The following is a 57,069-nucleotide window of genomic DNA, read 5'->3' on the forward strand; positions in this document are numbered from 1 at the left end:
CCTCAACCCTCAGGAAACCGAAGCGCTGAGCGCGATGATCCGGCTACTGCGCGACGAGCACGATCTGACCGTGGTGCTGATCGAACACGACATGGGCATGGTAATGAGCATTTCCGACCACATCGTGGTGCTGGACCACGGCATCGTCATCGCCGAGGGCGGCCCTGAAGCCATCCGCAACGACCCGAAAGTGATTGCCGCCTACCTGGGCGCCGACGAAGAGGAGCTGGTATGAGCCAACCGATCCTCGAACTGAAAAACCTGGACGTGTTTTACGGCCCGATCCAGGCACTCAAAGGCGTTTCGCTGCAGATCAACGAAGGGGAAACCGTCAGCCTGATCGGCTCCAACGGCGCGGGTAAATCGACATTGCTGATGTCGATCTTCGGCCAGCCCCGGGCGGCAAGCGGGCAGATCATTTATCAAGGCGTCGACATTACCCACAAGTCCTCGCACTACATCGCGTCCCACGGCATTGCGCAGTCGCCGGAAGGGCGGCGGGTGTTCCCCGACATGACCGTCGAGGAAAACCTGCTGATGGGCACCATCCCGATTGGCGACAAGTACGCCAAAGAGGATATGCAGCGCATGTTCGAGTTGTTCCCACGGCTTGAAGAGCGGCGTACTCAGCGGGCGATGACCATGTCCGGCGGCGAACAGCAGATGCTCGCCATTGCGCGCGCATTGATGAGCCGACCGAAGTTGTTGCTGCTCGATGAACCGAGCCTGGGGCTGGCGCCGATCGTGGTGAAGCAAATCTTTGCGACCCTGCGGGAACTGGCGAAAACCGGCATGACGATTTTCCTTGTCGAGCAGAACGCCAACCATGCGTTGAAGCTGTCGGATCGTGCGTATGTGATGGTCAACGGCGAGATTCGCCTGACCGGCACCGGGAAGGAGTTGCTAGTGAACGAGGAGGTGCGTAACGCCTATCTGGGCGGGCACTGAGTTTCATCGTTATGCACATGCCCCGACGCGCGAGCCTCGGGGCTTTTTTATTCCTCAAATTCAACACAATCCTCTGTGGGAGCTGGCTTGCCGGCGATAGCGGTTCATCATTCAGCAAAGTTGTTGCCAGTGACTCCCTCATCGCTGGCAAGCCCGCTCCCAAAGGTTGCGTGGTGCCCTTTAGTGAAATTGTGGAAAACAAATTCCGCTACCTGCCAAAGCGCGACATATAGACGCTGCAAATGGCTGTTTTTGCACAGTTTTGACTTGTCCCCGTTTGCTGTGGAGCTGGCTGTGAATAACGTGGGAGTAGCTGGCTGCAACCCTTTAAAAACGTGGTCTGCAGGGATGTGGTTGTTTTTTGATCAGGCGTTTTTGCTGGAGCGGCAGACGTCTTTGTCAACCTTTTTGTGGGGGCTGCATCGCAGCAGGTTTGATGCTCACGAGTCTGTGGATAAGTCTGTGACTAAACTCTGGAAAGACCCCGCTAAGGGCCGTAATTGCTGGCCTCGCGCAATCACTGTGCTGACCGACCTGTCGTGCAAAATGCCATGTCCCGCACATGTGCCGCTTCACGGTCAAGCAAAAAACTTTCTATTTCGCCCGCAAAGCCTTGTGTGGCGCGGCTTTGCGCGTTCCCACTTGCCCCCGGAAACTGTGGAAGGGGTTGTGGATAACATGCGTGCACATGGCTACAGGCCGCGTTGGCTATGGCGTTGGAACGATTGGTTGTTTTTTGTACAGTGCGCGGGTGTTGCCCGTGCTTGCGGGGCCGGGCATGCTGCCTGCTGATTTTCTATTCCAATGGCTGCCCTCGCGGTCGAAGCAAGGAGAACACGATGTCCAACACCCTGTTTATCACCGGTGCAACGTCCGGTTTTGGTGAAGCTTGCGCCCGTCGTTTTGCCGAGGCTGGCTGGAAACTGGTGCTGACCGGTCGTCGTGAAGAACGCCTCAACGCCCTGTGCGCCGAATTGTCGAAACAGACCGAAGTGCATGGCCTGGTGCTTGATGTTCGGGATCGCAAGGCGATGGAAGAGGCGATTGCCAACCTGCCGCCGTCGTTCGCCAAACTGCGTGGCCTGATCAACAACGCGGGTCTGGCGTTGGGCGTGGACCCTGCGCCGAAATGCGATCTGGATGACTGGGACACCATGGTCGACACCAACGTCAAAGGCCTGATGTACGCCACTCGCTTGCTGCTGCCGCGCCTGATCGCCCATGGTCGCGGCGCCGGCATCGTCAACCTCGGCTCCATCGCCGGCAACTATCCGTACCCCGGCAGCCATGTTTACGGCGCGACCAAAGCGTTCGTTAAGCAGTTTTCGCTGAACCTGCGCTGCGACTTGCAGGGCACCGGCGTGCGCGTCAGCAACATTGAACCGGGGCTGTGCGAGAGCGAATTCTCGCTGGTGCGTTTCGCCGGTGATCAGGAGCGGTACAACGCGACTTACGCCGGGGCCGAGCCGATCCAGCCGCAAGACATCGCCGACACGATTTTCTGGGTGATGAATGCGCCGGCGCATATCAACATCAATAGTCTGGAACTGATGCCGGTGAGCCAGACCTGGGCCGGGTTTGCCATCGAGCGTAACAAGGCTTAAGACCGCACAATGGCCATCGCTGGCAAGCCAGCTCCCACAGGTTTTATCGGCGCACACAAATCTTGTAGCCGACTCGGTAATTGTGGGAGCTGGCTTGCCAGCGATGAGGTCAGAACGGGCGATACATCCCCATAAGGTAAACTCCCTCCTCAACAACCCCACCGCACCCCGCGGTTTTCAAGGTTTTTAGAGGAGGCTACGTGAGTAACCGAGGTGAGCAGTCGCTGCTCAAACAATCGACCATCCTGATGTTCGCAGTGTCGATTGCCGGGATCGTCACCGGTTTTGTTTCAGGTTCCCAATCCATCCTGTTCGATGGTTTTTTCTCGCTGATCGCAACATTTATCAAAGTCCTGATGCTGATCACTGCAAAGTTGATCGCCAAGGAAAGCAATCACCGTTTCCAGTTCGGTTTCTGGCATCTGGAACCAATGGTGCTGCTGATTGAAGGCAGTTTCTTGCTGTTGATTGCCATCTACGCGTTTCTCAACGGTGTGTTCGGCATCATCGACGGTGGTCGCGACATTGAGTTGGGTCTGGTGATCATCTATGCCGCCGTGTTTACCGTGGTCGAGTTCGCCTACTTTTTCTACGTACGCCGGCGCAATCGCAAGCTCAAATCCAGCCTGATCCAGTTCGACAACATCAGTTGGTTGGTGGATGCGATGCTTTCTGTGGGCCTGCTGATAAGTTTTCTCACGGCGCTGCTGCTCAAGTCCCAGGGCTATGGCGAATGGGCGGTTTACGTCGATCCGCTGATCCTGATCGTACTGGCCCTGACCATGCTGTCACCGGCGTTCAAGATCATCGGCCCGGCGTTACGCGATGTGCTTGGCATTGCACCGGACACGCTGAATGACCACGTGCGCCAGGTTATGGACACGGTGAAGGTCGAGCGTGGTTTCGACGATTACGTGTCCTACGTGCAGAAGCACGGGAGGGCGCGGTTTATCGAGATTCATGTGGTGTTGCCGGCGGATTACCGACTGGACAACGTCGGGCAACTGGATGCGCTGCGTGAGGAGATTTCCGCGAAGCTGGGCAAACCGGATGCGGCGCGATGGTTGACCATCAGTTTTACTGGCGACAAGAAGTGGATTGCCTGAAGACCGTGTAACGGCCATTCGCGAGCAAGCTCGCTCCCACATTGGAATCGCGCCGAACACAATATTTGTGAACGGCGCAGATCAACTGTGGGAGCGAGCTTGCTCGCGAAGGCAATTTTTAAATCAGCGAAGATATTCAGCCAAGCCGCGATAGCACGTCGCCAAGTGATACGGCGTGGTCGAGGGCATGTCCTTGCGGCTGACCTCGCCCAGCTCATCGCGGCACTCATGCCAACCACCGGCATGCAGAAAGCGCTGTTGCAACGCCTGCAATTGATGCAATACCACGACTTCACTGTTCGGACGCAAGGTCAGTGCCCGCAGGTATTCGGCCTGTGCCCAGATCCGCTGGGTTGAATCTTTCAGGTGCCCGTCCTGTTTCAGATCAAGCATTGCCCGCACCGCGCCGGACGGCTGCTCCACTCCGAATTGCTCGGTGAAGGCAAACGCCTTATCAAGCGCCGAATGCAATTTCGAACCGCGCAGCAGCGCTGACGATTGCAGCAGGAAATACCATTCGAACTGGTGCCCGGGCTCGTACCAGTTATCCACAGCGCCCAGCGGTTTCTCCATCAACACGCCATGCTGCGGGTCAACGAAGCGCTTGTGCATGGCTGTGCATAACTCAAGCAGCGCCTGTTGCGTTGCGCTGTCCTGGCGAACTTGCAAAGTGGCAAGGAAGGCTTCGGCCAAGTGCATCAACGGGTTTTGCAGCGGGCCGGTTTCGAGGGTGATCCAGTCGCGGTCAAGGCAGGCTTCGTACAGGCCATCGCCGGTGGCGAAACGTCGGCCGATGACTTCCAGCGCGGCGTTCAACGTCGATTCCACCAGCGGCTCGCGGGACTTTTCCCAGTAATGCGCGCAGGCAAACAGGATAAACGCGTGGGTATAGAGATCCTTGCGCTGATCCAGCGGTTTGCCCTGTGCATCGATGCTGTAGAACCAGCCGCCGTGCTCGGCATCGTGGAAGTGCCGTTGCAGGGAACGGAACAGCGCGGCTGCGCGTTCCTCAGCATTATCGACAACGCCGATCAGGCTGGAAAACAGGTACAACTGCCGTGCGCAAGCCATCGCCCGATAACGTTGCGCTGGCAACGGTTGATGGCCAGCGTCGAGTGCTTCGTAGGGCAGTGCCATGTCGGCATTCCAGCCCGGGCCTTGCCAGAGCGGCACGATCACGTTGACGAAGTGCTGTTGCACCGCGGTGAACAGGGCGGTCAATTCAGGCAGGGATTTGCAGTGGGAAGCATGGGGCATTGGCGGACGTCGTCACGGCTGGGGCGATTGCGCGACATGGTAGCAGAGCGGCAGCCTTTAGAGACCCGGTGTCTGTCAGACCGTCTTCGCGAGCAAGCTCGCTCCCACATTGCAATTGCGCCGAACACAATAGTTGTGAACAACGCAGATCACCTGTGGGAGCGAGCTTGCTCGCGAAGGGGTCAGTTCAGGCAATAGAAATTAACCGGCCAGCAGCCAGGCGCCAGTCATTGCCGAAGCCGCACCCGCCAACCGCACCAACGGCGCCGCGGCGCGTGGCAACACCCGCACCACGCCATAACCCGCCGCATGCAACGCTGCCGTGGCCGCGACGAAACCTGCGGCGTACGCCCAAGGGTTGCTCATCTCCGGCAACTCCAGCCCATGCGCGACCCCATGAAACAACGCAAACAGCGCCGTCGCCGCCACTGCCATTACCAGCGGCGGACGCACCGCCAGCGCCACGGCCAGGCCCAGCGCCAGCACCGATGCGGCGATCCCGCTTTCCAGCGCCGGCAGTTCCAGCCCTTCAAAACCGAGCATGCCGCCGATCAGCATGGTGCCGACAAAGGTGCAAGGCAGCGCCCAGCGCGCCGCGCCTTTTTGCTGCGCTGCCCACAAGCCGACGGCGACCATCGCCAACAAATGGTCGAGACCGCCAATCGGGTGGCTGATGCCGGCGATCAAACCGCTGTCGCCGTGCCCCGGATGTGCGAAGGCCAATGCCGGTGTCAGCAGCAGCGCCACTGCGCCGAGAATACGTTTGAGTGTCATGGATAAGCTTCCTTGTTGATAAGTGAATCAGGCTGCGGTCAGCAAGCCTTGGCGTTCGATGAAGGCGATGATTTCTTCCAGGCCCTGGCCGGTTTTCTGGTTGCTGAACACGAATGGCTTGCCGTTGCGCATGCGCTTGGTGTCGCTATCCATCATTTCCAGCGAAGCACCGACCAGTGGCGCCAGGTCGATCTTGTTGATCACCAGCAGGTCAGATTTGCAGATGCCCGGCCCGCCCTTGCGCGGCAACTTGTCGCCGGCCGAGACGTCGATCACGTAGATGGTCAGGTCGGACAGTTCCGGGCTGAACGTCGCCGAAAGGTTGTCGCCGCCAGATTCCACCAGAATCAGATCCAGCCCCGGAAAACGCCGGTTCAATTGATCGACCGCTTCGAGGTTGATCGAGGCGTCTTCGCGAATTGCCGTGTGCGGGCAGCCGCCGGTTTCCACGCCGATGATCCGCTCTGGCGCCAGCGCTTCGTTGCGCACCAGAAAATCGGCGTCTTCGCGGGTGTAGATATCGTTAGTGACCACGGCGAGGTTGTAGCGCTCGCGCAAGGCGAGGCACAGGGCCAGGGTCAACGCGGTTTTGCCGGAACCGACCGGGCCGCCGATACCGATGCGCAGAGGTTGTGTGTTCATGCGGCTTCTCCAAAAATAAAAGGCCCAAAATAACTGGCCCTAGGAACGGAACAGACGGCTGTACTGGCGCTCATGGGCCATGCACGTCAGGGACAGGCCGAACGCGGCGCTGCCAATGTGTTCGGGGTTGATGTGGGTCGCGTCTTGCTGCGCCTGTTGCAGCAGCGGCAGCAGTTCACTGGTCAGGCGCTGCGCGGCTTGCTGGCCCAGCGGCAAGGTTTTCATCAGCACGGCAAGCTGGTTTTCAAGCCAGCTCCACAACCAGGCGGCGAGGGCGTCTTGGGGGCTGATACCCCAGGCGCGGGCGGCTAGTGCCCAGCCAAGTGCCAGATGCGGTTCGCTGCATTGCACGAGAAAGGCTCGGGCCGGCGCGTCGAGTTCCGGCAAGCCGTTGAGCAGTTGCTGCAACGAATAACCCATCTGCCGACTTTCCAGATGCAATTCGCGAGACTCGCGGCTGGCACGGTGGGTTTCGCAGATGTGCAGTAATTCGCCCCAGCTTTCGTCGGCCGCTGCCTGGCAATGAGCAAGCAACAGCGGCGCTTCGAAACGGGCGAGGTTGAGCAGCAACTGATCGCTGATCCAGCGGCGGGCGCTGTCCGGGTTGTTCACGCGGCCGTTATCCACAGCCATTTCCAGGCCTTGTGAATAGCTGTAGCCGCCAATCGGCAATTGCGGACTGGCCAGGCGCAGCAGCGCCCAGGCTGGGTTCATAAGCGAACGCCGAACTGGTGCAGTTTGGGCGCGTAGTTGAAGTCTTCATCGCCGTGCCGCGAATGGTGATGGCCGCCGCCGTAGGCACCGTGTTCCGGCTGGAACGGCGCCTCAATCGCTTCAACCTGCGCGCCAAGTTGTTCCAGCATGGCTTTGAGCACGTAGTCATCGAGCAAGCGCAGCCAGCCATCGCCGACTTGCAGGGCGACGTGGCGATTGCCCAGGTGATACGCAGCGCGGGTCAGCTCGAAGGCGTTGGCACAAGTGACGTGCAGCAGTTGTTCAGGGCGGGCGCAGACACGGACGATGCGACCGTCTTCGGCCTGTAGGCATTCGCCGTCATACAACGGCGGCTGACCGCGCTCCAAAAACAACCCGACGTCTTCGTTCTCGGCACTGAAACAGCGCAAACGGCTTTTGCTTCGCGCCTCGAAGGTCAAGTGCAACTCGGCGGACCAGACGGGTTGAGGGTCGATTCTGCGATGGATCACCAGCATCGGAAAGCTTCCAGCAGTGGACAATACTCAGGCTAGAGCAAGGGGCTTGCCAATCGGACGATATGTAGGAAATCCCTGTCGGAGCGTAGAGGGTGTTGCAGGATGTTGCGGAGATTTGAGGCGTTTTGGTGCATGAAGTTTTTTACATGCACCAAATAGAGGCCGTCATGCTGAGCCATTGTGGAGTGAACTTGCTCGCGAAGGCGGTGTGTCATTTACCGTTGATGGTGAATGACAGGCCGCTTTCGCGAGCAAGCTCGCTCCCACAGGGGATATGAGGTGGATCAGAATAAATGGGAGTTACTCGGTACTGCCCAGACCTTGCCAATGCTTGAGCCCGATAAAGATGAAACGCAATTGCTGGGTTATCTTCGCCTGCGCCGTCAAATGCTCCGGCAAGGCTTCGGCCGGCGGGTCGATGATGTCCGGCAGGGTGGCGAACACCGATTTGACGATCAGGTCAGCCACCACGCTCAGGCCTTCGGCGTCCAGATGCTGAAGCTTGGGCATCATCGTCAGATCGGCCGCGAGGTCGGAACTGATGTTCTCGCGCAAACGCCCAATCGCCTGGCGCACCGGCAGCGAACCCCCGTACTGTTCGCGTGCCAGAAACAGGAACTGCGAACGGTTAGCGCTGACCACGTCGAGGAAGATCCGCACCGATGCATCGATGATGCCGCCCATGACGAATTCGTTGTGGCGCACCAAGCGAATGGTTTCGCGGAAGGTCTGGCCCACTTCGCTGACCAGCACCAGACCGAGTTCGTCCATATCGGCAAAATGCCGATAGAAACCGGTGGGCACGATGCCGGCGGTTTTCGTCACTTCGCGCAGGCTCAGGCTGCCGAATCCTCGGCCGCTTTCCATCAAGTGGCGGGCAGCGTCCATCAGGGCGTTGCGGGTCTGTTGTTTCTGTTCGGCGCGGGGCAGCATCGCAAGGTGTGTTCTTTGGCAGGACAAGCGCCGCACTCTAGCAAATCGGCTTTATCGGCGTCGAACGGCAATGGGGGAGGCTGCGGGGAATTGGCGACTTATTATGGCAACGGCTAAAAAGGCAAAAGCCCAATCCGAGGATTGGGCTTTTTTAATGGCCGCCATGGGCTTAGCTCACAGCGCTGTTGCGTTCGATAACACGGTCACCACCACCTTCGGCAAGTTGACCTTGTGGAGTCTTGTCATAACCGTCTTCGACCAGACCTTTTTCTTTCAGGCGATCATTACCACCTTCGGCGACAGCTTGGCCTTGTGGAGTCTTGTCGTAGCCGTCTTCAACCAGACCTTTTTCTTCCAGGCGATTACGACCGTTTTCGGCGACAGCCTGACCTTGTGGCGTGCGATCCGAGCCATCGGCAGCAACAGTCTGGCTGAGCACCGAGTGGCTATCTTTTACTTGCGGTGTGGCTTGTTCGGCAGCGGGCAGAGCGAAAGCAGTGCTGGCTAGCATCGACAGGGTTAGGCTAAGCAGTAATTGGCGTTTCATGATGGGTTGCTCCTTGGGAGGGCGATAAAGTGGGTACGAGGGCAATGCTACTCTCGATAAGTCGATATAAAAGTTCATAAACGCAATGGTAATAATCAACAGAATTGATTGTTCTGGCGGGAGGCTCTAGATCGGGCCTTTCAGAGGGAAGCTTTTGCACCGCGGTGGGTATTTTCGACCCACTCGTGCATCGCAAAAGTGCGGGTCGCGGTAACGCTGCCTGACCGATCGGTCGGATTTCGCGCGGTTTTCGCGCCTTAATCGGTCTATCGATTAAACCTGCGGGCCTTTTGCCAGTCACAGATTTCATATGGGCCGCTTTGGCCCGCCGTTTCAGCTGTGCGCCGTGTTTCGGCGTGCGGTCGTGATCAGGAGCTTTGTGCATGACGCGCACTGGAAAAATCTTCAGCTGGACCTTCGCCATCCTCGTACTGCTGTTGGCAGTAATGGTGCTGATCATCGTGTTCTTCGACTGGAACCGGATCAAACCGCCGCTCAACGCCAAAGTATCAGAAGAACTGCACCGACCGTTTGCCATCAACGGCAACCTCGCGGTGATCTGGCAGCGCGAGCTGGATGAAGGCGGCTGGCGTTCCTGGGTGCCGTGGCCGCACGTGGTCGCCGAGGACTTGAGCCTGGGCAATCCGGACTGGTCGAAGCAACCGCAGATGGTCACGCTCAAGCGCGTCGAATTGCGTATTTCGCCGCTGGCCTTGCTGGCGCAACGGGTGGTGATCCCGCGCATCGACGTGACCGAACCCAACGCCGAGTTGCAACGCCTGGCCGACGGCCGCGCCAACTGGACGTTCAAGTTCGATCCCAAGGATCCGAATGCCGAGCCGTCGAACTGGGTTGTCGATATCGGCGCCATCAAGTTCGACAAGGGCCACGTCACCCTCGACGACCAGACCCTGAAGACCAACCTTGATGTGCTGATTGATCCTTTGGGCAAGCCGATTCCGTACAGCGATATCGTCGGCGACAAAGCGGCGAAAACCACGCAGGACAAGGTGGGCGCACCGCAGGACTATGCTTTCGCATTGAAGGTAAAAGGTCAGTACCACGGCCAGAAACTCAGCGGCCAGGGCAAGATCGGCGGGTTGCTGGCTTTGCAGGACTCGAGCAAACCGTTCCCGCTGCAGGCCCAGGCGAAAATCGGCGACACCAGTATTGAACTGGCCGGTACCTTGACCGACCCGCTCAACCTCGGCGCCCTCGATCTGCGCCTGAAACTGGCCGGCTCCAGCCTCGGCAACCTCTATCCGCTGACCGGTGTGACCCTGCCGGACACGCCGCCATACGCCACCGACGGCCACCTGATCGCCAAGTTGCATGACGAGGCGGGTGCGAAGTTCACTTATGAAAAATTCAACGGCAAGATCGGCGGCAGTGACATCCATGGCGACCTGACTTACGTCGCCAGCCAGCCTCGGCCGAAACTCAGCGGCGCGCTGGTGTCCAACCAACTGCTATTCGCTGACCTCGGGCCGTTGATCGGTGTCGACTCGAACGACAAGCAAAAAACTCGCAGCGGCGAGAGCAAACAACCGGCAGACAAAGTGCTGCCGGTGGACGAATTCAAGACCGACCGCTGGCGCGCGATGGACGCCGATGTCGAGTTCACCGGCAAGCGCATCGTTCACAGCGAAAAACTGCCGTTCACCGATCTTTACACCCACCTGAAGCTCGATGACGGCGTACTCAGTCTGGAGCCGCTGCGCTTCGGCGTGGCGGGCGGCAAACTCGATGCGCAAATTCGTCTGAACGGTCGCACCGAACCGCTTGAGGGCCGGGCCAAGTTGACGGCGCGCGGGTTCAAGCTCAAGGAGTTGTTCCCGACTTTCGAACCGATGAAAACCAGTTTCGGCGAGCTCAATGGCGACGCCAATATCAGCGGGCGCGGTAACTCGGTGGCCAAACTGCTCGGCGGCGCCAACGGCAATCTGAAGATGCTGATCAACGACGGCGCGATCAGTCGCGAACTGATGGAGCTGGCAGGCCTCAACGTCGGCAACTACGTGGTCGGCAAAATCTTTGGCGACAAGGAAGTGAAGATCAACTGCGCGGCGGCGGACTTCGATATCAAGACGGGTCTGGCGACGACGCAGCTGTTTGTCTTCGATACCGAGAACGCGATCATTTACATCGACGGCACTGCGAACATGGCGACCGAGCAACTGGACCTGACGGTGACGCCGGAATCCAAGGGCTGGCGTTTGATCTCGTTGCGTTCGCCGCTGTATGTACGCGGCAAGTTCATCAAACCGGATGCCGGCGTGAAAGCGGTGCCGCTGTTATTGCGTGGCGCGGGGATGGTGGCGTTGGGCGTGATTGCCGCGCCGGCAGCGGGACTGCTGGCATTGGTGGCGCCGAGTGGGGGGGAGCCGAATCAGTGCGCGCCGCTGCTGGAACAGATGAAGTCGGGCAAGGCGCCGGTTACCGTCAAGCCAACCAAGTAATTCTTCAGCGCTAATACAGACGCCATCGCGGGCGAGCCCGCTCCCACAGTTTCAGCATCAATCCTGTGGGAGCGGGCTTGCCCGCGATGGTGGTTTAGAAGTGGTTACAGATCTTTCAGAATGTCAGCCATGTCATCCGCATGCTCTTCTTCCTGCGCGAGGATGTCTTCGAAAATGCGGCGGGTGGTCGGGTCTTTCTCGCCGATGTACTGGATGATCTCGCGATAACTATCGATCGCGATTCGCTCGGCCACCAAGTCTTCGTAGACCATTTCTTTCAAGCTGTTCCCGGCTACATATTGCGCGTGGGACATTTTCGACAGCATGTCCGGATTGAACTCCGGTTCGCCGCCCAATTGCACAATGCGCTCGGCCAGTCGGTCGGCGTGCTCGGCTTCCTGGACGGCATGCTCAAGGAACTCATCGGCGGCCGTGCTGGCCTTCAGACCGCTGGCCATGAAGTAGTGGCGTTTGTAGCGCAAGACGCAGACCAGTTCTGTGGCCAGCGATTCATTGAGCAAACGCAGCACCTCTTCACGGTTGGCGCTGTAGCTCTCGGTCACTGCGCCGTTTTCCACGTGTAGCCGTGCGCGTTCGCGCAGTGTTTTGACATCTGACAGATGCAGGTCGTCGCTCATTTCAGTCTCCTGGAGGCTAATCCGATTGGCGCCACGCTCTACAGGCGCGATCGCCTACCCAGGTTGTGAGTGATGGGTGAGCGGAAAAGTTTTATCGGATCTACACCGAAATTGCCGAAGGCTGTGATCTTGGCGCCAGGCCTGACAAAAGCGCTTCCTCCTGCAACCATGCAAAAAATGCCCGCACTGGCGGATGCCGCTCGCGCCCCGGCACGCACAACGCGCTGTAGCCCGCGCCATCGACCTGAACGTCGCCCTTGTACGGCACCAGCAAACCACTGGCGACACTCTCCGAGACCAGGATATTGCTCGCCAGCACCAGTCCTTGCCCGGCGATCGCCGCTTGCAACGCGTAATGCTCCTCATCGTATTCGCGGATTGCCGGATGCTGATGCAGCCAGTTCTCGCCGGACTTTGCGCACCAGGCTCCCCAGCCATGAACGTACAGCTTGGAGTTGTGCCAGCGTACGCTGATCAGCGTCGGCGTGCGTCGCGCGGCCAACGCGACTTGTTCTGGCGAACCATAGACCCCGAACGATTCATCGAACAGGCACAGACCATAAAGGCTCGGGTAATCGTCGAGGGTGTAACGCAGCACCAGATCGACGCTGGCATCCTGATGCAGATCGATGACTTCGCAATGGGTGTCGAGGCGCACGTTGATCGTCGGGTGCCTGGCATAAAACCGCCCGAGGCGTGGCACCAGCCACAGTGCGGCAAACGCGGCAGTGGTCGACAGCGTCAGGCTGCTGCCGCTGCGTTGCGGACGCAGGGTGTCGACGCTTTGCGCGACTTCCAGCAGCGCGCCATGCAGGCTGCGGAACAGTCGCTCGCCGCCCTCGGTCAAGCGTACTTTGCGCGGCAGACGTTCGAACAGGGCAACGCCGAGCCAATCCTCCAGCGCCCGAATCTGATGGGAGATCGCCGTCGGCGTTACCGACAATTCTTCGGCGGCAGCCTTAAAGCTGAGCAAGCGTGAGGCAGACTCAAAGGCGCGCAGGGCGGTCAACGGCAACGAGGCGAACATTGATAACTCCATGGATGAACTGAATTCATCCAGACTGATTTTTGCTCATTTGAAGACGAGCGGCTGCGAGCCTCAAGCTGAAAGCCACAAGCAGTTTGATTCTAGTCCGGAGGAAGTACAGATGAGCAAGATTCTTGTGATCCATGCCAGTCCACGCGGCGACCGTTCGCACTCGCGGCGTCTGGCGGAAGGTTTTCTCAGTAACTGGCAGGCGCGTTATCCACAGGCTCAAGTCACTCGTCGTGAAGTCGGCAGGGCGCTGATTCCGGCGGTCAACGAGGCCTTTGTCGCGGCCGCATTCCATCCCGAACCCGAAGCCCGGTCGCTGTCGATGCAGGCTGATCTGGGGCTCAGCGATCAACTGGTTGGCGAGTTGTTCGACCACGATCTGCTGCTGATTTCTACGCCGATGTACAACTTCAGCGTGCCCAGCGGCCTCAAGGCCTGGGTTGATCAGATTGTGCGATTGGGCCTGACCTTTGATCACACGCTCGACAACGGCGTGGCCCAGTACACGCCGTTGTTGCAGGGCAAGAGGGCGCTGATCGTCACTAGTCGCGGCGGTTTCGGGTTCGGCCCGGGCGGTGCGCTGGAGGCCCTGAATCACGCCGACCCATGGCTGCGCACGGCGTTGGGTTTTATCGGCATCAACGACGTCACGGTGGTCGCGGCCGAAGGCGAGGAGTCTGCCGAACGCACCTTCGCAGTGTCGGTGGCCGAGGCTGAGCAGCGCTTGCTCGAACTCGCCAGGGCGTTCCAGGTGGCCTGATCGTGGCGGGGGTGGCAGGGCTGAAGTAGGCTGGTCGCTGCGTTGTCATCATTGCAGCGGATGCTTGGCGGGCGTTTTGCACGCTTTGCATCCACTCACCCGACCACAAGGATGTTTACCCATGTCGACACGTTATCCATTGGTACTGGTGCCGGGAATGCTCGGGTTTATCCGGCTGGTGCTGTATCCGTACTGGTTCGGGATCATCAAGGCGTTGCGCCGTGGTGGTGCAACCGTGATTGCGGTGCAGGTGTCGCCGCTCAATTCGACCGAGGTACGTGGCGAGCAATTGCTCGCGCGCATCGACGTGATTTTGCGCGAAACCGGGGCGCAAAAGGTCAATCTGTTCGGCCACAGTCAGGGCTCGTTGACGGCGCGTTATGCCGCAGCGAAACGCCCGGATCTGGTGGCGTCGGTGACTTCGGTGGCCGGGCCCAATCATGGTTCGGAACTCGCCGATTATCTGCACAAACACTACCCCGCAGACAGTGCCAAGGGCCGCGTCCTCAAAGCGCTGCTGCACTTTGTCGGCTGGCTGATGGCGATGCTGGATACCGGTTATCACGGGCCGAAACTGCCTGTGGATATTCACGCCTCGCATCATTCACTGACGACTGAAGGCGTGGCGCTGTTCAATCAGCGTTATCCACAGGGTCTGCCTGAAACCTGGGGCGGCCACGGACCGGAAGAGGTCAACGGCGTGCGCTATTACTCGTGGTCAGGAACGTTGCAGCCGGGCAAGACCGATCGTGGCGGCAATCTGTTCGACGGGACCAATCGCAGCTGTCGGTTGTTTGCGAAAACTTTTGTTCGTGAGCCGGGGCAGTGCGACGGCATGGTCGGGCGTTACAGCTCGCATCTGGGCACGGTGATTGGTGACGACTATCCGCTGGATCATTTCGACATCGTCAATCAGTCGCTGGGGCTGGTGGGCAAGGGCGCGGATCCGGTGCGGTTGTTTGTCGAGCATGCGGCGCGCCTGGAAGCTGCCGGCCTTTGAACCGTTCCTGAGGCCCAGAGGATTATTTGCTGAGAGGATTATGTGGCAAGGGATTATGTGGCGAGGAGATTATGTGGCGAGGGGATTTATCCCCGTTGGGCTGCGTAGCGGCCCCGCTTTTTTGGGTCGCTGCGCGACCCAACGGGGATAAATCCCCTCGCCACAGAGGCCACAGAGGCCACAGAGGCCACAGAGGCCACAGAGGCCACAGAGGCCACAGAGGCCACAAAAGCTAAAAAAGGCCCGATCAGGCAACGCTGAGCTTGCGGCCCAACACCGTCGTCCAGCGCTCGGAAAGAATCACCCCACCCAGCGTCAGCAAACCACCGACCAAGTGATACATCGCCAACTGTTCCTTCAACACCAGCGCCGCAATCAACGCGGTAATCAACGGCAGCAAGTTGAAGAACAGCGTCGTCCGGCTCGGCCCGAGGCGCATCACCGCCTGCATCCAGGCCAACGGCGCGATCATCGAAGCCAACAGGCACGCATACAACACCAGCGGAATATTCTGCAGCGTCAGCCCGGTTTTCGGTGAGGCGGCATACAGCGGAAACAACACCACAATCGCCACCAGCACCTGCAAATACAGCAACACCAGCGGCGGCAGACGCAGCTGCCATTTCTTCAGCAAGGTGCTGTAAATCGCATAGGCGAGCGTGGCGATCAGCATCATCGCATCACCCATGTTCACGCCGTGTTGCAACAACGCGCCGAGGCTGCCCGACGACACCACCACCAGCACGCCAGCGAACGAAAGCACCGCACCCACCAGCGCACCGGCCGTGAGGCGCTGGCCGAGACTGATGATTGCCATGGCCAGCGACATCAACGGCATTAGCGAAAGAATGATGCCCATGTTGGTGGCGGTAGTCAGGGTCGCGGCGAAGTAAGCCAGGCTTTGATACACCGCCATACCGAGCACGCCGAGGACGAAAATCTTGCCCAGGTTGGGGCGGATCTGCGGCCAGTGCGCGATCACTTGTTTGAGCATGAACGGTGTAAACAGCAAACCGGCGAGCAGCCAGCGGTAAAAACCGATCTCGGCCGGGAAGATCGCACCGACCGCGAGTTTGTTGATCACCGTGTTGCCGGCCCAGATGAAGATCGCCAGCAGGGGAAAAGCGTATTGCATGAATTGAAACCAGTATGTTGATTGATGCGCGATTATCCTTTGTCTGGATGCAGCTCTATACTTCGAACCAGACAAACTGCCTCTGAAAGCGGACAGCATGAACAGTAAACACATCGATCTGCTGGATTTCAGCGAATTGCCGTCGGCGGTGTACTTCCGCTACGCCGATTTCAACGCCCATGAGTTTGCCGCGCCGCACCGCCATCCGTGGGGCACTTTGGAATACGCCGCTCACGGGGTATTGCACATGGACGTCGACGGCAGCCGCTTCATGTCGCCACCGCAATACGCGGTGTGGGTGCCGCCGCAGGTCGAACACAGTTTTTACAGCCACCAACCGGTCAATTATCGGGCGGTGTGTCTCGATACCAAGGTCTGCGCCGAGTTGCCGGCGCGGGCCTGCACCTTGGCGATCAGCGATATCCTCAAGGCGATCCTCAAAGACTTCGCCGCCCGTGACGTCAAGATTCCTGAGCTGGAGGCTGATCGGCGACTGGCGCAAGTGCTGGTCGATCAACTGCAACAGGCACCGGTGCATGAGTGTTACCTGCCGTATGCAAGCAGCCCCGGATTGCTGGCAATTCTTGAGACCCTGCAAGCCGAGCCAGGCAACAACCAGCCTCTGGCGCACTGGGCGGCGCAGGTGCATGTCAGCGAGCGCACCCTGGCGCGGCAGTTTGTTCGCGAATTGGGGATGAGTTTCGGCGAGTGGCGCCAGCGTCTGCGCTATCTCGCGGCAATTGAAGCGCTGGAAACGTCGCGCAGCGTGCAGGAAATCGCTTTCGATCTCGGCTACAGCAGCGGCTCGGCGTTTATCGCCATGTTCGCGCGCCAAGCCGGATGTACGCCGGAGCAGTACCGCCGCAGTCACCTGGAAGGCAGGAAGATGTAACAGGATTTGGCTACACTCCAGCAGAGGCCGCTTCCATCGAAGCGGCGACAAGGAGAAAACTCCATGAAGATGTTGCGTGTCCCGTTGTTGATGATGGGTTTGCTCCTGTGTTCCCAGGGTTTCGCCGCCACGGCGCAGCAGAACAAGATGACCACCTGCAATGCCGATGCGACCGCCAAGAGTCTTAAAGGCGATGAGCGCAAAACCTTCATGAGCACTTGCCTCAAGGCAGCGCCGGCGGCCAATGACGCCAAGGCCTTGACCCCGCAGCAACAGAAAATGACCACCTGCAACGCCGATGCCAAAAACAAAGCCCTGAGCGGCGATGCGCGCAAGGCGTTCATGAGTGAGTGCCTGAAGAAAAAATAACGCCAGAGCAGCCCTCACCCTAACCCTCTCCCGGAGGGAGAGGGGACTGACCGCGTTGTTTCAATGCATTCATCGACCTGAAAAATCCGGTCGATTATGGATTCAATACAACACCATCAGGTCGGCGGACCTCTTCGCCAACCCCCAATCGGTCCCCTCTCCCTCGGGGAGAGGGCTAGGGTGAGGGCTGGATCTCAAGTCGGGCACAAAAAACCGAGACACCGCATATCCCTAGTGCTCCCCCCGGATCGCTGGCAGACTGCCCATCCTTTTACGCCGTTCGTTTTGAGGCTGTATGCCAACGTTTTCTGAGCGTCATGTTGTGTTCTGGGTCAGTTGCATCATCATTTTCGGCGGTTTGCTGCTCGTGCTGCCATTGAGCTTGTTGCCCAGCCTGCTGGCCGGGTTGCTGGTGTTCGAGCTGGTCAACATGCTCACCCCGCAACTGCAACGGCTGATCGAAGGTCGCCGCGCTCGGTGGCTGGCGGTGGCGTTGCTGGGTACGCTGGTGGTGAGTGTGTTGGCGCTGCTGTTCGCCGGGGCTATCAGTTTCCTTCTGCACGAGGCGGAAAATCCCGGCGCCTCTCTCGACAAGTTCATGGGCGTGGTCGATCAAGCGCGCGGACAGTTGCCGCCGTTCATTGATGTCTATTTGCCGGCCAGCGCTGCTGAATTCCGGGTGGCTATCGGCGAGTGGATGAGCAAACACCTGTCCGACCTGCAACTGGTGGGCAAAGACGCGGCACACATGTTCGTGACATTGCTGATCGGCATGGTGCTCGGCGCGATCATCGCCTTGCAGCGCATACCGGACCTGACCAAACGCAAACCCTTGGCGGCAGCGTTGTTTGACCGTCTGCACTTGCTGGTTCAGGCCTTTCGCAACATTGTTTTCGCGCAGATCAAGATTTCTCTGCTGAACACCTTTTTCACCGGGATTTTCCTCGCGGTGATTCTGCCGATGTTCGGCATCCATCTGCCGCTGACCAAAACCCTGATCGTCCTGACCTTTCTGCTTGGTCTGTTGCCGGTGATCGGCAACCTGATATCGAACACGCTGATCACCATCGTCGGCTTGTCGCTGTCGATCTGGGTGGCGATGGCCGCACTGGGATATCTGATTGTTATCCACAAGCTCGAATACTTCCTCAACGCGCGCATTGTCGGCGGGCAGATCAGTGCCAAGTCGTGGGAATTGCTGCTGGCGATGCTGGTGTTCGAGGCCGCATTCGGCTTGCCGGGAGTGGTGGCGGGGCCGATTTATTATGCGTATCTGAAGAGTGAGTTGAAGCTGGGCGGGATGGTTTGATCCAGACTTTGTAGCGGCTGATCAGGCCTCTGTGACTGTTTTGATGGGTTAAGCAGATCCCTTGTGGCGAGGGGATTTATCCCCGTTGGACTGCGCAGCAGTCCCCTGCCTTTGAAATAAAAGCGGGGCCGCTTCGCGACCCAACGGGGATAAATCCCCTCGCCAAAATAAATCTCCTCACTACAGAAGCCCTCACACACAAACCTCTCACCCAAAGCCCTTGCTAAGAGGGCTTTTACCACAAGGCTTGTGATCAGGTCATCGCGCCGTAGCGCTTCATCGCTTCAATCGCCAGACCGCTGCCAATGCTGCCGAAGATATTCCCCTCGACATGCCGCGCATTCGGCAACATCGCCGAAACGCTGTTGCGCAGCGCCGGGATGCCGCTGGAACCGCCGGTGAAGAACACCGTATCCACTTGATCCACACGCACATTGGCGTCGTTCAACAAATTCGTGACGCTGCCGCGCACCCGCTCCAGCAGCGCATCGATCGCTGATTCAAACAACGCCCGAGTCAGCTCAACACTCAACCCGGGCTCGATCCGGTCCAGCGGCACATGGCGGCTGTCGGCGTGGGTCAGCTCAATCTTGGTTTCCTCGACTTCCATCGCCAGCCAGTGCCCGGCGCGCTGTTCGATCAACTTGAACAGGCGATCAATGCCGCCCGTGTCTTCGATGTCGTAACGCATGCTGCCCAGCGCGAGGCTGGATTTTTGCGAGTACACCGAGTTGATCGTGTGCCAAGTCGCCAGGTTCATGTGGTGGCTGGTCGGCATGTAGGCGCCGCTCTTCATGCGACTGCCGTAGCCGAACAGCGGCATCAGGCCTTGCAGGCTCAACTGTTTGTCGAAGTCGGTACCGCCGATGTGCACGCCGCCGGTGGCGAGGATGTCATCGTGACGGTTATCCACAGCTCGACGCTCGGGCGACAGGCGCACCAGCGAGAAGTCGGAGGTACCACCGCCGATGTCGACGATCAGGACCAGCTCTTCCTTTTCGATGGTCGACTCGTAGTCGAATGCCGCAGCGATCGGTTCGTACTGGAACGACACGTCTTTGAAGCCGATCTTTTTCGCCACGTCCACCAACGTGTCTTCGGCTTCCTGGTCGGCCAGCGGATCGTCATCGACGAAAAACACTGGGCGGCCGAGCACCACTTGTTCGAACTCCCGACCGGCGGCGCCTTCGGCACGGTTTTTCAACTGGCCGATGAACAGCCCGAGCAAGTCCTTGAATGGCATCGCCGTACCGAGGACGCTGGTGTCGTGCTTGATTAGCTTGGAGCCGAGCAGGCTCTTGAGCGAGCGCATCAGGCGGCCTTCGTAGCCTTCCAGATACTCGTGCAGCGCCAGGCGACCGTAAACCGGGCGGCGCTCCTCGAAGTTGAAGAAGACCACCGACGGCAGGGTGATCTTGTCGTCTTCCAGCGCGATCATCGTTTCCATGCCGGGGCGCAGCCAGCCGACGGTGGAGTTGGACGTGCCGAAGTCGATGCCGCAGGCACGGGCTGGAGAGGCGTCTTTCATGTCTTTCGGTTCCGGTCAAAAAACGGCCGCGCAGTGTATGTCAGTGCGCGGCAGATTCGAAGGCCGGTCATCTGCTATTTGATGACTAATCTTGCTTGAAACTCGCAGCTTTGCCCCAAACTTGCTGGCATGGGCCGGCAGACACACCGGCGGTCGCAAGAACCGCTGCCCACTGCCGATAAACTTATGCAGCGCCTCCCGGTCACAAACTTGAGATCGGTCAACCCGGCACGCGCTAATCGGCGCATGCTGGCATGGGCGCGAAATCGATAACGGATGGTGATTCCTTCAATGGACTTCAAAGACTATTACAAGATACTCGGCGTGGAGCCGACAGCAGACGACAAGGCAATCAAGGCTGCCTATCGCAAGCTGGCGCGCAAATACCACCCCGATGTCAGCAAGGAAAAAGACGCCGAGTCCAAATTCAAGGACGCGTCGGAAGCCTATGAAGCGCTGAAAAGCGCCGATAAACGCGCCGAATATGACGAGCTGCGCCGCTATGGCCAGCACGGTCAGCCGTTCCAGGGGCCGCCGGGTTGGCAGAGCCGTGGCGGTTTTGGCGGCGGCGGTCAGGACACCGGCGACTTCTCGGACTTCTTCAGTTCGATCTTCGGCAATCGCGGCCCCGGTTTCGGTGGCGGTGACGGTCGGCAACAACGTAGTGCAGGGCGCCGAGGGCAAGACGTGGAAATGGAACTACCGATCTTCCTCGAAGAAACCCTTTCGAACGAATCGAAGAAGGTCACCTTCCAGGTGCCGCAATACAACGCGGCGGGCCAACACGTCAGCAACACCAGCAAGAGCCTGAACGTGAAGATCCCGGCGGGCGTGACCGACGGCGAGCGCATTCGCCTCAAGGGCCAGGGCGCACCGGGCGCGGGTGGCGGCGCGAATGGCGATCTGTACCTGACCATTCGTTTTGCGCCACACCCTAAATTTGATGTCGAAGGCGACAACCTGATCATCACGTTGCCGCTGGCGCCGTGGGAACTGGCGCTGGGTGCAGAAGTGGCCGTGCCGACCCTGACCGGCAAGATCAACCTCAAGGTTCCGGCCGGTAGCCAGAACGGCCAGCGCATGCGCGCCAAAGGTCATGGTTTGAAAAACAAGGCGGGTGAGCGCGGTTATCTGTTCGTGCAGCTCAAAGCCGTAATGCCGAAGACTGCGGACGATGAGGTCAAGGCGCTGTGGCAAGAACTGGCGAACAAAGCCGCTTTCAATCCGCGAGAGAACTTCTGAACCCGACGATGGAGTAGCCCATCATGAGCAGCCCCCTGATCGTTCAACTGGACATGGCAGAATTCTGTGAGGCGGCCGATTTGTCGGACGTCTACGTGATCGAAATCGTCGAGCACGGCATCCTCGAACCTCAGGGCGCGCTGCCCCGGGAATGGCGCTTCAGCGATTACGAACTGGCCCTGGCCAAACGCGCCGCCAAGCTTCGGCGCGATCTGGATCTGGAGTGGGAAGGTGTCGCCCTGGCACTGGACCTGCTCGAAGAGGTTCACGAACTGCGCGCCGAGAATCGTATGTTGCGTCAGCGGTTGGGACGTCTGGTCGTCGAATAACGGCAATCGGCGCAAGCCACTTTCAGTATCGATTCTTCGGTTTCATTTTTTAATCCGGGTGTGATTAAGTTGGCGCTGGCCGCGCTTAAGGATAGGCGCGCCAGTAACACACTCTGATTGCGTGCGTGCCGGGTTTTCCGGTTGCCGAATCAACAGGCAATGAAGCCAGATGACCCTTCAAGGATGAACAGCAATGCCCAAAAAACCGTCCCCCCGAGCGAGCGGCTCGGCCGATGTTCACACACGCCCCGCCCAATCCACCGATGCGCAGCATCCGCGATCAGATCCGCTGTTGCGTGTCGACGTCGACCCATTGCACACCTTGCATCCCTCTGTCTCAAGAGAGTCTAGTCCTGGCATTGTCGATCCCGACCTGCCGACGGCGACTGCTTCGGTCAGGGTCACCGAGATGTTCACGCCGACGACTGAGTCCGTCGCTGTACTGCGTGAGCGTCACCGCCCGATCATTGCGCAACTCGGCCTGCCTGAAGCGGATGCCCAAGGGTTCAGACTGTTCAAAGAACGCCTGTACGTCGATTTGCCCGACGGCGTTCTACAGGTCGGCGTCGATCCGCAAACGGGGCGGTACCGCGCCAAGAAACCGAGTGAGCGGATTCCCTCAGGTCCAGAGCTTGAGTTCGATCCGGTCAGCAAGTTCTGGGTCCCTTCCGACCTGAAAAGGCTGGCCGACCGGGCTGATGCCGTACCGGGCAGATCCCGCAGGGAGCCGGACACTGGTCGATCTGACGACGAGTTCGAACTGGCCTCCGAAGCGATGCCGATCGCGCACTTCACAGAACGCGAACTGGTGGGCATGAGGCATGAGGTTCACTACTCGATCGATACCAATGCGTTGGGTTCCTACGATCGCGTCAACAACGGCAAGTACCCGATCAGAGACCGTTTTGGCAGGCCTGTGCGTATTCGCATGCTTGAGCGGGAAGTCGTTCTGGAAACAGGGGAGCGCTACACGTCCGAGCAGATCAAGCCGTATATCAAGTATCAAGGCCACGAACAGGTCGCCAGGCTGTACGAAGAAAAGTTGCAGTGGCGGCGGTTTACCGAAGCGGATGTAAAGGTCCCCGGCGAGGCTGCGTTGATCGGGCAATCCATGGTGGTTGCCAACCGACGCATCGCCAAAGGCGAGGCTATCGGTGTTTACGGCGGCACATTGCGCCCCGGCAGATTCTTGCAGGCCAACGAGATGACGTTCGCCATGTCGGTCGCAAACAATACGCTTCAGGCAAACGTGTCCATCCCCGGGATGCATGTCGTCGGGGATAACATTATCTCCAGAATCAACACCAACTTTACCTACGATGCCGTCGGCAAGCCTGTGGCGCAGGCGCCCGACGGCTATAACCTTCAGGTTGTCGGTTTCACCGTCGAGGCGGATCTCTTGACGGGTGACAAGCCCAACCGCAACAAATACTCGTTGAATGCTTTCTTTGCGACGCAGGATATTCCTGCGGGCACGGAGTTGCGTTGGGACTATAACTACTCGGATGAAGCGATGAAGATACTCTTCCCATGAAGCGCGACTGACGCGCGCCTTCTGCTTCGGGAGGCGTTGAGCGTGCGACCTCCCGAAGACAGGTCGCAATCAAAACAGAAAGTAACGCTGCGCCATCGGCAGCACGTCGGCTGGCTCGCACCACAACAACACGCCGTCGGCCTTGACCTGATACGTCTGCGGATCGACATCGATGTTGGGCAGGTAATCGTTGTGGATCAGGTCGGTTTTCTGCACATCGCGACAACCTTTGACCACGGCTATTTTCTTTTTCAGCCCCAACGCTTCCGGCAACCCTGCCTCCTGCGCGGCCTGGCTGATAAACGTCAGGCTGGTGGCATGCAACGAGCCACCGTAACTGGCGAACATCGGGCGGTAGTGCACGGGTTGCGGGGTGGGGATCGAGGCATTGGCGTCGCCCATCAGGCTTGCCGCAATGGCGCCGCCCTTGAGAATCAACGTCGGTTTCACGCCGAAAAACGCCGGGCGCCACAGCACCAGATCGGCCCATTTACCCACTTCGATAGAACCCACCTCATGGCTGATGCCGTGGGTAATCGCCGGGTTGATCGTGTACTTGGCGATGTAGCGTTTGGCGCGGAAGTTGTCGTTGCCGTCGCCATCCTGCGGCAGCGGGCCGCGCTGTTTTTTCATCTTGTCGGCAGTCTGCCAGGTGCGTGTGATGACTTCGCCGACGCGGCCCATGGCCTGGCTGTCGGAGCTGATCATAGAGAACGCGCCGAGGTCGTGAAGGATGTCTTCGGCGGCAATCGTCTCGCGGCGGATGCGGCTTTCTGCGAACGCCACGTCTTCAGCAATGCTCGGGTCGAGGTGATGGCAGACCATCAGCATATCGAGGTGTTCGTCGATGGTGTTGCGGGTGAACGGCCGGGTCGGGTTGGTCGAACTCGGCAGCACGTTGGCAAAACCGCAGGCCTTGATGATGTCCGGGGCATGGCCGCCACCGGCGCCCTCGGTGTGATAGGTGTGGATGGTGCGGCCCTTGAACGCGCCGAGGGTGGTTTCGACGAAACCGGATTCGTTGAGGGTGTCCGTGTGGATCGCCACCTGCACGTCGTACTGATCGGCGACGTTCAGGCAGTTGTCGATGCTCGCCGGGGTGGTGCCCCAGTCTTCGTGCAGCTTGAGGCCGATGGCGCCGGCCTTGACCTGCTCGATCAACGGCTCCGGCAGGCTGGCGTTACCCTTGCCGGTGAGACCGATGTTCATCGGGAAGGCGTCGGCCGCCTGAAGCATGCGCGCCAGGTGCCACGGCCCTGAGGTGCAGGTCGTGGCGTTGGTGCCGGTGGCTGGGCCAGTGCCGCCGCCGATCATGGTGGTGACGCCGCTCATCAACGCTTCTTCGATCTGCTGCGGGCAGATGAAGTGGATGTGCGTGTCGATGCCGCCAGCGGTGAGAATCATGCCTTCACCGGCGATCACTTCGGTGCTGGCGCCGATGGCGATGGTTACGTTCGGCTGCACGTCCGGGTTGCCGGCCTTGCCGATCGCGGCGATGCGCCCATCCTTGAGGCCGACGTCAGCCTTGACGATGCCCCAGTGGTCGATGATCAGTGCGTTGGTGATCAGCGTGTCGACGACTTCGGCGGCCAGCAGTTGGCTTTGGCCCTGACCGTCGCGGATGACCTTGCCGCCACCGAATTTCACTTCTTCGCCGTAGGTGGTGAAGTCCTGTTCGACTTCGATCCACAACTCGGTATCGGCCAGGCGCACCTTGTCGCCGACGGTGGGGCCGAACATGTCGGCGTAGGCTTGTCTGGAAATTTTCATGTCTTTGCCTTGAAGGTAATAAAGGGCAATCCGCGATCCATTGTGGCGAGGGGATTTATCCCCGTTCGGCCGCGTAGCGGTCGCCATTCAGTCTCCGCGTTCTATCTGTCAGATCTCATGGGCTGAATGGCGGGTGCTCCGCACCCGAACGGGGATAAATCCCCTCGCCACAAGAGTGTGCAGGTCAGTCGAGATCACCCATGACCCGCCCGGCAAAGCCGAACACCCGTCGATGCCCGGCGTAATCCACCAGCTCGACCTCGCGACTCTGCCCCGGCTCAAAACGCACCGCTGTGCCGGCCGCAATATTCAGGCGCATGCCGCGACTGGCCGCGCGATCAAACGTCAGGGCGTCATTGGTTTCGAAAAAGTGAAAGTGCGAGCCGACCTGGATCGGCCGGTCGCCGCTGTTGGCGACTTTCAGGCTGACGGTGCGGCGGCCGATGTTGAGTTCAATGTCGCCGGGCTGGATCTGGTATTCGCCAGGAATCATCACTGGGCTCCTTGCAGAATCTTGTAGTAGAGGGCGGTCGGTCGATACGTGCCATGCGGGTCGCAGGCGTAGTCGGGGATGGCCCCGGCGCGAATGAAGCCCAAGGCCTTGTAGAAATCTTCGGCGGGCGAGCCGGCCTCGGTGTCTAGGTAAAGCATGCCGCGCTTGTGCTTGGGCGCTTCGAGCTCCAGCGCATTCATCAATTGCTGACCGAGACCGCGACGACGGGCGTGTTCACGCACCAGCAGTTTCTGCACCTCGGCGCGATTCAGACCATTGGCCTTCTGGCATAGACCCAATTGCACACTGGCCAGCACCTGTTCGTCGTTGACCACCACCCACAGCAACACGCTGCCCTTGCTGACGTTGTCTTGCACCTCATCGAAATAAGCGCGGGCCTGCGCGGCATCGAGGTTGGCCATGAAGCCGACACTGGCGCCATAGCCCACGGCATCAAGCAGCAGATCGATCAGGCCCTGACGATAGTGCGCAAAACTTTCAGCGTTGACGCGGCGCAGTTGGGCGGCGTTCATCGGTGTCACTCCTTGTTGGCGTCGGGCGGCTCCGCACCAGGGTTGAGGGTCAGTTGCATGAACGTCAGGTCCAGCCAGCGGCCGAACTTGGTGCCGACTTGCGGCATCTGCCCGGTGATGAGGAAACCGGCGCGCTCATGCAGTCGAGTCGAGGCGGCGTTGCCGCTTTCGATGGCGGCGACCATGACGTGTTTGCCGCAGGTTTTTGCCCGCTCAATCAGTGCAGTCATCAGTTGCGGACCGAGGCCATTGCCGCGTTGGTCGCTGCGCACGTAAACCGAATGCTCGACGGTGTGGCGGAAGCCGTCGAAGGGCCGCCAGTCTCCAAAAGAAGCGTAGCCGAGCACCGTGTTGTCGCTGTCGACGATCACCAGAATCGGATAAGCCTGAGCCTGACGCGCGGCGAACCACGCTTGACGATTGCCGAGGTCGACGGCCGAATCGTTCCAGATCGCCGTGGTGTTGAGCACGGCGTCGTTATAGATGTCGCGGATCGCCGGCAGGTCGGCGTGGATGGCATCGCGAATGGCGTAAGTCATGGCACGGCCTCAGACGATCGGTTGGTGGACGGTGACCAGTTTGGTGCCGTCGGGGAACGTCGCTTCAACCTGAATCTCCGGGATCATTTCCGGAATGCCTTCCATCACTTGTTCGCGGCTCAGCAGGGTGGTGCCGAAGTGCATCAGCTCGGCCACGGTGCGGCCATCACGGGCACCTTCGAGCAGGGCTGCGGAGATGTAGGCCATGGCTTCCGGGTAGTTGAGCTTCACGCCGCGAGCCAGTCGGCGCTCGGCGACGAGGCCAGCGGTGAAGATCAGCAGCTTGTCTTTTTCGCGTGGGGTCAGGTCCATCGTTTGCAATCCATATGGGCAGATTTGTGTGGTTCTTGCGGTGAGTGGGGTGCCAGTTGGAACTGCCCCTCACCCTAGCCCTTTCCCGAGGGAGAGGGGACTGATCTCGGTTGTTTGATATGGCCGGTTCAGTCAGTTGAATTCATGAGTCTGAAAATTTTCCAGCGAGCACATTGGTCAGGCTCCCTCTCCCTCCGGGAGAGGGCGGGGGGTGAGGGTGGCTTTTCAGGTGCTCCATATTCTTGGCGCGACAGCCTCACGTCCCAGCAACACCGGCCGCAGCAACCGCCACAAATCAATCAACCACGCACGCGCCAACAACGTTTCACTGGCCAGACAACGGGCAACCACCAGCCCTGGCAGTTGGGTCAGATCTCCGCGCACCTCATGCCCCAAGGAGCGACAACGCTCCAGCAATTCAGCATCAATTTCCCCGGTGACCAACAACGTCGCAAACACCGGATTACCATCCAGCCCGATCGGCGAATCGAGCAACCCGTCATTGCCGACAATGCGCTGTCGCTCATGCCAGAGCAATCGGCCATCGCGACGAATATCCAGATGACTCTGAAAATGGCCCAGATCAAAGCGCTCGCCACTGGCCGGACGACCCAGCGCCACTACATCCCAGTAAAACAGTCGCGCATCACCTTCAAGGTCAATCGAGGTCGTGAGTTCAGCCTGGGCGGCGCTGTAGACGATGGTCTCTTGCGGCAACCATTCCAGCGTTGCCCCGGCAGCGACCTTCAAATCGAGCTTTTGAAATGCCGGGCCTGCCGCGCGGTACCACTTGGCCGCGCCGGGGCTGGTGATCTGCGCCCAGGCGTGCACCTCTACACGGGCGCTGATGTTCAGCCGATCGCCGCCGGCAATCCCGCCGGGCGGGTGGACGATGATGTGTTGGCAAACCTCGGGGCCTTCGGCGTACAGATGCTTCTGCACCCTCAGCGGACCGAGGTGGCGGCGCATGACCGGGCGCGTGCAATCTGCGACGCGAGCGTAGGCCAGCTCCAGCTCAGCGTGCCAGCTCGGGGTAAACAGGGCAGTGGAAATGGGTAAATTCATGATTTGTAATTATCGTTAGGAAGCTACAGGTTAGATCGTATTGTTAAATCGTGACTAGCCCGCGCACACCTTCAGCCTCCATATTCTCGCCGCGACCCTGTTGCACGATCTCGCCCCGGGACATCACCAGGTATTGATCGGCCAGTTCGGCTGCGAAATCGTAAAACTGCTCCACCAGCAGAATCGCCATGTCGCCACGCGCCGCCAGCTTCTTGATCACCGCGCCGATCTCCTTGATCACCGACGGCTGAATGCCTTCGGTGGGCTCGTCGAGGATCAGCAAGCGTGGACGGCTGGCCAATGCTCTGCCGATGGCCAGCTGTTGTTGCTGGCCGCCGGACAAGTCGCCGCCACGCCGCTGTTTCATTTGCAGCAGCACCGGGAACAGTTCGTAGATGAATGCAGGGACTTCCTTGGCTTCGCTGCCGGGAAAACGCGAAAGACCCATCAGCAGGTTTTCTTCCACCGTCAGCCGCCCGAAAATCTCACGACCCTGGGGCACATAGGCAATCCCGGCGTGGACCCGCTGGTGCGGTTTGAACGTGGTGATGGGTTTGCCTTCCCAATTCACCGCGCCTTCTTTGGCCGGCAGCAGGCCCATCAGGCATTTGAGCAGGGTGGTTTTGCCCACGCCGTTGCGCCCGAGCAGGCAAGTGACCTCGCCGACCTTCACGTCAAAGCTCAGGCCACGCAGGATGTGACTACCGCCGTAGTACTGGTGCAGCTTTTCGACTTGCAGCATTTCCGAATTCCTTCTGTTCCACACAGAATCCTGTGGGAGCTGGCGTGCCAGCGATGGCGGTGGATCAATCAATATCAATGCTGGATGTTCCGGCCTCATCGCTGGCAAGCCAGCTCCCACAGGTTTTGTATTTGCAAGGTTCAGCGGCCGAGGTAAACCTCGATCACCCGCTCGTTTTCCTGCACCTGCTCAAGTGACCCTTCCGCCAGAACGCTGCCCTGGTGGAGCACGGTGACATGGTCGGCAATCGAGCCGACAAAGCCCATGTCATGCTCCACCACCATCAACGAATGCTTGCCCGCCAGACTCTTGAACAGTTCTGCAGTGAACTCGGTTTCGGCGTCGGTCATGCCCGCCACCGGCTCGTCGAGTAGCAGCAATTGCGGGTCTTGCATGAGCAACATGCCGATCTCCAGAAACTGCTTCTGTCCGTGGGACAACAAGCCTGCCGGGCGATTGACCGAGGTGGTCAGGCGAATGGTTTCCAGCACTTCGCTGATACGATCATGTTGCTCACCGCTCAGGCGCGCACGCAAACTGGCCCACACCGACTTGTCGGTTTTCTGCGCCAGTTCAAGGTTTTCAAACACGCTCAGCGCTTCGAATACCGTGGGTTTCTGGAACTTGCGACCGATGCCGGCCTGGGCGATCTGCACTTCGCTCATCTGCGTCAAATCCAGCGTTTCACCGAACCACGCCTTGCCGTGGCTCGGGCGGGTCTTGCCGGTGATCACGTCCATCAGCGTGGTTTTGCCCGCGCCGTTGGGGCCGATGATGCAGCGCAATTCGCCAACGCCGATGTACAGATTGAGATTGTTCAGTGCTCGGAAGCCGTCGAAGCTGACGCTGATGTCTTCCAGGGTCAGGATTGTGCCGTGGCGGGTATCGAGGCCCGGGCCGACGCGTTGGCCGAGGCCGATGGAATCGCGGCTGGTGCCGGCATCCTTGTTCGGCTCGACGGGAAAGAAGGCTGGCTCAAGCATGAATTCTGCACTGGCCGTGACTCTCATGATTCACCTCGTTTCTTCAGCAGACCGATCACGCCTTTGGGCAGGTACAGGGTCACGATGATGAACAGCGCGCCGAGGAAGAACAGCCAGTATTCGGGGAAGGCCACGGTGAACCAGCTCTTCATTCCATTGACCACTCCGGCACCCAGCAATGGCCCGATCAAGGTGCCGCGTCCGCCGAGGGCGACCCACACTGCCGCTTCAATGGAGTTGGTCGGCGACATTTCGCTCGGGTTGATGATCCCGACTTGCGGCACGTACAACGCCCCGGCCAAGCCACACAACACCGCGCTCAACACCCAGACAAACAGCTTGAAACCGCGAGGGTCGTAGCCGCAGAACATCAGACGGTTTTCCGCATCGCGCAGTGCGGTCAGCACGCGACCGAACTTGCTCTGCGCCAGACGCCAGCCGATAAACAGACTCGCCACCAGCAACAATACGGTGGCCAGAAACAGCACCGCGCGGGTACCCGGTTCAGTGATGCCGAAACCCAGAATCGTGCGGAAATTGGTGAAGCCGTTGTTGCCGCCAAACCCGGTCTCGTTGCGGAAAAACAGGAGCATGCCGGCGAAGGTCAGGGCCTGGGTCATGATCGAGAAATACACGCCTTTGATCCGCGAGCGGAAGGCGAAAAAGCCGAACACCAGCGCCAGCAACCCCGGCGCCAGCACCACCAGGCACATGGCCCAAATAAAGCTGCTGGTGCCGGTCCAGTACCACGGCAATTCCGTCCACGAAAGGAAGGTCATGAACGCCGGCAAGCCATCGCCGGCAGCCTGACGCATCAGGTACATGCCCATTGCGTAACCGCCGAGGGCGAAGAACAGGCCGTGGCCCAACGACAGCAATCCGGCGTAACCCCAGACCAGATCCAGCGCCAGTGCGACGATGGCGTAGCAGAGGATTTTGCCGACCAGCGTCAGGGTGTACGCCGAAACATGCAGCGCGTTATCCGGCGATAACAGCGACAGCAGCGGCATGGCGATCAGCAGTGCGAGTATCACAACGCCGATGGCGAGCGTGATTTTCGGGCCGGCCTTTTGCGTGGCCGTAACGAGCAGGGGCTGGTTCATCAGTCGATCACCCGTCCTTTCAGTGCGAAGAGGCCTTGCGGACGTTTCTGGATGAACAGAATGATCAGCGCGAGGATCAGGATCTTGCCGAGCACCGCACCGATCTGCGGTTCAAGAATCTTGTTGGCGATGCCCAGGCCGAAGGCGGCGAGCACGCTGCCGGCCAACTGACCCACACCGCCGAGTACCACCACCAAAAATGAATCGATGATGTAGCTCTGGCCCAGATCCGGGCCGACGTTGCCAATCTGGCTCAGCGCCACACCGCCAAGTCCTGCGATGCCGGAACCGAGGCCGAAGGCGAGCATGTCGACGCGACCGGTCGGCACGCCGCAGCAGGCGGCCATGTTGCGGTTCTGCGTCACCGCACGAACGTTGAGGCCCAGACGCGTCTTGTTCAGCAGCAGCCAGGTCAGGACAACCACAAACAGCGCGAAAGCGATGATGACGATGCGGTTGTACGGCAGCACCAGATTGGGCAGCACCTGAATCCCACCGGACAGCCACTCAGGGTTGGCCACTTCGACGTTCTGTGCACCGAACAGCAAACGCACCAACTGAATCAGCATCAGGCTGATACCCCAGGTGGCGAGCAGGGTTTCCAGTGGTCGGCCGTAGAGGTGACGAATCACCGTGCGCTCCAGTGCCATGCCGATGGCGGCGGTGACGAAAAATGCCACCGGCAGTGCGATCAGTGGATAGAACTCGATGGCCTGCGGGGCGTAGCGCTGGAACATCAACTGCACCACGTACGTCGAGTAGGCGCCAAGCATCAGCATCTCGCCGTGGGCCATGTTGATCACGCCGAGCAGGCCGAAGGTGATCGCCAGACCGAGTGCCGCGAGCAGCAGAATCGAGCCCAGCGACATGCCGCTGAACGCCTGACCGAGCACTTCGCCGATCAGCAGTTTGCGTTTGACCTGAGCGAGACTGGTTTCGGCGGCAGTACGCACGCTGACATCGGTTTCGACGCCAGGCTGGAGCAAACCTTCGAGGCGGGTCCGCGCCAGTGGGTCGCCGGTTTCACCGAGCAGACGCACAGCGGCCAGACGCACCGCCGGATCGCCGTCGACCAGTTGCAGATTGGCCAGCGCGAGACTCAGGGCCGCGTGGACACGTTCATCTTTTTCACCAGCCAGTTGCTGGTCGAGGAATTTCAGCTGCGCCGGTTTGGCGCTTTTCTGCAATTGCTGCGCGGCGCCCAGACGGATTTTGGCGTCGGCGGCGAGCAATTGGTGGCTGGCCAGAGCGGTGTCGATCAGACCCCGCAGGCGATTGTTCAGGCGCAGGGTTTTCGGCTGGCCATCGATGGTCAACTCGCCTTGTTGTAGGGCGTTGATCAGTTCGATGCGGGCCGGATCGGGCTGCGCGGCCCAGGTTTCCAGCAGTTTGGCTTGTTGCATGGGATTGGCCGCGACGAAGTCTTCGGCGTCACCGGCGTGGGCCAGCAGCGGCAGCAATAGTGCGATGGCGCAGATAAATCGGTAGAGGGCAGTGGGCATAGTCAGTCGCCTTGACGCAGACATTGTGGGAGCAGGCTTTTGTGGCGAGGGGATTTATCCCCGTTGGGTCGCGAAGCGGCCCCAAATCCAGCGGTCGCGGTGTATCAGGTAGATCGCGTCGACCGATTTCGCGACTGCTTCGCAGCCGAACGGGGATAAATCCCCTCGCCACAAATGCCCGTTCCCACAGGGATATGTGTCAGGCCAGACAGTCAGGCCCGACACCCAATGGCTCAGTTACTCTTCACCGCATAATCCGGCTTCTTGTCGTTACCCTGAATGAACGGGCTCCACGGTTGTGCGCGGATCGGCCCCTCGGTCTGCCACACCACATTGAACTGACCGTCGGCCTGAATCTCGCCGATCATCACCGGTTTGTGCAGGTGATGGTTGGTCTTGTCCATGGTCAGGGTGTAACCCGACGGTGCGGCAAAGGTCTGGCCGGCGAGGGCTTCGCGGACTTTGTCGACGTCGGTGGATTTGGCTTTCTGAGCGGCCTGCGCCCACATGTGGATGCCGACGTAAGTAGCCTCCATCGGGTCGTTGGTCACCGCTTTGTCAGCGCCCGGCAGGTTGTGTTTCTTCGCGTAGGCTTTCCAGTCGGCGACGAATTTCTTGTTCGCCGGGTTCTCCACCGACTCGAAGTAGTTCCAAGCGGCGAGGTTGCCCACCAACGGTTTGGTGTCGATACCGCGCAATTCTTCTTCGCCTACCGAGAACGCCACCACCGGTACGTCGGTGGCTTTCAGGCCCTGGTTGGCCAGCTCTTTATAGAACGGCACGTTGGAGTCGCCGTTGACGGTCGAGATCACCGCAGTTTTGCCGCCAGCCGAGAACTTCTTGATGTTGGCAACAATGGTTTGATAGTCGCTGTGACCGAACGGGGTGTAGACCTCTTCGATGTCCTTGTCGGCCACGCCTTTGGAATGCAGGAACGAGCGCAGGATCTTGTTGGTGGTGCGCGGGTAGACGTAGTCGGTGCCGAGCAGGAAGTAGCGCTTGGCGCTGCCACCTTCCTCACTCATCAGATATTCAACGGCGGGGATCGCCTGCTGGTTCGGCGCGGCGCCGGTGTAGAACACGTTTGGCGACATCTCTTCGCCTTCGTACTGCACCGGGTAGAACAGCAGACCGTTGAGCTCTTCGAACACCGGCAGGACCGATTTACGCGACACCGAGGTCCAGCAGCCGAAAACCACGGCGACCTTGTCCTGGTTCAGCAACTGCCGGCCCTTCTCGGCGAACAGCGGCCAGTTCGATGCAGGGTCGACCACCACTGGCTCGAGCATCTTGCCGTTCACGCCGCCCTTGGCGTTGATCTCGTCGATGGTCATCAGCGCCATGTCTTTGAGCGACGTTTCGGAGATCGCCATGGTGCCGGACAACGAATGCAGAATCCCGACCTTGATGGTCTCGGCGGCCTGGACAGTCCAGGTCATGCCCATCGCGGCAATGGATGACGAGAGTGTGAAAGCCTTGATCAAACTGCGACGCTTCATTGTGCGATCTCCATGAACGTTAAAGTTTTTTATGGTTGGCAGATGCGGACGACTGAAGGCTGTTTTGCAAGGGCTGTGCCCGGTCGGGTTTGGGCAGGAAAATGTCGTGTTAGAGCGCTTGCGCGTGGGCGGCATGCACCAGGAAGGAACGCGGATGGCGCGTCGGTGCATGCGTGCGCGCCAGATTGGGGCGCGATTTCATGGTCGTTATAAACCCACTGTGGGAGCGAGCTTGCTCGCGAAGAGGCCGTGTCTGCCAACATCATCGTTGAACGACACGCCGCACTTCGCGAGCAAGCTCGCTCCCACAATTTGATCTGTGTCTACTCAGCAGAATGGGCCGCGCAGGCACTTATAAAGACGAAGCCGATTCAGCCTGGCTGCCAAACCGCGACAGCAGCAGTCGATCCAGCAACCACACCACCACCAGCGAAGCTCCCACCAGCGGAAAAATTACCGCGAGTGCGAGCATGATCATCACGCCGGTTTTCCATTTCGGCAGGTCATGACGCAGCGGTGGCACACCGAACTTGCCCTGTGGCCGGCGCTTCCACCAGATCACCACGCCACTGACGGCGCTGAGCAGAATCATCAGGCAGATCAGCAGCACGACGATCTGGTTGAAGGTGCCGAACATCTTGCCTTCGTGCAGCATCACGCCGATTTCCGTGGCCCGTGCCACCGTGCCGTAATGCTCGAAACGCACGTCCGCGAGGACCTTACCGGTGTATTGATCGACATGCAGCGTGGCGTCATTGCGCGGGTCATCGGCGAACACGGCGATGGTGAACACGCCGGTGGCGGTGGTCGGCAGGGTGATGCTGTAGCCCGGCTCGACTTTGCGTTCAGTGGCGATGTTCTGCACATCTTGCAGGCTGATGCTCGGCGCGGCCGGGCCGGCAGGGGCGGCGCCGTGGGCCATGTGTTCGGCGTGGTCGCCGGACATCGGCATCGGCGTGTTTTCCATCGCCCATGGCACGGTCTGGCGGGTGGCGCTGTTGAGGCTGCGAGCCTCGACGTCGGAGGTCGGCACGTTTTCCCACATCGCTGCCGGGAACACGTTCCACACCTGCGCGTATTGCTTGCCCCAGAAACCGGTCCAGGTCATGCCGCTGAGCAGCATCACCAGCAGCAATGTCGCGCCCCAGAACCCGGTGACCGCGTGCAGATCACGCCACAACACGCGGCCGCGACTGTTCAGACGTGGCCACAGAATCCCCGCCGCCTGACCGCGCGGCCACCACAGGAAAACCCCCGACACCACCAGCACCACGCCCCAACCAGCGGCCATTTCGATGAGTCGGTCACCGACGGTGCCGATCATCAATTCGCCGTGGATGGCGCGGGCGATGGCTTGCAGATTCTGCTTGGCATCCTGTTCGCCGAGGATGTCGCCGTAATACGGATCGACGAACACGTTCAGCTCTTGCCCGGCATTGGTCACGACAAATTGCGCACTGCGTTCGGCGTTTACCGGTGGCAGGTATTGGGTGATCTGGCCTTGGGGGTAAGCGCTTTTGACCCGTTGCAGCAGGTCATCGGCAGGGACGGCGTGATGACCGGCCGGGACGTTGAGCAGGCTGCTGTACATCAGCGAATCGAGCTGGGGTTTGAACAGGTAAATGATGCCTGTCAACGCCAGCATCACCATGAACGGCGCGACGAACAATCCGGCATAAAAATGCCAACGCCAGGCCAGGTTGTAGAAATTCGGTTTGGGCTTTTGCATCACGTTTGCTCCGCTTGGCGAATCTTTTAGTTGTCTGCAATCCCTGTGGGAGCGAGCTTGCTCGCGAAAGCGTCATATCAGGCGACATCAATGTCGGCTGTAACGCCCCCTTCGCGAGCAAGCTCGCTCCCACAGGGTGGGTGTTGACTGTCAGAAACTCATGTCCACCTTGGTCCAGAGCGTACGCCCCGGCTCATTGATGGCTTGCGGGTCGTTGGCCGGGTAGCCGAAACCGGCGTTGCCCGCCAGGTTCAGGTGTTCGGCGTAAGCCTTGCCGAACAGGTTGTCGACGCCGCTGCTGACCTTCCAGTTTTTGTTGATCCGGTAGGCACCGTTGAGCGAGAACACGCCGAAGCCCGAACTCTTGTCGTAATCCTTGCCGACCACGTTGCCCTTGTTCTGGTCGATACGGTTTTGCGCGGCCACCACCCTCCACAGTGCGCCGGCGCTCCAGTTGTTTTCGCTATAGGTCAGGCCGAAGCGTGCGTCCAGCGGCGGCATTTGTGGCAGGGCCGAACCGTCGCTGCTGTTCTTGCCCCAGGCGTAGGCGAGGGTCGCATCGGCTTTCCAGTTTTCGGTGAGGTTGTACGCGGCGCCGAGTTCACCGCCCATGATTCGCGCGTCGATGTTCTCGGCGCGCGAAGTGCTCATGCCCATCATTCCCGGGGTGTAGTCGAAGAGGATGTAGTCGCGCACCACGCCGATGTACCCGGAGGCCCAGGCCTCAAGCTCGGCGCTCTTGTAGTTCACGCCGAAATCCAGCTGGGTGGTTTTTTCCGGTTTGATCGAGTCGAACGCATTGACCGAGCCGGCAGGCCCCGACTTCGGCGAAAACAGCTCCCAGTAATCCGGGAAGCGCTGTGCGTGGCCAATACCGGCGTAGAGCGTGGTCGGGCTGTCAGCCAAGTCGTGTTCGTAGCGGATGAAGCCGCTCGGCAACGTGTCTGCGCGGGTTTCATCGGCGGTTGGATTGGGCCGGGTCATCATTCCCGAACCAGTGGTCTGGCGATAATCCTTGGCCGAAGCGCGGTCAACGCGGGCGCCGGTGATCAGGCGATCACGGTCGGCGGCGTACCAGGTCATTTCGCTTAACACGCCATAGTTATGGAAGTCGGCGTCCTTGGTGTACGGCTGATCCTTATAGGTATTGATACCCATGCCGCCGCGCTTGCGATGCTCGTTGGTCTGCGCGTCGAGGCCGGTGATCAACTGAATATCAGCCCAGCGCCACGTCGCTTTGATTCGTGCGCCGAGGGTGCGGCGATCGACGTTGGACGCCATCGGCCCCGCCATCATGCCGGTGCCGGACGGTGTGCGCAGGGTGTAGTTGTCCATCACGTGGTCGGCGTAGTTGTAGTAGACCTGCGCCTCCAGCTTCTCCAGCACGTCGCTGATGTTGGACTTTTCGACGCGCAGGCCGAGGCTTTCACGCAGGAACTGCGAACCGTCCATGCCGCGTCCGGCGTAGCGGGCTTCGCCATCGCCTTTGCCTGCGGTGAGTTCGATCAAGGTGTCTGCGTCCGGGGTCCAGCCGACTGCAACGTCGCCGTTCCACTTGTCGTATCGTGAGGCAACGATGTCGTTGTTGCCGTCGCGGTAATCGTCGGAGTGCGCGGTGTTGCCGATCACCCGTACGTAGCCCAATGGCCCGCCGGCAGCGGCGTCGACGACTTTGTCGAAGCGTCCGTGGGAGCCGGCCAGAATGCTGGCGTTCACCCGCGTGCCGAGTTCGCCGAAGCTTTCCGGCTCACGGTCGAACAGCACGGTACCGGCTGAGGCACCAGGGCCGTAGAGCACGGTTTGCGGGCCTTTGATCACCGTGAGTTTGTCGTAGGTCTCCGGCGAGATGTACGAGGTCGGCGCGTCCATCCGGCCCGGGCATGCGCCGAGCATCATGCTGCCGTTGGTGAGGATGTTCAGGCGCGAACCGAACATGCCGCGCAGAACCGGATCGCCGTTGGTGCCGCCGTTGCGGACCAGCGCAAAGCCCGGAATGGTCTTCAGGTAATCGCCGCCATCGCTGGCCGGCACCGGTTGGCGCGGGTCTTTGGGGTTGGTGACGATGGTCAGCGGCGAACTTGGAGCAATCGCGGTAATCACTGTCGGACTCAGTTCTTCACGGTGATCGGTGTGATCATCGGCTGACACCAGCGGGGACAGCAGGACGCCGCAAAGGACGGCGATAGCGTGCCTGAAACGAATGCGCGATTCGTTCAAAGCAAAGGACGCCTGGGCAGAGCCCGAGCGGGGAACAGCAGAAAACCTGGACATGACAATTTCCATCAAACAGTCGTAAACGACACGGCCGGCAGCCTGAAGCTGTCTTCTCAACCGTGTGCAATCAGCGGTGGGTGTTTACGCTGTGACGGGCGGGGCGCGGGTGCGGGCGCCGGGGAAGAAGGTTTGCCGGGCGTGGCCCAGGCGTGGGGACGGTGAGGTGAAGGTGTTCAACTGCGGGATATTGAAGGCAGCGAAATCGCCGCCGCCAGTCAGTGCCGGGCAATTGAACAGCAGACTGCAATAGCCGCATTTTTCCCACAGCACATGCTGCGAGGATTGTGGCGGGCAATGGTCGGCGGAGGGGTTTGCACCATGCCCGGAGTGATCCATGCCGGGCATGTCCATCGACATGTCCATGCTCATTGGCGTGGATGTCGAGGCGTGCTGACCCATCGGCATCGACTGAGAAATCAGTGGGCCGATGAAGATCATCAACATGGCGAACAGGGCGATCCAACTACCGTGCTGACGGCGGTTGTCGATGGACCTGGCGCGAGGCGGGCGCATGGGTGCGATCAGCCGGGCTGATTACTGAGCGTGCGCGTGAGCCTTTGTATCTTCAGGCGGTTTTTTCTGCACGGCGACTTCGACGGTGACGTCCCCGGCTTTCTCGAAATGCATCGTCAGCGGGAAGCGTTTGCCGTCGCTGAGCAGGCTGCGGTCCGTCGGGTTGAGCAGCATTACGTGATAGGCCATCGGCGCGAAGGTCACGTTGCCGCCGGCAGGAATATCGACGCTCGGCACCTGCTGCATCTTCATCAGATCGCCCTGCATCACATGCTCATGCAGTTGTGCTTCGGGAGCGATCGGCGAGTCGACGCTGAGCAAGCGGTCGGCGGTTTTGCCGGTGTTGTGGATCACGAAATATGCCGCAACCGTGGGGGCATTGGGCGGTAGCTCCTGTGACCACGGGTGGGCAATTTCCAGTTCGCCGGCCTTGTATTCGTGGGCATGGGCGAAGCACGCAGGCGCCAGCAGCGCAGCGATGACGATGAATTTGTTCAACATGGCAGTTCTCCAGAACGATTTGAAACGCAGATTAATTGCGCGAACAAATCAAACCAGAGGGGAGGCGCGGGGGTTCAGGCTCGGCCATTGCTGACGCGGTGTGGGGGCTTGCAATGAGGCGGGCGCCACACTGCGATTGCTTTCGAAACGTGCGAAATACAGCTGCGGCGTATGCCCCGGCAGCGCCACCAGCGGCGCTGAGCCCGAGCAACACCAGCAATGCTGCATGTTGGAATGGGTGTCGTTGGGCGGGGCTTGCTGATCTGTGGTGCCGATGTTGATCGCCACCATTTTCGTCCCGCTGCCGGTACAGAAACTGCTCCACAACAATTGCTCGGCCGGTGAATTGGCCGCCTGCGCCATCGCTCCCGTCATCGGCATGGCGAGCATGTTGAACAGCACTGCAAAGCAGGCGATCCAGGCAAATGCGAGCCGTTGTCGGTTCATGGGACAGATCCATTGGGTGGGCGATCAGGCGTGGCTATTTAGCCTGATCAGGACCGATAAGTAAAAAAGCGTCGTGCGGTTTGGTGTCGCAGAGACCTTATCAACCAGTCGCTTAGCTCACTGGTACTGCATGAACCTCCATATCTACACCCAGCGTAGCTCGAATTACCGAAAATATTTTGGCCAGGTTGTCCATGCTCGGATTGCCTTTGGCTGACAGCATTCGATGCAGACTTTTGCTGGGCTTTTCAGTTTCCCTTGCAAGTTCTTCGAATCCGACAGTTGCATTGACAAGATCGCGCAAAATGATTCTGGCCACCTCTGGCTCGCCATTCAGAAACAGCGTTGCAGCCTCGTCCAGTAATGCCTGGGCAAATTCGGGGTCACGTTGGGCACGCTCTGCAATTGTATGTTTGTAGCTCCGAGTGAGCGCCATCAAATTACCTCCGGTTCTGTTCAGCTTTCTTTCGGATTCGAAATTCGGCTATCAGTGCTTTCACCTGTTTGATGTCCTGCTTCTGCGTGGATTTGTCTCCTCCACCGAACAAGATGATCAGTCGTTTGCCCTCTTGTACCAGATAGATTCTGTACCCGGATCCCCAGTTGATTCTGTATTCACCGAGGCCATCAAACCACTTGATATTGGAGGTGTTGCCCATTTCCAACCGTGCCAAGGCAGTGGAAACTCTTGCTGCGGCCTGCACGCTCAAAGTGGAAATCCAACGGCCAAACGGGCTTGAATCGTCTTCTTGTAGATATTCTTCGAGTGTGATCACAGTCGGCCCTGAAGGTAACAAATAGGTTACTTATCATGCAAGCCGTGGATCTTGCCTCAGGAAGTGAACGTCTCCAATTCAACAAGTGTTTCTTGAAGCGTCCAAAACTCCCGATCAACCCCCGGCAACCCCGGCCGCTTCAACACAATCACCGGCACCCCACGCTCCCGCGCCACTTCCAGCTTCGGCTCGGTCGCGGTGCTGCCGCTGTTCTTACTGATCAGCACATCAATCTGCCGCCGCTCGAACAGCGCCCGTTCATCCTCAAGCACAAACGGCCCACGTGCACCGATCACTTCGCAGCGTTCGTTGCCGGGATAAACGTCGAGGGCGCGCAGGGTCCAGAATTGTTCGGCGGGGATTTCGTCGAGGTGCTGCAACGGTTCGCGGCCCAATGTGAACAGTGGGCGGCGAAACGGCTTGAGGGCGTCGATCAGTTCGGCCCAGTTGCTGACTTCGCGCCAGTCATCGCCCGGCTGCGGTTGCCACGCCGGACGGCGCAAGGCCCAGCAGGGGATGCCGGTCTGTTGCGCGGCGGTGGCGGCGTTCTGGCTGATTTGTGCGGCGTAGGGATGGGTGGCGTCAAACAGCAGATCAACACCTTCGTCACGAATGAATTGCGCCAGACCTTCGGCACCACCATAGCCACCGACGCGCACCTGACAGCTCAGGTCGGTCGGCACACGACCCACCCCGGCCAGGCTGTAGATGTGTGGCGGGCCCAGGGTGCGAGCAATCGCCAGCGCCTCAGTCACGCCGCCCAGCAGCAGAATCCTTTTCATGCAAAACCTCCGGCATGGCCAACGACGCCGCCCTGACGATCAATCGCAAACACCTCGACCTGCACCTGCGCCGGCACCACGCTGCGGGCGAAATTCAAGGCGTGGCGACAGACTTCATCGCCCAGTGCGATCCCCATTGCACTGGCCATTGCCAGCGCCTGCTGGCTGGTATTCGCCTCACGAATGCCCTGCTGCAAATTCTTGTCAGCACCGATCGCAGCCGCCCATTCGGCCAGTTGTGGCAGGTCGATGCTGGAATGGCGCGAGTGCAGGTCCATGTGCCCCGCGGCCAGTTTGCTGATTTTGCCGAAACCGCCGCACAGGCTGAGTTTATCCACCGGTACTTTGCGCAAATGCTTGAGTACGGCGCCGACGAAATCGCCCATTTCGATCAGGGCGATTTCCGGCAGGTTGTAAACCCGGCGCATGGTGTCTTCGCTGGCGTTGCCCGTGCAGGCGGCGATGTGCAGATAGCCGTTGGTCTTGGCGACGTCGATGCCTTGATGAATCGAGGCGATGTACGCCGCGCAGGAAAACGGCCGGACGATGCCGCTGGTGCCGAGGATCGACAAGCCTCCGAGAATCCCCAGACGCGGGTTCATGGTTTTCAGCGCGAGGGCTTCGCCACCCTCGACGTTGACGGTGACCTCGAAGCCGCCGGCATAACCGGTCTCGGCCGCGAGCAGGCTCAAGTGGTCGCTGATCATTTTGCGCGGCACCGGGTTGATCGCCGGTTCGCCCACGGCCAGCACCAGTCCCGGGCGGGTCACCGTGCCAACGCCCGCACCGGCATTGAAGCGAATCCCCGGTTCGGCCAGCAGCCGCACTCGCGAATAGAGCAAGGCGCCGTGGGTCACGTCCGGGTCATCGCCGGCGTCCTTGATCGTTCCGGCTTCAGCGCCGTCGTCGATCAATCGGCAGAACTCCAGACGCATCTGCACCTGTTTGCCCTTGGGCAAGACGATCTGCACGGCATCGGCGTAAATTCCGCCGAGCAGTAGACGTGCGGCGGCGAGGCTGGTGGCGGTGGCGCAGCTGCCCGTGGTCAGGCCGCTGCGCAGGGGCGCAGGTTGTTCGGCGGTTTCGTCACGCATCGAAAGGTTTGACCAGATCGAGCAGGGTGATCGGCAACGCCTGGCGCCAAGTGTCGAACTCGCCGAGCGGTTGCGCCTGAGCGACATGAATGCGCGTCAGTTCGCCGCCGTAGCGTTCGCGCCAGTGCATCAGGGTGACTTCGCTTTGCAGGGTCACCGCGTTGGCGACCAGTCGGCCGCCGGGTTTGAGTTGTTCCCAGCAGGTTTCAAACACGCCTTCGCGGGTCACGCCACCGCCGATGAAAATTGCGTCCGGACGCTCCAGGCCCACCAATGCCAGCGGTGCTTTGCCGCGAATCAATTGCAGCCCCGGCACACCCAGCGCGTCGCGGTTGTGTTCGATCAATTGCTGACGGCCGTCATCGGCTTCGACCGCCAACGTCCGGCAGCTTGGGTGAGCACGCATCCACTCTATACCGATCGAGCCACTGCCCGCGCCGACGTCCCACAGCAGTTCGCCGGGTGTCGGCGCGAGGCGGGCGAGGGTGATCGCGCGCACGTCGCGTTTGGTCAGTTGGCCGTCATGCTGGAATGCCGAGTCGGGTAGGCCGGCGAGACGCGACAGTCGCGGAGTGTCAGCGTTGGCGCGGCATTCGATGGCGATCACATTCAGATCGGCAATCGGCGGGTCGCGCCAGTCATTGGCGCTGCCGTCGATGCGCCGCTCAGCGTCGCCGCCCAGATGCTCCAGCACGCTGATGCGACTCGAACCGAAACCGCGCTCACGCAACAATTGCGCGACTGCCGCCGGGCTCTGTCCGTCATTGCTCAGCAGCAACAGGCGCACGCCGCTGAACAGCTGCGCATTGAGCGCCACCAGTGGTCGGGCGACCAGCGACAGCGTCACGACATCTTGCAACGGCCAGCCGAGGCGGGCAGCCGCCAGTGAGCAGGAGGACGGCGCAGGCAGGATCAGCATCTCGTCGCTTGGCAGTTGCCGCGCAAGGCTGGCGCCGACGCCGTAGAACATTGGGTCACCGCTGGCCAGTACACAAACCGCGGCACCGCGCTGCTCGAGCACCGGCGCCAACGAAAATGGACTCGGCCACAACTGCCGCTCGCCGCCAATGCACACCGGCAACAAGTCCAGTTGGCGCTGGCCGCCGACGATCCGCGAGGCGCCCATCAGGGCACGCCGGGCGTTTTTGCCCAGGCCCTTGAAGCCGTCTTCACCGATTCCCACAACCGTCAGCCAGGGTGACATCTATATTCCTCTAAACATGCCGTTCCGACGGGCAGACTTTTCATGCCACCGGACAAAGCAGGCATAATACCGCGCCTTCGCCCGCGAAGCGCCTTTCCCACGCAGCCGGTCAGCCCCTTGAACGAACGCCCGATGTCCACCGCTTTACGCCCCTCGGCCTGTCCGGGGTTGCTGCGTACCGTCCAGGCATTGGACGGTGGCATCTGCCGGATCAAGCTCAATGGCGGTTCAATCAGCGCCGATCAGGCTGATGCGGTGGCCAATGCCGCCGAACAGTTCGCTGGCGGGGCGATTGAGGCGACCAATCGCGCCAATCTGCAAATCCGTGGCATCGGCCAGCAATCCGCTGCCCTTATTGACGGTTTGCTGGCCGCCGGACTCGGGCCACGCACCGCCGCAGGCGATGATGTGCGCAATCTGATGCTCAGCCCAACCGCCGGGATCGACCGCCAGATGCGCTTCGACACCCGCGCACTCGCCGAGCAGATCATTGACACGCTGCAAAGCCATCCACGTTTCCACGAGTTGAGCGCCAAGTTCGCCGTGCAACTCGATGGCGGTGAAGCGCTGGCAATGCTCGAACATCCGCATGACCTGTGGTTGTCGGCGTTCGAGCGCGATGGCGAAACGTTGCTGGCGTTTGGTCTGGCCGGGTGCCCGACGGATCGCGCAGTCGGCGCGGTGGCGCTGGAAAACGGTCATGCGCTGGTGGTCGCGGTGCTGGAGTTGTTTCTCGAACTGGCGCGCCCCGAGCAAACGCGCATGCGCCATTTGCTCGATGAACTGCCGATGCTGGCATTTCTCGAACAACTCAGAACGCGCCTGCCGATCAAAGCGATCAGCGGTTGGCAACGCCTGTCAGCAGCGGACGATTTGCACATCGGCGTTCACCCGCAAGACATGGATGACCTTGTCTACGTCGGCGCGGTGCCGCCACTCGGTCGCCTCGATCCGACGATGCTGCGCGGTGCCGCGCAACTGGCTCGCCAGTTCGGCGATGGCAGCCTGCGTTTCACCCCATGGCAAAGCCTACTGCTGCCGAACGTGAAAGCGAGTGACGCAGCCCAAGTGCTTGAAGCCCTGCAACCGCTGAACCTGCTGATCCGGCCCGATACGCCGTTGTCGCGGCTGATCGCCTGCACCGGCGCCAACGGCTGCGGCAAAGGCCTGGCCGACACTAAAGGCGATGCCCGTCGGCTGGCGACGCTGTTGCCACAGGCGCAAAGCGTGCACCTGTCCGGTTGCACGCGTTCGTGCGCCGCCGCGCACTGTGCCCCGGCGACCTTGCTGGCCGTCAGTGCCGGTCATTACGACCTCTATTTTCGCGATGCAGCACAGCCGGGTTTCGGCACGCTGCACGCACGCAACCTTACTATTGAAGCGGCCGCGGCACTCCTTATCGATGCTTGCCCGACGCCCGCTCCCGGAGCCCCCTTGATGCTTGATTACATCCGCGACGGTCAGGAGATCTATCGCAACTCCTTCGCGATCATTCGCAGCGAGGCCAATCTGGCGCGCATCCCCGCCGATCTGGAAAAACTCGCGGTGCGGGTGATCCACGCCTGCGGCATGGTCGAGGCCATCGACGGTCTGCAATTCTCTGAGGGTGCGGGCAAGGCCGGGCGCGAAGCGCTGGCCGCGGGTGCGCCGATCCTTTGCGATGCGCGAATGGTCTCCGAAGGCGTGACCCGCGCGCGATTGCCGGCCAACAACGAAGTGATCTGCACCCTGCGCGACGACAGCGTGCCGGAGTTGGCGCGTGAACTGGGCAACACCCGTTCCGCCGCCGCGCTGGAGCTGTGGCGTCCGCATCTGGAAGGCAGCGTCGTGGTGATCGGCAACGCGCCGACCGCGCTGTTCTATCTGCTGGAAATGCTTGATGCCGGCGCACCGAAACCGGCGCTGATTCTCGGCTTCCCGGTGGGCTTCGTCGGCGCCGCAGAATCGAAAGCGGCGCTGGCCGCCGACAGCCGTGGCGTGCCGTTTGTGATCATGCAAGGTCGACTCGGCGGCAGCGCCATGGCGGCCGCGGCGGTCAACGCCCTCGCCACGGAGATCGAATGATGCAGGCCAAAGGACGTTTGATTGGCCTGGGCGTTGGCCCCGGGGATCCGGAACTGATTACCGTCAAGGCTTTGCGTTTGCTGCGCGAATCGCCGGTGGTGGCGTACTTCGTGGCCAAGGGCAAGAAGGGCAACGCTTTCGGCATCATCGAAGCGCACCTGCAGGCCGCGCAAAACCTGCTGCCGCTGGTGTACCCGGTGACTACCGAAGCGCTGCCGGCGCCGCTGTCGTATGAACAGGTGATCAGTGATTTTTACGACGAAGCCGCCGAGACAATTGCCGCGCATCTGGATGCCGGTCGTGACGTGGCGGTGATCTGCGAAGGCGATCCGTTCTTCTACGGCTCCTACATGTATCTGCATGATCGACTCTCCACTCGTTACGAAGCGCAAGTGGTGCCGGGCGTGTGCTCGATGCTCGGTGGCGCGTCGGTGCTGGGTGCGCCGTTGGTGTATCGCAATCAGAGTCTGTCGGTGCTTTCCGGCGTGTTGCCCCATGAAGAACTGAAGCGACGTCTGGCGGATGCCGACGCGGCAGTGATCATGAAACTGGGGCGCAATTTCCACAAAGTGCGACAAGTGCTGGAAGAACTCGGCCTAGCCGGGCGGGCGCTGTACGTCGAGCGCGCGACCATGGCCAATCAGAAGATCGTGCCGATTGATCAGGTCGAGCCCATGTCGTCGCCGTACTTCTCGCTGATCATCGTACCCGGCGAACGGTGGCAAGGCTGATGACTCCCTCCACTCCCGCGATTGTCATTCTCGGTCAGGGCAGCCTGGCCACGGCCCGGCGCATTCAACAGGTGTATCCGACAGCGCAGATCTACGGCCTCGCCGGGCGTGTTGAAGGTGCTGACCGTACCTATCAGGAATTCGGAGCAACTCTGCGCGAGTTGTATCAGCAGGACACGCCGATCATCGCCCTGTGCGCGGCCGGCATTGTCATCCGCACGCTGGCGTCGCTGTTGCTGGAGAAAGGCGCCGAGCCTGCGGTACTCGCCGTCGCCGAAGACGGCAGCGCCGTGGTGCCGCTGCTCGGCGGCCTCGGCGGGGTGAATGTCATGGCGCGGGAAATCGCTGCCGGGCTGCAAGTCGCGGCGGCGATCACCACCAGCGGCGAGTTGCGCTTTGGCACCTGCCTGCTCAACCCACCGAGCGGCTACGCGCTGGCGGATCTGGAACTGGGCAAGCGTTTTGTTTCCGATCTGCTGGCCGGGCACAGCGTACGCATCGAAGGCGCGGCGCCGTGGCTCGATCAGGCGCAATTGCTGGAAGATCCGCAGGCGCAGCGCTCGATTCATGTCGGCAGTGCCGAGCGTGCGGCGAGTGCCAATGAGTTGCTGATCTATCCGCGCAGTGTTGCGGTGGCGGTCAGCGCTGACGTGGCGGATTTGCCGAATGTGATTCGCGCAGCGTTGCAGCAGGCCAACGTCGCGGTGCAGGCACTGGCGTGTCTGCTGGCAGCGGATACCGCGATGGCTTCGACTGATCTGCGCGAAGCAGCACTGGAGTTGGGTGTGGCGTTGCGCTTTGTCACGGCGCAAAGCGACATCGGCGCACTGGCGCGGCTTGCGCTGCCGGCAGCCAGGATCGTTGAGGCGAACGGTTTGGCCATCGCTATCGCCGAACAGCCACTGGACGTCGCGCACATCGGTCGCCCGCGCGGTCGCCTCGCGGTGATCGGCCTCGGCCCCGGCGCTGCCGAACTGATGGTGCCGGCGGTGAAAGCCGAACTGGCTCGCGCCACCGACGTACTCGGTTACGAAACCTACGTACGCATGGCCGGCCCGTTTCGCGACGATCAAGTACAGCACTGCACCGACAACCGCGAAGAAATGCAGCGTGCCCGCCACGCTTTCAGACTGGCGGCCGAGGGCCGTTCGGTGATCGTCGTTTCGTCCGGCGATCCGGGCGTATTCGCCATGGCGGCGGCGGTGCTCGAAGCGTTGCACGAGTCCGCTGATCCGGCGTGGCACAGCGTCGATCTGGAAATCCTTCCGGGCGTCTCGGCGTCCCTCGCCACCGCTGCCCAGGCCGGTGCGCCACTAGGCCATGACTTTTGTGTGATGTCGCTGTCGGACAACCTCAAACCGTGGTCAATCATCGAGAAACGTCTCGATCTGGCCGCGCAAGCTGATCTGGCGCTGGCGTTCTACAACCCGATCTCCCGCGCCCGTCCGTGGCAATTGGGTCGGGCGCTGGAAATCGTCGCGCAACATCGCACAGCGCAAACCCCGGTGGTGCTGGGACGTGACATCGGCCGACCGGGCCAGACCCTGCGCACCACGACCCTCGGCGCTTTAACGCCGGATCAAGTGGACATGCGCACCATGGTGTTGATCGGTTCTTCCACTACTTGCACTTTTGCCCGCGCCAGCGGGGGGGAATGGGTTTATACGCCTCGTTGGTATGGTGAAAAGCCGATCGCTTGAAAATTCGCCCGTTGATCACAAAGGTAAGTTGTAAGTAACTTCAAGTCGACGTGACATCGAGTAAATACTTTCGTGTTTAAAGTGCGATAGCCAAAACAAGGCCGCGACTCTTTCGGGTTCGCGGCCTTGTGCGTTTGCAGGCAATACAATCCCGGGCGAACTTGTTGCTTGATCATGCAGTCATGCAGTTCGAGTGTTGTTCAATGTTTCGCGTGACACTGGTTGATTTTTTTCATATTTGAGCACTCCTTAATTAAGCAATAGTTTTGTTTGACGGATTAACTGTTGAATCAAGGATGATGCTGATGGGTACTATGGGAAGTTATGCAGGTAAGAATGGGTTTGTTTCAGCGGAAGATTTTTCAATATTGCAACTGGCGTTGATCGAGTTTTCCGATTCTGCGGAATACGCATTGCTGGTTGCACATTATGAGGCTGCCAATCGAACAACCGAAATGGCCGATAAGCTGCTGGCGGTGAAGTTATTTCAGGAAAAGCTTGGTTCAATGCTGAGCCGCAGCAGGCCATCCGCCCCCGTGGCGATCAATCGGATTCAAGCCGGTTTGAGTCAGTATGTCGCGAGGCTGTCGGCGACGGTGGACATGCTAAAGGGCGTTGCCACACCCGTGCCGAAAATCATGCACTTTGTCTGGGTGGGAGGCGGTGAAATCGGCGGTATCCAGCGTGACTACATGAACATCTGGCGCGAGGTGCTGAAGTCTCAAGAGTACAAGTTCAATCTCTGGTACGACAGCGATGCAATGCTGGCTCATGAAATGAATCGGGTGATTCTCGACAGTGCACGAGTTGATGCGATGGAGTCGGGAGGCGACAAGGTCACCAAGTCCAGCCAGTTGTCGCAATTGATCGAGGACCGCGCGCGGGTGTTAAAACATCAGATGTTCGCGTACATCGAACAACCACAATGGCGCGGTAGTGCAGATGATGCGCGTATTGACCTGATGGTCCGCGCCTACGGCAAGGATCGAGCGACGCTCGAAGCCCTTCGGCAACGGCGCCTGGAAATGCATTTGGCAATGGCCGGTGCGGACCTGCAGTTGCGAGATGTTCGCCGGGAGTTCGCCGGGCACTTTTTACAGGATGTCTATCAGCGCGAAGTAGCCATGCGCGGCAACTTTGCTGCGGCGAGCGATGTTGTGCGGTTGCAGGCCGTGCATCTGGAGGGTGGCCGTTACAGTGACATGGATTACTTGCCACCGTTGGCCAACAATTTGGGGGGGGTGGACATCAGTGATTTTGAAGTGGATCAGCGGTTGTGGGTTCTGAAACTTTTACTGGATCATAACGAAGCGTTGATGCCGAGTCGTGATGCACTTCACTACAATGACATGAACGGAAAAAATCCTGTTCAGTATGCAGAGGCATTAACCACATTCGCGCGTAGCAAACCCGCCCTTCATGAAATCTTCGTTGCATCGCAAGAACATTCGGCCCCGCTAAGCGCACTCCGCCTGGGAGCGGCCTATGGCAGTTTGACGAGTGCAGAAGTGAATGCGCACTTCCTGGCTCATTCGGGCAGTGCCATGACCATGGCTTACATGCAGATTATCCGGGCGAATTATGACGTTCTCCAAGAAGTGGAGCGGCGTTTGCTCGCTACCGGAATCAGTACAGCGGATGAAAAACGTTTTTATGTTGTGATCCAAGACGTGGTCAGTGAAATTCGGGCCCAAGGCAGGCTACCTGATTCAGATCTCCATGGTCCGGCGTCAAAGCTTATCGCGGCCATTGGCACCTATTATCAGGACGGCATTCGCATCGGTGCGCGAGGCACAATCAACATGACCGGTCCCGGTGCTGCAGTTGCGGGGCTGACCAAGTACATCGAGCAGCAACTAATGCCTGATCAGATTGATCAGATTCGTAATCACCTGAAGTTGCTCGAGGGTTATAACGATGTCACGGAAGAGGAAAGGATCTCCGGCTGGACTGTCAACGACAATCCCGAGGAATGGTTGGCCAAAGAGCGGGAAAAATGGCAAACCGGAAAACTAAAATCGCGTTACGCCGGCCAGTTGGCAGAGCTGCTGAAACAACAAACCCTGACGTTCAAGCAAGGCTGGCCGGTGATTGAAGGCAAACCGGTGTTGTTGACTTCGGTATTGCAGAAATTGATGGATGATTTGGGTGAACCGTTCATCCGCGTAATGAAGGACAAGTTGAGCGGTGATTTCACCTTTGACACAGCCTTCTCCATAGATTTTGAATCTCGTCAGCAAATCATCGCGCAACACGACAGCCAGATTCCAACATCCCATGGCGTCGAGTCCACCAGCAATCTTAATGAACTGTTCACCCTCGTCGCCCACGGCTCGCTGAGTGCGGAACACTTGAGCCCAATGCTGCGCGTGATACTGGGCGGCATCTTCGGCGCTGCAAGCCTGGATGATGCGGGGTTCGCCGACGCGTGGCAGCAGGTATCGAATATCGCCCGGGAAACCACGGAAGCCGGTGTGTTCGCCCGCTACAACGCCATCGAAAACGCGCTGCGTCAGCGACAGTCACCTGTTGGCGAAACCGGCCCGGCGCAGCGGGGACAGCCTGACACGCGCACCTCGCGTGAGCTCAAGGTGTTCGCTTTGACCGAACCCTTGACGCTCAATGGCTGGCGTGAGCGGGTCGAGCAAATCAACCGCACCGCGCAACGTGAATATCACATGCATATCCTCCAGCGCGGCGGGCAGGTGCGTGACTTGTTCTTCAACGTCGGGGCCATTTCCGCCCGGCAGATGCCGCAGGATTTGCTGATGCGCACGATGGGTGATCCGGGCCGGCGCTGCTATCCGTTGGCGCTGCTGACGGCGTCGGCCCTGGCACTTGGCGAGCAGGCCGAGCGTGCACTGATTGGGCGTGTGGCCAATGCCGGCAAGACACCGGCTGAGGCTGATTCACGGGCGTTGCTGCTGGCGCTGGATGAGCTGCATCAAAAACCCGCAACCGATTTCGGACACGCGCGTGGCATGCACGGGCTTGAGGGCGTCGCGCAAATGCTGGACGCGAAGACGGCTCCCGCCGTGATGCTGCTCGATACCGGCGATCATGCGCTGTTGGTGGCTAAGGTCATGCAGGGTGATACGCCAGCTTTTCGTTTTTATGACCCCAACTTTGCGATTTTTGGCTTCGCCGGGGTGCAAGAACTGACGCTGGGCATGGCGCTCTACTTGAGTGCTGGGCATGGCGCAATGGCCAAACTCTACGGTCTGGGCGACATCGCCAAAGCACAGTTCAATGTGATCGAACTGAACACCACGAAGGTTGCCGGCACGCTGCTTTCTTCGAATCTGCGGCTCGACAGTTTTCTGCAAAGTGAGGCGATTACGGATGTTCGAGGTGTTTCGGTCTGGGAGCAACAAGCGCTCGGACGCACCCGCTCCTTGAATGAAAACGCTCGAATGGGCGCCGGTCTGGCGCAGCTGGATGCGCGCTACTGGACGCAGGAATTTGTTCAGGCCACCGACCTTTTGCGCGCCGAGCACAAACTGGGACGTGAATATCTGCCGTTGCTGGACACCGTCGAGAAAAACCCGGAGTCGGGTTATTCGCTGACCATGGTCGACGCCCGAAATCCACAGAACACGATTAGGTTCTCTACCACCGATGCGCGGTTCAGCAAGATCAAACATCACCTTCAACGGCTGGTGAAAACCATGGCCGGCGAGTCAACCCACGCCGGTGAAGCCGATGGCGGCAGTCGCCTGAGTTTTGCCTTTGCGATCCAGACGCTGATCACCGAAATGCGCCAACGTGATTACCAGGACGATGAAGGACAGGCGCCGGGATTGGCGATTGCCCTTCAGGTTCAGGTGTATGTGAACTATGCCCAACTGAGTTTTGGTGTGGTCAGCGATGCCGTGCAGATCGTCAGGCTGGTGCAACAGGTGTCGGCGGCCGAGCAGGCGTTGAAACAGACTTCGGTTTCGGGACGGCTGGTCGGTCGTGCTGCCACTGGCGTCGGTTTTGTATTCTCCCTGGCTAACATCGGGTTTGATATTTACAACCTGTCGATTGCCGAAAACCATGAGCAGCGCTCACGGTTTTCCACCTCGCTGGCCTTCAACGTGGCGGCGCTGGGGCTGGATATCGTCGCGCTGGCGGCGGGTGGCGTTGTCGGCGGGGCGGCGGCTTTTCTTTCTGTACCCCTGCTCGGTATCGGCATCGGCGTGACGGCCATCGCCAGCAATCTTGGACAGATCAGGGACAAGGCCACGGCCATCGGCAATCATCTGCGCGAGATTCAGAATGCTTACAGCCCCGGCGCTTACACGTTCGAACATGGGGTTCTGCAGTTTCCGGCCGAGGCGGTCATCACCGGCCTTGATCTGCAAGACAATGAAGTGCGGTTCAACAGCCAGAGCTTTTACCCCTCCGATGGTGGTCCTCTGGAATTACCGCAATCCACCGCTGCCGCGGCGCAATTGCACCGCGCCATCAACATTCGGGAAGCGTTGGAGTTGCCCGCTGTCATGACGCTCGACAAAGGCCAGGCCGGCGGTCGTCATACGGTTGTACTGCCGTGTACGCCGATCTGCTTTTACGGATACGAATATCAACTGGGCGGAACCGGGCACAAGTACGAGCCAAAGCCTGGAGAGGTGGTTGCGCCGCGCACGGGCAGCGAGGCTCCCGGGCCGCATTGGTATTCATACCTTTCGCCTATTGCCGCGGGCATTGAAGCGATTGTGGACAGCTTTAATGATGGCATTTACACCCGCTATCCACAGTTACGTAACAGTGCGGCGGACAGGCTGGAATATGACGAGCACGGTAACCGACGGTTTTACTTGCACAGCACGCCATCGTTCACACACATCCTCTACAAACTGCTCCCGTTCCATAAACCGACGCACATAGAGGTGCAACTGGATGAGCATGTCCGTCAGTTGGTCGTCCCGCAGATGCCGAAGGAATGGAACCAATGCGTTTCCTACGAAATCGTCAGCCGTTCTCCCGGCTCCCGTCAGCTCTGGCTGACGCCGGGGCTCGTTGCGGTTTCCCTGCGTAGTTACGCGGCAACGCAATGGATACTTCATACACCGTGGGCCAGCGAAAAAAGTGTTCGCTTTGACGACGCTTCGCTCACTGTCGACGGGATTCGCATCGAAGGTCAGGTGGACTTCATCGAGCTGGTCAACGGTGAGTTGTTCCGTCTCGACTGGAAAACCGAGCGGCTGATGCTGGTGTCAATCACGCTGGAACATCCAATTGCGCAGGCAACTGCGTCGACGTGGGGAGTTTCGATTGGCAAAGAAACGTCACAGGCAACCGTGCTGGCTCGCATTCGAACGCTGGCGGCGGAGCAGCGCATCGCCGCCGCTTATGTACCGTTGAACAAGTTCAGGGTGCCGCTGAGCCCGGCAAACCAAGCAGTGTTTGTCACGGCTTACTATGACGTGGCACACGCCCGCTTGCTCTATGCGCGCAACCTGCCTACAAAAATCAATGACGGCGTGCTACTGGGGGCGGTCAACGCCAGGCATGCCTGGTTTTACCACCCCGAGCATGCGACGGTCTGGCGCGTCGACGCGATCACAGGCACGGTCAACTACCGCTACCGGCTGATGAATCCTGCCAGTGGTTCAAGGATTGTTGGCTGTGAACAGGCTGGAGGCGGGTTGCGTGTCCGGCAAACGATGCTTGAAGTCGACAGCGGCGTAGAGACTGGTTTTGAATACTGGCTGAATGAAACTTCGGTAGTGCTCGACTGCATCAACACGTCGGCTGCCAAGGGGGATTACACGCAGCCTCGGTCGGCGAATTACTGGCGCTCGTTGCTTGATCGCTTCAACACGCCGCGTGACTATGCCGATAGCACACACAACATAGCTCCGGATCTGGCTATATGGAGGCCGCAAAAGTTTGTTCAGATACGCAGTCATGTCCAACAAACGCTGCAAGATCTGGGCTGGGTCAGTCTGGCAAAGCGTGTGTACTTCCCTTTAAACCGCGCCAGTGGTCTTGATCTGGATACGGTGATGCTGGTCTGGAATGAAGGTCTGGGCAATCTCCCGCTGTTCTACAGCAAAAGTGCCGGGCTGCTGCAGCGTGGTGCTGATACGGATGGCGCGCAAGTCATTGCCAGCGACGTCATTGATGTCAGCAAATTCGCTCAGCGTTACATTGCTACCCGAGAAGACGGTCTGTTGTTTGAGGTCGACAAGCAGGGCGAGATGACGTTTGTGGGTGTCGGGACGCACTGGTTGCACAGGCATACGGATTGGCTCGCCGCTTTACCGGCACTTGCTGAAACGTGGGGCGCTGCGCCGTTTTCGATCATCGGGCTGGGCAATGTCAATGGCACACATTCACTGGCGGCGTGGTGCATCGGCGGCAACGTCTTGCTGGCCAATATTGCTGCTGACCAGGAACTGGAGCTGGTTGGACTGACAACTGACAAACAGGCGGCGTGGCTGCTGGATGTCTGGGGGCGACTCTATCGCCAGCCCCTGATGGATATCGAGGCATTGCGCCAGGCGTTTGCCGATGGCAGTCGCCTGTTGTATACGGAGCATTTGCCAAACGCGCAAAAGGTCTGGTCGCAATGGTCATTCGTCCATGTGCTGCCGAGTGGCCAAGGCCTGCTCGGACAAACCCGCGAAGGCGTGAATTTGCAACTGGTTGATCACCAGCCTGCACGTATTGTCAGTCTTGAAAATCGATGGTCGGACGTTGCCGGGCAACGTCCCGAACAATTGCAGGAGCGCTTGCGAGAACTGTTGAGCCGGCAAAACCATGCGCCATTCCTGCAAATCAAAAATCATGCGGATCGCTACACGTATTACGTGTCGGAACTGGATCGGCTATTCGATGTTTCCGGTCGCGCGGATGGCCAGTGGGCTGTGTTTCTGGGGGCTCGGGGCGAGTCGGTGCCATTGCTGTTCGATCCGGTGGAAGGCTTGCTCTTCAGCCGTGGCGCGGCGCCGGACATCTGGCTGTCGGGCAGTTACGCCCAACGCGAAGGGGAGGTGCTGTCGCTTGAGGTGAGGGGTGAGGTCAGGGACCTGATGGCGATGCTGCCGGACGGAGTCAACACGTTGGTTCTGGCTTTCGGTGCGCATACGTCGAGCTACCGTGTCTCGGATGAAGCGTGGCAGCGGCTGGACTGCATCGTGGTCGATAGCCGGCGACCATCGGCCACGCAAGCCGCCGTCGAGGGCACACTGGTCCTGGACATGGCCGGCAATGAGCGCCTGCTGATGTCGCAGGTTGATGGGCAACTGGTGTTCACTGATCCGGACAATGCGCACAGTCTGATCGTGCGTGATGTCATGCCCGAAGAGGGTGAGCCAGGCATACCGATGCAGATCAGCGTCAGAGTAGAAGACGAGCACTGCACATTCCCGGTCGAGCAATGGTTGAACGCTGTTTCACAAACAAAAAGTGATCAAGGGTTTGCTACGCTGAAAACAGTCGTTCAAAAGATCGCCTGAAATATCACGGCAAACTAAACACAAAGGGTCGCGAGCGATAAGCTCACGACCCTTTTTACACCAGATAACCCTTGATCCCGGTAAAGATGATCTGCGCTGCCAGTGCGCACACAAACAAGCCCATCAGACGACTGACAATCTGCAAACCCTGATCGCCGAGAATTCGTTCGATGCGGTTCGACAGGTACAGCACCACGCCGACGGTGAAACTGGCCAGCGCGATACTCAGGATTGCCGTGAGTTTGTCGTCCCAGTGCGGCTGACTAACGCCCATCACCAGCAGGGCGCCGATGGTGCCGGGGCCGACGGTCAGCGGAATGGTCAACGGTACGATGGTCACATCCTGCTGCACATTGTCGGTTTGCACCACCGACTTGCCTTGCGCCATGCCCAGCGCCGAGATGAACAGCACGCTGCCGGCACCGATCCGGAAAGCATCCACGGTGATTCCAAACACATCGAAAATCACTCGCCCGAACAAATACAGCAGCACGCTGGAAACCAGGGTGGCAATCGCCACTTTCCATGCCAGGCGCCGTTGCTCCTTGCGCGAATAGCCACGGGTCAGGCTGATAAAGCAGGACAACACGAAGAACGGGCTGTAGAGCACCAGCATCTTCAGGTAAACGCTGAATAACACATGGAGCATGGTCTTGACTCGCGGCTGGAGAGTGTGGGGATGGAGTCTATCAGTCGTTCGGAGACTTGTGGATATTGTCTTTTTGGAGTTTTGGGTGTTGTTGTTTGTTTGATTGTTAGCTGTTGTTTTGTTTGTTTTGGTGATTAATGTTACATGTTTGGGTTTGTGTGTTTGGGGTGGGTTGGTTATGTTTGTTTTAACAGGTTCATGGGGCTTGTTTAAATAACGATAAGGAATTCGTGATGAGTAACCAACTAATGCAGCAAGCGTTTATTGATAAGTGCTTAAAAGACATCCAGCAATATGACATCAGTGAAATGCCCGCCATTCGCAGTCGCAGTTTTGCCCACGGCATTACTGCGGGAGATGCTGTCGTGGCGCCGGATAAAGTCTCTATCGTTGGTGAGGGTGTTCTGTCCTTTACGGGTAACCTCAGTGAGGTAAATCGAACCGACGCGCAAAATGCCTTTCTTTTCGCAAGCCTGGCGGCGAACAAAAAGTATCCGCGGGAAGATCAGGGCCAGGAATGGTACCTGTTTTTCCGTGAGGTTATGGAAGTCGCGGGTTGGGCATCTATCAAGATCTATTACAGTGACCTTGAAATCGGCGGTACCAGTGTTCGAATGGACAAACTGGTGCTGGAGATCCTGGGCTCGCTACTCGCGGGTGCCACATTACCTGGCCCGACAAGCGCATTGATGCTGAAAGTGGCGACTGATGCAATTTCAGCCCTGAGCAAGCGTGACACCTCGTTAACGCTGTATGAACGAAACCTTCTGAATAACGGCGTTGGTGGTATCTCGACCGGAGCCTGTACCGAAGTAAATGGTGTGCCCCTAATGGCTGTCGGTGCAGTTCGCTTCCTGCGCAGGAATACCTCAGACAAAGTGCTGTTTGTCGATGTGGATATTCGCAATGTAAAAATGTATCGCGGCGAGACCGTATTTGAAAAAAATAATAATACAGCCAGCGCGACACGCGAATATATTCGCAATAAGCTGGGTATGAATGCACTTTCTAAAATCGAAGAGTTCGAGATTTAATTAATGTTTGAAGGGCAATCGAATGTCGATTGCCCTTTTTATATTCAAGGGGGTGACATGATCGACGAATATGTGACGATGGTGGTGGGCAATTCCATTGTGCTTTTGCCTGAAGCTGATGGTGTGGCGGCTTATGATGATCTGGTCAATTCGATCTTTCTTGCACAGTTGGTGGCTAATAAAAAGATTGAAAAGTCCCCTGAGGTGATCTGGTATGACGCCTATGTCGAAGTTCTCGATGCCTACTGGTTGCGACCAAGAAAGGCGAATCAGACATGGGAGTTCAGTCACAACGCAGAAGAACTCACGCCAGATGTGTTTACCGCTAT

At 59.4% G+C, this 57,069-nt stretch carries 51 protein-coding genes and 2 pseudogenes (1 of these 53 only partly in view); 20 read left to right on the forward strand and 33 right to left on the reverse strand.

The window, feature by feature from the left end; all coding sequences use genetic code 11:
* The 4 genes and pseudogenes from ACIQVE_RS15425 to ACIQVE_RS15440 all read left to right on the forward strand — a co-directional run.
* A pseudogene (locus tag ACIQVE_RS15425) lies at window positions 1–235 on the forward strand (ABC transporter ATP-binding protein); the annotation flags it as partial.
* Window positions 232–948 (forward strand): ABC transporter ATP-binding protein, encoded by a 717-nt coding sequence (locus tag ACIQVE_RS15430; protein ID WP_402809743.1) that lies wholly within the window; start codon window positions 232–234, stop codon window positions 946–948. The pseudogene ACIQVE_RS15425 and the gene ACIQVE_RS15430, both read left to right, overlap by 4 nt.
* Before the next feature lie 839 nt (window positions 949–1,787).
* Window positions 1,788–2,552 carry an SDR family oxidoreductase gene (locus ACIQVE_RS15435; protein WP_402809746.1) on the forward strand — a complete coding sequence of 255 codons (765 nt, stop codon included), beginning with the start codon at window positions 1,788–1,790 and terminating at the stop codon, window positions 2,550–2,552.
* Between the two features lie 200 nt (window positions 2,553–2,752).
* Window positions 2,753–3,658: a cation diffusion facilitator family transporter gene (locus ACIQVE_RS15440; RefSeq protein ID WP_402809748.1), complete on the forward strand. Its 906-nt coding sequence runs from the start codon at window positions 2,753–2,755 to the stop codon at window positions 3,656–3,658.
* A 123-nt stretch (window positions 3,659–3,781) separates the two neighbouring features.
* Here ACIQVE_RS15440 and ACIQVE_RS15445 read toward each other — a convergent pair whose 3' ends face one another.
* The 7 genes from ACIQVE_RS15445 to ACIQVE_RS15475 form a co-directional block, all read right to left on the reverse strand.
* Window positions 3,782–4,915, reverse strand: a complete 1,134-nt coding sequence (locus ACIQVE_RS15445; protein ID WP_402809750.1) for an AGE family epimerase/isomerase — start codon at window positions 4,913–4,915, stop codon at window positions 3,782–3,784.
* 201 nt (window positions 4,916–5,116) lie between these two features.
* Window positions 5,117–5,689, reverse strand: coding sequence for a HupE/UreJ family protein (locus tag ACIQVE_RS15450; protein WP_402809752.1), 573 nt, complete (start codon window positions 5,687–5,689; stop codon window positions 5,117–5,119).
* Window positions 5,690–5,716: 27 nt separating this feature from the next.
* Window positions 5,717–6,331: an urease accessory protein UreG gene (ureG, locus tag ACIQVE_RS15455; RefSeq protein WP_402809755.1), complete on the reverse strand. Its 615-nt coding sequence runs from the start codon at window positions 6,329–6,331 to the stop codon at window positions 5,717–5,719.
* A 39-nt stretch (window positions 6,332–6,370) separates the two neighbouring features.
* Window positions 6,371–7,045, reverse strand: a complete 675-nt coding sequence (locus ACIQVE_RS15460) for an urease accessory protein UreF (RefSeq protein WP_402809757.1) — start codon at window positions 7,043–7,045, stop codon at window positions 6,371–6,373.
* Window positions 7,042–7,542, reverse strand: coding sequence for an urease accessory protein UreE (gene ureE, locus ACIQVE_RS15465; protein WP_402809760.1), 501 nt, complete (start codon window positions 7,540–7,542; stop codon window positions 7,042–7,044). Before ureE ends, ACIQVE_RS15460 begins: the two co-directional genes overlap by 4 nt.
* 300 nt (window positions 7,543–7,842) lie before the next feature.
* The gene (locus ACIQVE_RS15470; RefSeq protein ID WP_150602604.1) at window positions 7,843–8,475 is read right to left on the reverse strand and encodes a TetR family transcriptional regulator; all 633 of its coding nucleotides are present in this window, start codon (window positions 8,473–8,475) and stop codon (window positions 7,843–7,845) included.
* A 169-nt stretch (window positions 8,476–8,644) separates the two neighbouring features.
* Window positions 8,645–9,022, reverse strand: coding sequence for a hypothetical protein (locus ACIQVE_RS15475; RefSeq protein WP_402809764.1), 378 nt, complete (start codon window positions 9,020–9,022; stop codon window positions 8,645–8,647).
* Between the two features lie 383 nt (window positions 9,023–9,405).
* Here ACIQVE_RS15475 and ACIQVE_RS15480 point away from each other — a divergent pair, with 383 nt between their 5' ends.
* On the forward strand, window positions 9,406–11,481 hold the full coding sequence (locus ACIQVE_RS15480) for an AsmA family protein (RefSeq protein WP_402809767.1): 2,076 nt from the start codon (window positions 9,406–9,408) through the stop codon (window positions 11,479–11,481).
* Between the two features lie 104 nt (window positions 11,482–11,585).
* On the opposite strand, the gene ACIQVE_RS15485 is transcribed toward ACIQVE_RS15480, so the two are convergent.
* Both ACIQVE_RS15485 and ACIQVE_RS15490 read right to left on the reverse strand, forming a co-directional pair.
* Window positions 11,586–12,119: a bacterioferritin gene (locus tag ACIQVE_RS15485; protein WP_402809769.1), complete on the reverse strand. Its 534-nt coding sequence runs from the start codon at window positions 12,117–12,119 to the stop codon at window positions 11,586–11,588.
* Between the two features lie 100 nt (window positions 12,120–12,219).
* Window positions 12,220–13,158, reverse strand: a complete 939-nt coding sequence (locus ACIQVE_RS15490; RefSeq protein WP_402809772.1) for a LysR substrate-binding domain-containing protein — start codon at window positions 13,156–13,158, stop codon at window positions 12,220–12,222.
* A gap of 109 nt (window positions 13,159–13,267) precedes the next feature.
* Between ACIQVE_RS15490 and ACIQVE_RS15495 the strand changes: the two genes are divergently transcribed.
* Together ACIQVE_RS15495 and ACIQVE_RS15500 are read left to right on the forward strand one after the other, a co-directional pair.
* A complete protein-coding gene (locus ACIQVE_RS15495; protein ID WP_402809775.1) occupies window positions 13,268–13,915 on the forward strand; it encodes an FMN-dependent NADH-azoreductase in 648 nt (215 codons plus the stop codon).
* Window positions 13,916–14,036: 121 nt separating this feature from the next.
* Entirely contained in the window at window positions 14,037–14,915 is an 879-nt protein-coding gene (locus ACIQVE_RS15500; protein WP_402809778.1) for an alpha/beta fold hydrolase, read from the forward strand.
* 247 nt (window positions 14,916–15,162) lie between these two features.
* On the opposite strand, the gene ACIQVE_RS15505 is transcribed toward ACIQVE_RS15500, so the two are convergent.
* Window positions 15,163–16,050 (reverse strand): DMT family transporter, encoded by an 888-nt coding sequence (locus tag ACIQVE_RS15505; RefSeq protein ID WP_402809780.1) that lies wholly within the window; start codon window positions 16,048–16,050, stop codon window positions 15,163–15,165.
* 97 nt (window positions 16,051–16,147) lie between these two features.
* Between ACIQVE_RS15505 and ACIQVE_RS15510 the strand changes: the two genes are divergently transcribed.
* The 3 genes from ACIQVE_RS15510 (at window position 16,148) to ACIQVE_RS15520 (ending at window position 18,620) form a co-directional block, all read left to right on the forward strand.
* Window positions 16,148–16,942, forward strand: a complete 795-nt coding sequence (locus ACIQVE_RS15510) for an AraC family transcriptional regulator (protein ID WP_402809782.1) — start codon at window positions 16,148–16,150, stop codon at window positions 16,940–16,942.
* Window positions 16,943–17,005: 63 nt separating this feature from the next.
* On the forward strand, window positions 17,006–17,311 hold the full coding sequence (locus ACIQVE_RS15515) for a PsiF family protein (RefSeq protein ID WP_402809785.1): 306 nt from the start codon (window positions 17,006–17,008) through the stop codon (window positions 17,309–17,311).
* A 295-nt stretch (window positions 17,312–17,606) separates the two neighbouring features.
* Entirely contained in the window at window positions 17,607–18,620 is a 1,014-nt protein-coding gene (locus ACIQVE_RS15520; RefSeq protein ID WP_402809787.1) for an AI-2E family transporter, read from the forward strand.
* Between the two features lie 253 nt (window positions 18,621–18,873).
* On the opposite strand, the gene ACIQVE_RS15525 is transcribed toward ACIQVE_RS15520, so the two are convergent.
* Window positions 18,874–20,148 carry an Hsp70 family protein gene (locus ACIQVE_RS15525; RefSeq protein ID WP_402809789.1) on the reverse strand — a complete coding sequence of 425 codons (1,275 nt, stop codon included), beginning with the start codon at window positions 20,146–20,148 and terminating at the stop codon, window positions 18,874–18,876.
* A 291-nt stretch (window positions 20,149–20,439) separates the two neighbouring features.
* Here ACIQVE_RS15525 and ACIQVE_RS15530 point away from each other — a divergent pair, with 291 nt between their 5' ends.
* The 3 genes from ACIQVE_RS15530 to ACIQVE_RS15540 all read left to right on the forward strand — a co-directional run bounded on the left by ACIQVE_RS15530 (window position 20,440) and on the right by ACIQVE_RS15540 (window position 23,253).
* Window positions 20,440–21,390, forward strand: coding sequence for a DnaJ C-terminal domain-containing protein (locus ACIQVE_RS15530; RefSeq protein ID WP_402809792.1), 951 nt, complete (start codon window positions 20,440–20,442; stop codon window positions 21,388–21,390).
* A gap of 23 nt (window positions 21,391–21,413) precedes the next feature.
* Window positions 21,414–21,719 carry a chaperone modulator CbpM gene (locus tag ACIQVE_RS15535; protein WP_402809795.1) on the forward strand — a complete coding sequence of 102 codons (306 nt, stop codon included), beginning with the start codon at window positions 21,414–21,416 and terminating at the stop codon, window positions 21,717–21,719.
* Between the two features lie 193 nt (window positions 21,720–21,912).
* Window positions 21,913–23,253: a hypothetical protein gene (locus ACIQVE_RS15540; protein ID WP_402809798.1), complete on the forward strand. Its 1,341-nt coding sequence runs from the start codon at window positions 21,913–21,915 to the stop codon at window positions 23,251–23,253.
* A gap of 69 nt (window positions 23,254–23,322) precedes the next feature.
* Here the strand turns inward: ACIQVE_RS15540 and ureC are convergent, their stop codons facing one another.
* From ureC to cbiE, 21 genes are all read right to left on the reverse strand, one after another.
* Entirely contained in the window at window positions 23,323–25,023 is a 1,701-nt protein-coding gene (ureC, locus tag ACIQVE_RS15545; protein ID WP_402809800.1) for an urease subunit alpha, read from the reverse strand.
* A 184-nt stretch (window positions 25,024–25,207) separates the two neighbouring features.
* Complete coding sequence (locus tag ACIQVE_RS15550) at window positions 25,208–25,516, reverse strand: urease subunit beta (protein WP_402809803.1); 309 nt, start codon at window positions 25,514–25,516, stop codon at window positions 25,208–25,210.
* Window positions 25,516–26,049 carry a GNAT family N-acetyltransferase gene (locus tag ACIQVE_RS15555; protein ID WP_402809807.1) on the reverse strand — a complete coding sequence of 178 codons (534 nt, stop codon included), beginning with the start codon at window positions 26,047–26,049 and terminating at the stop codon, window positions 25,516–25,518. Before ACIQVE_RS15555 ends, ACIQVE_RS15550 begins: the two co-directional genes overlap by 1 nt.
* 5 nt (window positions 26,050–26,054) lie before the next feature.
* Window positions 26,055–26,588, reverse strand: a complete 534-nt coding sequence (locus tag ACIQVE_RS15560; RefSeq protein ID WP_402809810.1) for a GNAT family N-acetyltransferase — start codon at window positions 26,586–26,588, stop codon at window positions 26,055–26,057.
* Between the two features lie 9 nt (window positions 26,589–26,597).
* Entirely contained in the window at window positions 26,598–26,900 is a 303-nt protein-coding gene (gene ureA, locus ACIQVE_RS15565; RefSeq protein WP_008085431.1) for an urease subunit gamma, read from the reverse strand.
* A gap of 225 nt (window positions 26,901–27,125) precedes the next feature.
* Window positions 27,126–27,965, reverse strand: a complete 840-nt coding sequence (locus tag ACIQVE_RS15570) for an urease accessory protein UreD (RefSeq protein ID WP_402809814.1) — start codon at window positions 27,963–27,965, stop codon at window positions 27,126–27,128.
* Between the two features lie 43 nt (window positions 27,966–28,008).
* Complete coding sequence (gene urtE, locus ACIQVE_RS15575) at window positions 28,009–28,707, reverse strand: urea ABC transporter ATP-binding subunit UrtE (RefSeq protein ID WP_047299522.1); 699 nt, start codon at window positions 28,705–28,707, stop codon at window positions 28,009–28,011.
* A gap of 140 nt (window positions 28,708–28,847) precedes the next feature.
* Window positions 28,848–29,717, reverse strand: coding sequence for an urea ABC transporter ATP-binding protein UrtD (urtD, locus tag ACIQVE_RS15580; protein ID WP_402809817.1), 870 nt, complete (start codon window positions 29,715–29,717; stop codon window positions 28,848–28,850).
* The gene (urtC, locus tag ACIQVE_RS15585) at window positions 29,714–30,793 is read right to left on the reverse strand and encodes an urea ABC transporter permease subunit UrtC (protein ID WP_402809819.1); all 1,080 of its coding nucleotides are present in this window, start codon (window positions 30,791–30,793) and stop codon (window positions 29,714–29,716) included. Before urtC ends, urtD begins: the two co-directional genes overlap by 4 nt.
* A complete protein-coding gene (urtB, locus tag ACIQVE_RS15590; protein WP_402809822.1) occupies window positions 30,793–32,295 on the reverse strand; it encodes an urea ABC transporter permease subunit UrtB in 1,503 nt (500 codons plus the stop codon). Before urtB ends, urtC begins: the two co-directional genes overlap by 1 nt.
* 233 nt (window positions 32,296–32,528) lie before the next feature.
* Window positions 32,529–33,794, reverse strand: a complete 1,266-nt coding sequence (gene urtA, locus ACIQVE_RS15595) for an urea ABC transporter substrate-binding protein (protein ID WP_402809823.1) — start codon at window positions 33,792–33,794, stop codon at window positions 32,529–32,531.
* Between the two features lie 352 nt (window positions 33,795–34,146).
* Window positions 34,147–35,523: a PepSY-associated TM helix domain-containing protein gene (locus tag ACIQVE_RS15600; RefSeq protein ID WP_402809826.1), complete on the reverse strand. Its 1,377-nt coding sequence runs from the start codon at window positions 35,521–35,523 to the stop codon at window positions 34,147–34,149.
* 150 nt (window positions 35,524–35,673) lie between these two features.
* A complete protein-coding gene (locus ACIQVE_RS15605) occupies window positions 35,674–37,794 on the reverse strand; it encodes a TonB-dependent copper receptor (protein WP_402809828.1) in 2,121 nt (706 codons plus the stop codon).
* An 84-nt stretch (window positions 37,795–37,878) separates the two neighbouring features.
* Window positions 37,879–38,310 carry a DUF2946 domain-containing protein gene (locus tag ACIQVE_RS15610; RefSeq protein WP_402809831.1) on the reverse strand — a complete coding sequence of 144 codons (432 nt, stop codon included), beginning with the start codon at window positions 38,308–38,310 and terminating at the stop codon, window positions 37,879–37,881.
* 21 nt (window positions 38,311–38,331) lie between these two features.
* The gene (locus ACIQVE_RS15615; protein WP_402809832.1) at window positions 38,332–38,811 is read right to left on the reverse strand and encodes a copper chaperone PCu(A)C; all 480 of its coding nucleotides are present in this window, start codon (window positions 38,809–38,811) and stop codon (window positions 38,332–38,334) included.
* Between the two features lie 48 nt (window positions 38,812–38,859).
* Complete coding sequence (locus tag ACIQVE_RS15620) at window positions 38,860–39,258, reverse strand: DUF2946 domain-containing protein (protein ID WP_402809835.1); 399 nt, start codon at window positions 39,256–39,258, stop codon at window positions 38,860–38,862.
* 112 nt (window positions 39,259–39,370) lie between these two features.
* Window positions 39,371–39,694, reverse strand: coding sequence for a DNA-binding protein (locus ACIQVE_RS15625; protein ID WP_186531614.1), 324 nt, complete (start codon window positions 39,692–39,694; stop codon window positions 39,371–39,373).
* Between the two features lie 4 nt (window positions 39,695–39,698).
* A complete protein-coding gene (locus ACIQVE_RS15630; protein WP_402809837.1) occupies window positions 39,699–40,034 on the reverse strand; it encodes a type II toxin-antitoxin system RelE/ParE family toxin in 336 nt (111 codons plus the stop codon).
* Window positions 40,035–40,090: 56 nt separating this feature from the next.
* Entirely contained in the window at window positions 40,091–40,816 is a 726-nt protein-coding gene (locus ACIQVE_RS15635) for a cobalt-precorrin-6A reductase (protein ID WP_402809840.1), read from the reverse strand.
* Window positions 40,813–41,910, reverse strand: coding sequence for a cobalt-precorrin-5B (C(1))-methyltransferase (locus ACIQVE_RS15640; protein WP_402809842.1), 1,098 nt, complete (start codon window positions 41,908–41,910; stop codon window positions 40,813–40,815). The genes ACIQVE_RS15635 and ACIQVE_RS15640 overlap by 4 nt, the downstream gene beginning before the upstream one ends.
* Complete coding sequence (gene cbiE, locus ACIQVE_RS15645; protein ID WP_402809845.1) at window positions 41,903–43,114, reverse strand: precorrin-6y C5,15-methyltransferase (decarboxylating) subunit CbiE; 1,212 nt, start codon at window positions 43,112–43,114, stop codon at window positions 41,903–41,905. The genes ACIQVE_RS15640 and cbiE overlap by 8 nt, the downstream gene beginning before the upstream one ends.
* Window positions 43,115–43,246: 132 nt before the next feature.
* On the opposite strand from cbiE, the pseudogene cobG reads away from it, so the two are divergent.
* The 5 genes and pseudogenes from cobG (at window position 43,247) to ACIQVE_RS15670 (ending at window position 55,057) form a co-directional block, all read left to right on the forward strand.
* Window positions 43,247–44,559 (forward strand): annotated as a pseudogene (gene cobG, locus ACIQVE_RS15650) (precorrin-3B synthase).
* Window positions 44,552–45,178, forward strand: a complete 627-nt coding sequence (locus ACIQVE_RS15655; RefSeq protein ID WP_053116894.1) for a precorrin-8X methylmutase — start codon at window positions 44,552–44,554, stop codon at window positions 45,176–45,178. Before cobG ends, ACIQVE_RS15655 begins: the two are co-directional and overlap by 8 nt.
* The gene (locus tag ACIQVE_RS15660; protein WP_402809848.1) at window positions 45,175–45,909 is read left to right on the forward strand and encodes a precorrin-2 C(20)-methyltransferase; all 735 of its coding nucleotides are present in this window, start codon (window positions 45,175–45,177) and stop codon (window positions 45,907–45,909) included. Before ACIQVE_RS15655 ends, ACIQVE_RS15660 begins: the two co-directional genes overlap by 4 nt.
* A complete protein-coding gene (cobJ, locus tag ACIQVE_RS15665; RefSeq protein WP_402809851.1) occupies window positions 45,909–47,609 on the forward strand; it encodes a precorrin-3B C(17)-methyltransferase in 1,701 nt (566 codons plus the stop codon). Before ACIQVE_RS15660 ends, cobJ begins: the two co-directional genes overlap by 1 nt.
* Window positions 47,610–48,064: 455 nt before the next feature.
* Window positions 48,065–55,057, forward strand: a complete 6,993-nt coding sequence (locus tag ACIQVE_RS15670; RefSeq protein WP_402809854.1) for a TcdA/TcdB pore-forming domain-containing protein — start codon at window positions 48,065–48,067, stop codon at window positions 55,055–55,057.
* Between the two features lie 55 nt (window positions 55,058–55,112).
* On the opposite strand, the gene ACIQVE_RS15675 is transcribed toward ACIQVE_RS15670, so the two are convergent.
* Complete coding sequence (locus ACIQVE_RS15675; RefSeq protein WP_402809856.1) at window positions 55,113–55,706, reverse strand: MarC family protein; 594 nt, start codon at window positions 55,704–55,706, stop codon at window positions 55,113–55,115.
* 233 nt (window positions 55,707–55,939) lie between these two features.
* On the opposite strand from ACIQVE_RS15675, the gene ACIQVE_RS15680 reads away from it, so the two are divergent.
* Both ACIQVE_RS15680 and ACIQVE_RS15685 read left to right on the forward strand, forming a co-directional pair.
* Window positions 55,940–56,740, forward strand: a complete 801-nt coding sequence (locus ACIQVE_RS15680; RefSeq protein WP_402809858.1) for a hypothetical protein — start codon at window positions 55,940–55,942, stop codon at window positions 56,738–56,740.
* Between the two features lie 57 nt (window positions 56,741–56,797).
* Window positions 56,798–57,069: the start of a hypothetical protein gene (locus ACIQVE_RS15685; RefSeq protein WP_402809861.1), read on the forward strand. 463 nt of this gene lie beyond the right edge of the window; 272 of the gene's 735 nt are visible here — the first part of the coding sequence; its start codon is at window positions 56,798–56,800; the stop codon falls past the right edge of the window.

Source organism: Pseudomonas sp. NPDC098747 (genome assembly GCF_044760045.1).
Lineage (GTDB): Bacteria > Pseudomonadota > Gammaproteobacteria > Pseudomonadales > Pseudomonadaceae > Aquipseudomonas.

Bases quoted from the DNA above. Each gene is read 5' to 3' on its own strand.
- ACIQVE_RS15430 (WP_402809743.1), top strand. From the start codon at position 232: ATGAGCCAACCGATCCTCGAACTGAAAAACCTGGACGTGTTTTACGGC.
- ACIQVE_RS15435 (WP_402809746.1), top strand. From the start codon at position 1,788: ATGTCCAACACCCTGTTTATCACCGGTGCAACGTCCGGTTTTGGTGAA.
- ACIQVE_RS15445 (WP_402809750.1), bottom strand. From the start codon at position 4,915: ATGCCCCATGCTTCCCACTGCAAATCCCTGCCTGAATTGACCGCCCTG.
- ACIQVE_RS15450 (WP_402809752.1), bottom strand. From the start codon at position 5,689: ATGACACTCAAACGTATTCTCGGCGCAGTGGCGCTGCTGCTGACACCG.
- ureG (WP_402809755.1), bottom strand. From the start codon at position 6,331: ATGAACACACAACCTCTGCGCATCGGTATCGGCGGCCCGGTCGGTTCC.
- ACIQVE_RS15460 (WP_402809757.1), bottom strand. From the start codon at position 7,045: ATGAACCCAGCCTGGGCGCTGCTGCGCCTGGCCAGTCCGCAATTGCCG.
- ureE (WP_402809760.1), bottom strand. From the start codon at position 7,542: ATGCTGGTGATCCATCGCAGAATCGACCCTCAACCCGTCTGGTCCGCC.
- ACIQVE_RS15470 (WP_150602604.1), bottom strand. From the start codon at position 8,475: ATGCTGCCCCGCGCCGAACAGAAACAACAGACCCGCAACGCCCTGATG.
- ACIQVE_RS15475 (WP_402809764.1), bottom strand. From the start codon at position 9,022: ATGAAACGCCAATTACTGCTTAGCCTAACCCTGTCGATGCTAGCCAGC.
- ACIQVE_RS15480 (WP_402809767.1), top strand. From the start codon at position 9,406: ATGACGCGCACTGGAAAAATCTTCAGCTGGACCTTCGCCATCCTCGTA.
- ACIQVE_RS15485 (WP_402809769.1), bottom strand. From the start codon at position 12,119: ATGAGCGACGACCTGCATCTGTCAGATGTCAAAACACTGCGCGAACGC.
- ACIQVE_RS15490 (WP_402809772.1), bottom strand. From the start codon at position 13,158: ATGGAGTTATCAATGTTCGCCTCGTTGCCGTTGACCGCCCTGCGCGCC.
- ACIQVE_RS15495 (WP_402809775.1), top strand. From the start codon at position 13,268: ATGAGCAAGATTCTTGTGATCCATGCCAGTCCACGCGGCGACCGTTCG.
- ACIQVE_RS15500 (WP_402809778.1), top strand. From the start codon at position 14,037: ATGTCGACACGTTATCCATTGGTACTGGTGCCGGGAATGCTCGGGTTT.
- ACIQVE_RS15505 (WP_402809780.1), bottom strand. From the start codon at position 16,050: ATGCAATACGCTTTTCCCCTGCTGGCGATCTTCATCTGGGCCGGCAAC.
- ACIQVE_RS15510 (WP_402809782.1), top strand. From the start codon at position 16,148: ATGAACAGTAAACACATCGATCTGCTGGATTTCAGCGAATTGCCGTCG.
- ACIQVE_RS15515 (WP_402809785.1), top strand. From the start codon at position 17,006: ATGAAGATGTTGCGTGTCCCGTTGTTGATGATGGGTTTGCTCCTGTGT.
- ACIQVE_RS15520 (WP_402809787.1), top strand. From the start codon at position 17,607: ATGCCAACGTTTTCTGAGCGTCATGTTGTGTTCTGGGTCAGTTGCATC.
- ACIQVE_RS15525 (WP_402809789.1), bottom strand. From the start codon at position 20,148: ATGAAAGACGCCTCTCCAGCCCGTGCCTGCGGCATCGACTTCGGCACG.
- ACIQVE_RS15530 (WP_402809792.1), top strand. From the start codon at position 20,440: ATGGACTTCAAAGACTATTACAAGATACTCGGCGTGGAGCCGACAGCA.
- ACIQVE_RS15535 (WP_402809795.1), top strand. From the start codon at position 21,414: ATGAGCAGCCCCCTGATCGTTCAACTGGACATGGCAGAATTCTGTGAG.
- ACIQVE_RS15540 (WP_402809798.1), top strand. From the start codon at position 21,913: ATGCCCAAAAAACCGTCCCCCCGAGCGAGCGGCTCGGCCGATGTTCAC.
- ureC (WP_402809800.1), bottom strand. From the start codon at position 25,023: ATGAAAATTTCCAGACAAGCCTACGCCGACATGTTCGGCCCCACCGTC.
- ACIQVE_RS15550 (WP_402809803.1), bottom strand. From the start codon at position 25,516: ATGATTCCTGGCGAATACCAGATCCAGCCCGGCGACATTGAACTCAAC.
- ACIQVE_RS15555 (WP_402809807.1), bottom strand. From the start codon at position 26,049: ATGAACGCCGCCCAACTGCGCCGCGTCAACGCTGAAAGTTTTGCGCAC.
- ACIQVE_RS15560 (WP_402809810.1), bottom strand. From the start codon at position 26,588: ATGACTTACGCCATTCGCGATGCCATCCACGCCGACCTGCCGGCGATC.
- ureA (WP_008085431.1), bottom strand. From the start codon at position 26,900: ATGGACCTGACCCCACGCGAAAAAGACAAGCTGCTGATCTTCACCGCT.
- ACIQVE_RS15570 (WP_402809814.1), bottom strand. From the start codon at position 27,965: ATGAATTTACCCATTTCCACTGCCCTGTTTACCCCGAGCTGGCACGCT.
- urtE (WP_047299522.1), bottom strand. From the start codon at position 28,707: ATGCTGCAAGTCGAAAAGCTGCACCAGTACTACGGCGGTAGTCACATC.
- urtD (WP_402809817.1), bottom strand. From the start codon at position 29,717: ATGAGAGTCACGGCCAGTGCAGAATTCATGCTTGAGCCAGCCTTCTTT.
- urtC (WP_402809819.1), bottom strand. From the start codon at position 30,793: ATGAACCAGCCCCTGCTCGTTACGGCCACGCAAAAGGCCGGCCCGAAA.
- urtB (WP_402809822.1), bottom strand. From the start codon at position 32,295: ATGCCCACTGCCCTCTACCGATTTATCTGCGCCATCGCACTATTGCTG.
- urtA (WP_402809823.1), bottom strand. From the start codon at position 33,794: ATGAAGCGTCGCAGTTTGATCAAGGCTTTCACACTCTCGTCATCCATT.
- ACIQVE_RS15600 (WP_402809826.1), bottom strand. From the start codon at position 35,523: ATGCAAAAGCCCAAACCGAATTTCTACAACCTGGCCTGGCGTTGGCAT.
- ACIQVE_RS15605 (WP_402809828.1), bottom strand. From the start codon at position 37,794: ATGTCCAGGTTTTCTGCTGTTCCCCGCTCGGGCTCTGCCCAGGCGTCC.
- ACIQVE_RS15610 (WP_402809831.1), bottom strand. From the start codon at position 38,310: ATGCGCCCGCCTCGCGCCAGGTCCATCGACAACCGCCGTCAGCACGGT.
- ACIQVE_RS15615 (WP_402809832.1), bottom strand. From the start codon at position 38,811: ATGTTGAACAAATTCATCGTCATCGCTGCGCTGCTGGCGCCTGCGTGC.
- ACIQVE_RS15620 (WP_402809835.1), bottom strand. From the start codon at position 39,258: ATGAACCGACAACGGCTCGCATTTGCCTGGATCGCCTGCTTTGCAGTG.
- ACIQVE_RS15625 (WP_186531614.1), bottom strand. From the start codon at position 39,694: ATGGCGCTCACTCGGAGCTACAAACATACAATTGCAGAGCGTGCCCAA.
- ACIQVE_RS15635 (WP_402809840.1), bottom strand. From the start codon at position 40,816: ATGAAAAGGATTCTGCTGCTGGGCGGCGTGACTGAGGCGCTGGCGATT.
- ACIQVE_RS15640 (WP_402809842.1), bottom strand. From the start codon at position 41,910: ATGCGTGACGAAACCGCCGAACAACCTGCGCCCCTGCGCAGCGGCCTG.
- cbiE (WP_402809845.1), bottom strand. From the start codon at position 43,114: ATGTCACCCTGGCTGACGGTTGTGGGAATCGGTGAAGACGGCTTCAAG.
- ACIQVE_RS15655 (WP_053116894.1), top strand. From the start codon at position 44,552: ATGCTTGATTACATCCGCGACGGTCAGGAGATCTATCGCAACTCCTTC.
- ACIQVE_RS15660 (WP_402809848.1), top strand. From the start codon at position 45,175: ATGATGCAGGCCAAAGGACGTTTGATTGGCCTGGGCGTTGGCCCCGGG.
- cobJ (WP_402809851.1), top strand. From the start codon at position 45,909: ATGACTCCCTCCACTCCCGCGATTGTCATTCTCGGTCAGGGCAGCCTG.
- ACIQVE_RS15670 (WP_402809854.1), top strand. From the start codon at position 48,065: ATGGCCGATAAGCTGCTGGCGGTGAAGTTATTTCAGGAAAAGCTTGGT.
- ACIQVE_RS15675 (WP_402809856.1), bottom strand. From the start codon at position 55,706: ATGCTCCATGTGTTATTCAGCGTTTACCTGAAGATGCTGGTGCTCTAC.
- ACIQVE_RS15680 (WP_402809858.1), top strand. From the start codon at position 55,940: ATGAGTAACCAACTAATGCAGCAAGCGTTTATTGATAAGTGCTTAAAA.